52 protein-coding genes, 1 tRNA gene and 2 pseudogenes (1 of these 55 only partly in view) are annotated in these 56,834 nt (G+C 59.8%); 34 read left to right on the plus strand and 21 right to left on the minus strand.

All coding sequences use genetic code 11. The features are described from left to right. Nucleotides 1–129: pseudogene (locus ABI_RS26295) on the minus strand (tyrosine--tRNA ligase); the annotation flags it as partial. Nucleotides 130–216: 87 nt separating this feature from the next. Between ABI_RS26295 and ABI_RS16610 the strand changes: the two are divergent. The 4 genes from ABI_RS16610 to ABI_RS16625 all read left to right on the plus strand — a co-directional run bounded on the left by ABI_RS16610 (nucleotide 217) and on the right by ABI_RS16625 (nucleotide 3,717). Next, nucleotides 217–1,350, plus strand: a complete 1,134-nt coding sequence (locus ABI_RS16610; RefSeq protein ID WP_006274206.1) for an anhydro-N-acetylmuramic acid kinase — start codon at nucleotides 217–219, stop codon at nucleotides 1,348–1,350. Nucleotides 1,351–1,415: 65 nt separating this feature from the next. Beyond that, nucleotides 1,416–1,835: a hypothetical protein gene (locus tag ABI_RS23835; RefSeq protein WP_006274207.1), complete on the plus strand. Its 420-nt coding sequence runs from the start codon at nucleotides 1,416–1,418 to the stop codon at nucleotides 1,833–1,835. A 79-nt stretch (nucleotides 1,836–1,914) separates the two neighbouring features. Further along, on the plus strand, nucleotides 1,915–3,300 hold the full coding sequence (locus tag ABI_RS16620; protein WP_006274208.1) for a serine hydrolase domain-containing protein: 1,386 nt from the start codon (nucleotides 1,915–1,917) through the stop codon (nucleotides 3,298–3,300). Between the two features lie 54 nt (nucleotides 3,301–3,354). Next, on the plus strand, nucleotides 3,355–3,717 hold the full coding sequence (locus ABI_RS16625) for a hypothetical protein (RefSeq protein WP_040309536.1): 363 nt from the start codon (nucleotides 3,355–3,357) through the stop codon (nucleotides 3,715–3,717). Nucleotides 3,718–3,884: 167 nt separating this feature from the next. On the opposite strand, the gene ABI_RS16630 is transcribed toward ABI_RS16625, so the two are convergent. Both ABI_RS16630 and ABI_RS16635 read right to left on the minus strand, forming a co-directional pair. Then, nucleotides 3,885–4,331, minus strand: coding sequence for an alpha/beta fold hydrolase (locus tag ABI_RS16630; protein WP_006274210.1), 447 nt, complete (start codon nucleotides 4,329–4,331; stop codon nucleotides 3,885–3,887). 2 nt (nucleotides 4,332–4,333) lie between these two features. Next, the gene (locus tag ABI_RS16635; protein ID WP_006274211.1) at nucleotides 4,334–4,984 is read right to left on the minus strand and encodes an alpha/beta hydrolase; all 651 of its coding nucleotides are present in this window, start codon (nucleotides 4,982–4,984) and stop codon (nucleotides 4,334–4,336) included. 171 nt (nucleotides 4,985–5,155) lie between these two features. Between ABI_RS16635 and ABI_RS16640 the strand changes: the two genes are divergently transcribed. The 11 genes from ABI_RS16640 to ABI_RS16685 all read left to right on the plus strand — a co-directional run bounded on the left by ABI_RS16640 (nucleotide 5,156) and on the right by ABI_RS16685 (nucleotide 15,662). Further along, nucleotides 5,156–5,680, plus strand: coding sequence for an Rrf2 family transcriptional regulator (locus ABI_RS16640; protein WP_040309537.1), 525 nt, complete (start codon nucleotides 5,156–5,158; stop codon nucleotides 5,678–5,680). Beyond that, nucleotides 5,680–6,780: a cysteine desulfurase family protein gene (locus ABI_RS16645; protein ID WP_006274213.1), complete on the plus strand. Its 1,101-nt coding sequence runs from the start codon at nucleotides 5,680–5,682 to the stop codon at nucleotides 6,778–6,780. Before ABI_RS16640 ends, ABI_RS16645 begins: the two co-directional genes overlap by 1 nt. Further along, nucleotides 6,780–8,246, plus strand: a complete 1,467-nt coding sequence (gene sufB / locus ABI_RS16650; protein ID WP_006274214.1) for a Fe-S cluster assembly protein SufB — start codon at nucleotides 6,780–6,782, stop codon at nucleotides 8,244–8,246. The genes ABI_RS16645 and sufB overlap by 1 nt, the downstream gene beginning before the upstream one ends. Beyond that, nucleotides 8,246–8,776, plus strand: coding sequence for a hypothetical protein (locus ABI_RS25325; RefSeq protein ID WP_006274215.1), 531 nt, complete (start codon nucleotides 8,246–8,248; stop codon nucleotides 8,774–8,776). Before sufB ends, ABI_RS25325 begins: the two co-directional genes overlap by 1 nt. Further along, on the plus strand, nucleotides 8,773–9,528 hold the full coding sequence (gene sufC / locus ABI_RS16655) for a Fe-S cluster assembly ATPase SufC (RefSeq protein ID WP_006274216.1): 756 nt from the start codon (nucleotides 8,773–8,775) through the stop codon (nucleotides 9,526–9,528). The genes ABI_RS25325 and sufC overlap by 4 nt, the downstream gene beginning before the upstream one ends. Further along, on the plus strand, nucleotides 9,525–10,571 hold the full coding sequence (locus ABI_RS16660) for a SufD family Fe-S cluster assembly protein (protein WP_006274217.1): 1,047 nt from the start codon (nucleotides 9,525–9,527) through the stop codon (nucleotides 10,569–10,571). The genes sufC and ABI_RS16660 overlap by 4 nt, the downstream gene beginning before the upstream one ends. Next, the gene (locus tag ABI_RS16665; protein WP_006274218.1) at nucleotides 10,561–11,775 is read left to right on the plus strand and encodes an aminotransferase class V-fold PLP-dependent enzyme; all 1,215 of its coding nucleotides are present in this window, start codon (nucleotides 10,561–10,563) and stop codon (nucleotides 11,773–11,775) included. Before ABI_RS16660 ends, ABI_RS16665 begins: the two co-directional genes overlap by 11 nt. Before the next feature lie 13 nt (nucleotides 11,776–11,788). Then, nucleotides 11,789–12,181 (plus strand): SUF system Fe-S cluster assembly protein, encoded by a 393-nt coding sequence (locus ABI_RS16670; protein WP_006274219.1) that lies wholly within the window; start codon nucleotides 11,789–11,791, stop codon nucleotides 12,179–12,181. A 2-nt stretch (nucleotides 12,182–12,183) separates the two neighbouring features. Next, complete coding sequence (locus ABI_RS16675) at nucleotides 12,184–12,576, plus strand: HesB/IscA family protein (protein ID WP_006274220.1); 393 nt, start codon at nucleotides 12,184–12,186, stop codon at nucleotides 12,574–12,576. Between the two features lie 139 nt (nucleotides 12,577–12,715). After that, entirely contained in the window at nucleotides 12,716–15,169 is a 2,454-nt protein-coding gene (locus ABI_RS16680; protein WP_006274221.1) for a TonB-dependent receptor, read from the plus strand. 79 nt (nucleotides 15,170–15,248) lie between these two features. Next, on the plus strand, nucleotides 15,249–15,662 hold the full coding sequence (locus ABI_RS16685; protein ID WP_040309539.1) for a Rid family hydrolase: 414 nt from the start codon (nucleotides 15,249–15,251) through the stop codon (nucleotides 15,660–15,662). Nucleotides 15,663–15,794: 132 nt separating this feature from the next. Here ABI_RS16685 and ABI_RS16690 read toward each other — a convergent pair whose 3' ends face one another. The 11 genes and pseudogenes from ABI_RS16690 to ABI_RS16740 all read right to left on the minus strand — a co-directional run bounded on the left by ABI_RS16690 (nucleotide 15,795) and on the right by ABI_RS16740 (nucleotide 29,978). Next, nucleotides 15,795–16,196, minus strand: a complete 402-nt coding sequence (locus ABI_RS16690; RefSeq protein WP_006274222.1) for an STAS/SEC14 domain-containing protein — start codon at nucleotides 16,194–16,196, stop codon at nucleotides 15,795–15,797. Nucleotides 16,197–16,269: 73 nt separating this feature from the next. After that, entirely contained in the window at nucleotides 16,270–17,013 is a 744-nt protein-coding gene (locus ABI_RS16695; RefSeq protein WP_006274223.1) for a lysophospholipid acyltransferase family protein, read from the minus strand. An 84-nt stretch (nucleotides 17,014–17,097) separates the two neighbouring features. Then, nucleotides 17,098–18,156, minus strand: coding sequence for a GGDEF domain-containing protein (locus tag ABI_RS16700; protein WP_006274224.1), 1,059 nt, complete (start codon nucleotides 18,154–18,156; stop codon nucleotides 17,098–17,100). Between the two features lie 97 nt (nucleotides 18,157–18,253). Then, nucleotides 18,254–19,700, minus strand: a pseudogene (locus ABI_RS16705) (DEAD/DEAH box helicase). 264 nt (nucleotides 19,701–19,964) lie between these two features. Further along, nucleotides 19,965–22,064, minus strand: coding sequence for a DNA topoisomerase IV subunit B (gene parE, locus ABI_RS16710; RefSeq protein ID WP_006274226.1), 2,100 nt, complete (start codon nucleotides 22,062–22,064; stop codon nucleotides 19,965–19,967). 130 nt (nucleotides 22,065–22,194) lie between these two features. Further along, complete coding sequence (locus ABI_RS16715; RefSeq protein WP_006274227.1) at nucleotides 22,195–22,863, minus strand: TorF family putative porin; 669 nt, start codon at nucleotides 22,861–22,863, stop codon at nucleotides 22,195–22,197. Nucleotides 22,864–23,243: 380 nt separating this feature from the next. Then, complete coding sequence (locus tag ABI_RS16720; protein ID WP_040309540.1) at nucleotides 23,244–23,885, minus strand: TorF family putative porin; 642 nt, start codon at nucleotides 23,883–23,885, stop codon at nucleotides 23,244–23,246. A 256-nt stretch (nucleotides 23,886–24,141) separates the two neighbouring features. After that, a complete protein-coding gene (locus ABI_RS16725; RefSeq protein ID WP_157138970.1) occupies nucleotides 24,142–25,587 on the minus strand; it encodes an ammonium transporter in 1,446 nt (481 codons plus the stop codon). A gap of 339 nt (nucleotides 25,588–25,926) precedes the next feature. Then, nucleotides 25,927–27,333, minus strand: coding sequence for a type I glutamate--ammonia ligase (gene glnA, locus ABI_RS16730; RefSeq protein WP_006274229.1), 1,407 nt, complete (start codon nucleotides 27,331–27,333; stop codon nucleotides 25,927–25,929). Nucleotides 27,334–27,373: 40 nt separating this feature from the next. After that, a complete protein-coding gene (locus ABI_RS16735) occupies nucleotides 27,374–27,712 on the minus strand; it encodes a P-II family nitrogen regulator (RefSeq protein WP_006274230.1) in 339 nt (112 codons plus the stop codon). A gap of 334 nt (nucleotides 27,713–28,046) precedes the next feature. Beyond that, nucleotides 28,047–29,978, minus strand: coding sequence for a winged helix-turn-helix domain-containing protein (locus ABI_RS16740; RefSeq protein ID WP_040309541.1), 1,932 nt, complete (start codon nucleotides 29,976–29,978; stop codon nucleotides 28,047–28,049). Between the two features lie 148 nt (nucleotides 29,979–30,126). Between ABI_RS16740 and ABI_RS16745 the strand changes: the two genes are divergently transcribed. The 3 genes from ABI_RS16745 to ABI_RS16755 all read left to right on the plus strand — a co-directional run bounded on the left by ABI_RS16745 (nucleotide 30,127) and on the right by ABI_RS16755 (nucleotide 37,355). Next, nucleotides 30,127–30,687: a hypothetical protein gene (locus ABI_RS16745; protein WP_050808334.1), complete on the plus strand. Its 561-nt coding sequence runs from the start codon at nucleotides 30,127–30,129 to the stop codon at nucleotides 30,685–30,687. A gap of 441 nt (nucleotides 30,688–31,128) precedes the next feature. Beyond that, nucleotides 31,129–35,508, plus strand: a complete 4,380-nt coding sequence (locus ABI_RS16750) for a M10 family metallopeptidase C-terminal domain-containing protein (RefSeq protein WP_211211184.1) — start codon at nucleotides 31,129–31,131, stop codon at nucleotides 35,506–35,508. Between the two features lie 62 nt (nucleotides 35,509–35,570). Beyond that, nucleotides 35,571–37,355, plus strand: a complete 1,785-nt coding sequence (locus ABI_RS16755; RefSeq protein ID WP_006274236.1) for an amidohydrolase — start codon at nucleotides 35,571–35,573, stop codon at nucleotides 37,353–37,355. Here ABI_RS16755 and ABI_RS23840 read toward each other — a convergent pair. Next, nucleotides 37,352–37,903 carry a TetR/AcrR family transcriptional regulator gene (locus tag ABI_RS23840; protein WP_006274237.1) on the minus strand — a complete coding sequence of 184 codons (552 nt, stop codon included), beginning with the start codon at nucleotides 37,901–37,903 and terminating at the stop codon, nucleotides 37,352–37,354. The genes ABI_RS16755 and ABI_RS23840 overlap by 4 nt on opposite strands. Nucleotides 37,904–38,003: 100 nt before the next feature. Between ABI_RS23840 and ABI_RS16765 the strand changes: the two genes are divergently transcribed. The 3 genes from ABI_RS16765 (at nucleotide 38,004) to ABI_RS16775 (ending at nucleotide 39,431) form a co-directional block, all read left to right on the plus strand. Next, nucleotides 38,004–38,663: a hypothetical protein gene (locus tag ABI_RS16765; protein WP_006274238.1), complete on the plus strand. Its 660-nt coding sequence runs from the start codon at nucleotides 38,004–38,006 to the stop codon at nucleotides 38,661–38,663. A gap of 9 nt (nucleotides 38,664–38,672) precedes the next feature. Then, nucleotides 38,673–39,044 carry a VOC family protein gene (locus ABI_RS16770; RefSeq protein WP_006274239.1) on the plus strand — a complete coding sequence of 124 codons (372 nt, stop codon included), beginning with the start codon at nucleotides 38,673–38,675 and terminating at the stop codon, nucleotides 39,042–39,044. Between the two features lie 114 nt (nucleotides 39,045–39,158). Beyond that, nucleotides 39,159–39,431, plus strand: a complete 273-nt coding sequence (locus tag ABI_RS16775) for a DMT family transporter (protein WP_006274240.1) — start codon at nucleotides 39,159–39,161, stop codon at nucleotides 39,429–39,431. Nucleotides 39,432–39,485: 54 nt separating this feature from the next. Here the strand turns inward: ABI_RS16775 and ABI_RS16780 are convergent, their stop codons facing one another. Beyond that, complete coding sequence (locus ABI_RS16780) at nucleotides 39,486–40,910, minus strand: alpha/beta hydrolase (RefSeq protein ID WP_050808335.1); 1,425 nt, start codon at nucleotides 40,908–40,910, stop codon at nucleotides 39,486–39,488. Between the two features lie 132 nt (nucleotides 40,911–41,042). On the opposite strand from ABI_RS16780, the gene ABI_RS16785 reads away from it, so the two are divergent. The 8 genes from ABI_RS16785 to ABI_RS16820 all read left to right on the plus strand — a co-directional run bounded on the left by ABI_RS16785 (nucleotide 41,043) and on the right by ABI_RS16820 (nucleotide 48,892). Further along, complete coding sequence (locus ABI_RS16785) at nucleotides 41,043–42,521, plus strand: LytR/AlgR family response regulator transcription factor (protein ID WP_006274242.1); 1,479 nt, start codon at nucleotides 41,043–41,045, stop codon at nucleotides 42,519–42,521. A 104-nt stretch (nucleotides 42,522–42,625) separates the two neighbouring features. Then, nucleotides 42,626–42,710: transfer RNA gene (locus ABI_RS16790), tRNA-Leu, on the plus strand. Nucleotides 42,711–42,847: 137 nt separating this feature from the next. Beyond that, nucleotides 42,848–43,294 (plus strand): hypothetical protein, encoded by a 447-nt coding sequence (locus ABI_RS16795; protein WP_006274243.1) that lies wholly within the window; start codon nucleotides 42,848–42,850, stop codon nucleotides 43,292–43,294. Between the two features lie 45 nt (nucleotides 43,295–43,339). Beyond that, nucleotides 43,340–43,801 carry a GyrI-like domain-containing protein gene (locus tag ABI_RS16800; protein WP_006274244.1) on the plus strand — a complete coding sequence of 154 codons (462 nt, stop codon included), beginning with the start codon at nucleotides 43,340–43,342 and terminating at the stop codon, nucleotides 43,799–43,801. Nucleotides 43,802–44,033: 232 nt separating this feature from the next. Further along, nucleotides 44,034–45,263 (plus strand): SMP-30/gluconolactonase/LRE family protein, encoded by a 1,230-nt coding sequence (locus tag ABI_RS23845; RefSeq protein ID WP_006274245.1) that lies wholly within the window; start codon nucleotides 44,034–44,036, stop codon nucleotides 45,261–45,263. A 56-nt stretch (nucleotides 45,264–45,319) separates the two neighbouring features. Then, a complete protein-coding gene (locus ABI_RS16810) occupies nucleotides 45,320–46,561 on the plus strand; it encodes a dicarboxylate/amino acid:cation symporter (RefSeq protein ID WP_006274246.1) in 1,242 nt (413 codons plus the stop codon). Nucleotides 46,562–46,896: 335 nt separating this feature from the next. After that, a complete protein-coding gene (gene tig / locus ABI_RS16815) occupies nucleotides 46,897–48,249 on the plus strand; it encodes a trigger factor (protein WP_006274247.1) in 1,353 nt (450 codons plus the stop codon). 37 nt (nucleotides 48,250–48,286) lie between these two features. After that, the gene (locus ABI_RS16820; RefSeq protein ID WP_006274248.1) at nucleotides 48,287–48,892 is read left to right on the plus strand and encodes a DUF2059 domain-containing protein; all 606 of its coding nucleotides are present in this window, start codon (nucleotides 48,287–48,289) and stop codon (nucleotides 48,890–48,892) included. Here ABI_RS16820 and ABI_RS16825 read toward each other — a convergent pair. From ABI_RS16825 to ABI_RS16835, 3 genes are read right to left on the minus strand one after another with little or no spacing between them, the layout of a single operon-like run. Next, nucleotides 48,889–49,374 (minus strand): SRPBCC family protein, encoded by a 486-nt coding sequence (locus ABI_RS16825; RefSeq protein ID WP_006274249.1) that lies wholly within the window; start codon nucleotides 49,372–49,374, stop codon nucleotides 48,889–48,891. The genes ABI_RS16820 and ABI_RS16825 overlap by 4 nt on opposite strands. Before the next feature lie 12 nt (nucleotides 49,375–49,386). Continuing rightward, the gene (locus tag ABI_RS16830) at nucleotides 49,387–49,848 is read right to left on the minus strand and encodes a GyrI-like domain-containing protein (protein WP_006274250.1); all 462 of its coding nucleotides are present in this window, start codon (nucleotides 49,846–49,848) and stop codon (nucleotides 49,387–49,389) included. A 10-nt stretch (nucleotides 49,849–49,858) separates the two neighbouring features. Then, a complete protein-coding gene (locus ABI_RS16835) occupies nucleotides 49,859–50,209 on the minus strand; it encodes an ArsR/SmtB family transcription factor (protein WP_006274251.1) in 351 nt (116 codons plus the stop codon). 605 nt (nucleotides 50,210–50,814) lie between these two features. Between ABI_RS16835 and ABI_RS16845 the strand changes: the two genes are divergently transcribed. Beyond that, nucleotides 50,815–51,441, plus strand: coding sequence for an ATP-dependent Clp protease proteolytic subunit (locus tag ABI_RS16845; RefSeq protein WP_006274252.1), 627 nt, complete (start codon nucleotides 50,815–50,817; stop codon nucleotides 51,439–51,441). Between the two features lie 166 nt (nucleotides 51,442–51,607). Here ABI_RS16845 and ABI_RS16850 read toward each other — a convergent pair whose 3' ends face one another. After that, nucleotides 51,608–52,276, minus strand: a complete 669-nt coding sequence (locus ABI_RS16850; protein WP_374188358.1) for an HAD-IB family hydrolase — start codon at nucleotides 52,274–52,276, stop codon at nucleotides 51,608–51,610. Between the two features lie 241 nt (nucleotides 52,277–52,517). On the opposite strand from ABI_RS16850, the gene clpX reads away from it, so the two are divergent. Further along, nucleotides 52,518–53,780: an ATP-dependent Clp protease ATP-binding subunit ClpX gene (clpX, locus tag ABI_RS16860; protein ID WP_040309545.1), complete on the plus strand. Its 1,263-nt coding sequence runs from the start codon at nucleotides 52,518–52,520 to the stop codon at nucleotides 53,778–53,780. Between the two features lie 156 nt (nucleotides 53,781–53,936). Here the strand turns inward: clpX and ABI_RS16865 are convergent, their stop codons facing one another. Further along, nucleotides 53,937–54,488, minus strand: a complete 552-nt coding sequence (locus ABI_RS16865) for a DUF1697 domain-containing protein (RefSeq protein ID WP_006274256.1) — start codon at nucleotides 54,486–54,488, stop codon at nucleotides 53,937–53,939. A gap of 215 nt (nucleotides 54,489–54,703) precedes the next feature. Here ABI_RS16865 and hemA point away from each other — a divergent pair, with 215 nt between their 5' ends. The 3 genes from hemA to ABI_RS16880 all read left to right on the plus strand — a co-directional run. After that, nucleotides 54,704–55,927: a 5-aminolevulinate synthase gene (gene hemA / locus ABI_RS16870; RefSeq protein WP_006274257.1), complete on the plus strand. Its 1,224-nt coding sequence runs from the start codon at nucleotides 54,704–54,706 to the stop codon at nucleotides 55,925–55,927. Between the two features lie 268 nt (nucleotides 55,928–56,195). After that, nucleotides 56,196–56,393, plus strand: coding sequence for a DUF6898 family protein (locus tag ABI_RS16875; RefSeq protein WP_006274258.1), 198 nt, complete (start codon nucleotides 56,196–56,198; stop codon nucleotides 56,391–56,393). Nucleotides 56,394–56,454: 61 nt separating this feature from the next. Then, nucleotides 56,455–56,834 carry the 5' portion of a hypothetical protein gene (locus tag ABI_RS16880; protein ID WP_006274259.1) on the plus strand. The gene runs 85 nt beyond the window's last position, so 380 of the gene's 465 nt are visible here — the first part of the coding sequence; it begins with the start codon at nucleotides 56,455–56,457; the stop codon falls past the right edge of the window.

Below are 56,834 nucleotides of genomic sequence, written 5' to 3' on the forward strand. Positions count from 1 at the left end.
GCCGATATAACCGGTGATCATGCCCTTGGCCGCGAGCGCGTCCAATGCTTCGGCGTCGGTGCACTGATGGATGAAGCCTCGCGACTGGAGCGTGCGCAGGAATTCGGATTTGAAGCTTGGCTCGGTCATGATTTGCGTGCAATATCGGTGTGAAACAGAGAGAACGGTGTGTGACGAAAGCACCGTCCGGCGTCAAGTGAAGGCGTGGAGAAAATCATGAAAGTGTTGGGATTCATGACAGGGACCTCGCTGGACGGGATCGACTTGGCGATCCTGGACAGCGATGGCGAGTCGATTGCCGCCTTCGGGCCATGGGCGGAAAATGCCATGCCCCCCGCTGTGCGCGGCATCCTGGAAAACGCTGTGCGTACCGCCCTGGCGTGGCCGCGCGGCGCCGCCGAGCCCGCCGTGTTCGAAGAAGCCCGCCGGGTCCTGGTCGGATTTCATCTTGAGGCAGCGGATCATTTCCTGCGTCATAATGGCTTGAGTTTCAAGGATATCGACCTGATGGGGGTGCATGGCCAGACGGTTCTGCACGAGCGTCCCCAGCCCGGGCGCAAGGGCCGCACCGTTCAGTTGTTCGACGGCCAAGCCTTTGCCGACGCCACGGGCGTGACCGTGGTCAGCGACTTTCGTCAGGCCGACGTCGCCGCGGGCGGTGAAGGCGCGCCCCTGGCGCCCGTCTATCACAGGGCCTTGGTGCAGCAGGCCGGGCTCGGGCTGCCCGTGGTCGTGGTCAATCTGGGCGGCGTCGCTAACATTACGCTGATCGATGAGGATCTTAACCTGACGGCACTGGACACGGGTCCAGCGAACGGGCTGATGGACCAGTGGATGCGCCAGCACGGCCGCGGCGACTACGACCACGAGGGCCAACTGGCCGCATCCGGGGCTGTTGATGCCGATGTCGTCGCGGCCTATCTGGGCCATCCTTATTTTGCCGCGTCCGCGCCCAAGTCGCTGGACCGCTACGATTTCACCTTGGAACGGGTCCAGGGCATGCCGATCGAGGATGGTATGGCGACCCTTTCGGCCTTTACTCTTCAGAGTCTGATGGCCGGTATCGACCAGGTCGGCGCCAAGCCCAAGACGGTCGTCCTGGCGGGTGGCGGGCGCCACAACGCTCACTTGGTGCGCGGCATTGCCTCGGCGCTTTCGCCGGCGCGAGTCGTACTGGCTGAGGATCTCGGCTGGCGGGGCGGTGCCGTTGAGGCCGAGGCCTTTGCCTATATGGCGGCGCGGTCCCTGCGTGGATTGCCCATTTCCTTCCCGGGCACGACATCGGCGCCTGAACCTCTGACGGGTGGTGTGATCTCTTCACCGCGAGGGCGCAGCCAGTCGGTCGCCTAAGCATGACGGCGATCATATCGCTTTCTTACGCCACAGATCGGAAACTACCGTGAAGGAGATCCCTTATGAAGTACTTTCCGTTTGTCTTGTTGGGTCTGGCCGCCTGCACGCCCGGAGTAGAAACCGTGTCGACGGCTTCTTCCGACGTGGCAAGCCAAGCTCCGGCCGCGTCTGTCATGACCCCGGTTGCGACCGGCGATGGTATTCCTGACGCCTTTACCGGTCGCTGGGACGCCAGCACCGCCGCTTGCGCTTCCACGAGTGACATGAAGCTGGTTATTAAGCCGAAGGAACTGGAGTTTTACGAAAGCAGCGGCTCTGTGCAAAGCGTGACGATGGCCAGCCCGACCGACATTACCGCCGTGGCCGCCATGTCGGGCGAGGGGGAGCAGTGGCAAAGAACGCTGCGCATGGAATTGGGCGATAGCGGCAAAACCCTAACGATTGATGGCGGCGTGGGCGGTGTTCGCGTCCGATGTCCGTGACAGATTTGTAATCCCGATCCGACTTGGAGCCGTCCGCCCGCCGTGTTAGTCACGACAGATACGTTTTCGGGAGGGCTCGATGGCCGGCAAGTCGTTTTTGGGTATGGGGGCAGTCTTGGCGCTGCTGGTGGCTTCGGGATCCGCTATGGCGGTTACGCCGGAGCAATCGGCCCGGATCGACCTGGTGGTACAGCAGGCCATGGCTGCCAACCAGACGCCTTCAGCCCAGGTTGCGGTCGTCGAGAAGGGCAAGATCGCCTTCTCCAAGGCCTACGGCGTGGCGCAGATCGGCCCGGATGTGCCGGCGACAACGGCATCACGCTATCAGATCGCATCGGTCTCGAAGGCCTTCACCGCGGCAGCCGTGATGTTGCTGGTCGATGAGGGCAAACTGTCGATGGAAGACAAGGTTGCCAAGTGGTTCCCGGAACTCACTCAGGCCGGCGACATTACGATCCGTCAACTGCTGAGCCACACGTCGGGCTATTCAGACTACTGGCCGCAGGATTATGTCATGCCATCGGTCCAGGGCCAGACCACGCCGCGCGCCATCATGGACCAGTTCGCCAAGGCGCCGCTTGACTATCAGCCGGGCGAGGACTGGCAATATTCCAACACCGGTTTTGTCGTTGCCGGCCAGATCGTCGAAAAGGTTTCCGGCAAGCCTCTGTACAGGTTCATCGAGGAACGCATTTTCAAGCCGGCCGGAATTACCGACGGCCTTGATGCTTCGGCGGTTGACCTGAAAGCACCTGACGCGCTGGGTTATCAGCGCCAGGGGATGGGTCCGAACCGTTTGACGCCGAAAGCCGGCCGCGGCTGGCCCTACGCTTCGTGGCCACTGGCTCTGACGGCGGAGGACGTTGCCAAGTGGGACCTGACCCTGATCCGCCGGTCGTTGTTGTCGCCGGCTGGTCATGACATCCAGATCCAGACGGTCAAGCTGAACAACGGCAAGGATACTGGCTACGCCATGGGATGGTTCGTCGCCAAGAGCAATGGCCGGACCCTGGTCAATCATGGCGGCGAGGGGGCGGGGTATCTGACCGAAAACCGCATCTATCTCGAGGACGGCCTGGCGATCGTGGTGTTGACCAACACCATGACCGGTTCGGCGCACAGCGATATCGCCGACCGCATTGCTTACATTCTTCTGCCGCAGCAGGGCGTCGACGCCAAGGTCCTGGCGGCGTTTGAGGCTTTGCAAAAGGGCGAGGCGGACCGTTCGGCCTTCACCGACAATTTCAACGACTTCCTCAGCGAGCAGGCCCTGGCAGACCATCGCGAAAATCTGGGCGCCATGGGCGCGCCTGTGCAATTCACCCTGGCTAGGTCGAGCAACCGTGGAGGGATGGAATCGCGCAGCTATCGTATCCGCATGGAGAATGGCAAGGATTTGCGCTTGAGCGTCTATGTCACCAAGGACGGTAAGTTTGAGCAGTTTTTGGTCTACGGTGTGAATTGAATCACCGCTATACTCTGCTGCGTTCGCAATGTCGGCTATTGAGGGGGATGGGTTATGCGGTCTTTAATCTGGACGACAACTTTTGTGGCGTCATTCGCGCCCGTCGCGGCGTTTGCCGACGCTATTCCGACGGCTTTCCACGGAAATTGGAGTCAAAGTCAGGCTACCTGCAACGACCCAAACGAAGATACGCATGGTCTGACCATCACGCCAAACGCGCTGAGTTTCTACGAGTTGCAGATCAAGGTGGCGCAGGTGACCGACGTCGCACCTGGTTATGTTAAGGTCGAAGGGACTTACCGTGACGCCGGTGACACCGGACAGATCGCTGTCGACATGTTCTTGTCTACGGAAGACAGTGTGTTGGCTTTATCCGGAGACTTGAACAGTCAACTTGTTCGTTGCCGTGGAAAATGAGCCTAAGTCTCAAGGCTTAAATGGCGATAGATCGCATCGGCAACTTCATATGGACGCACGTGAATCAGATCATGTTCACTGCCGGGCACGACCAAGAGGCTTGCGTTCGGCAGATGGCTTTGAAAATGTTGGCCAACGGCGAGTGGACTGATCGGGTCGTTGTCGCCTCAGATCAACAAGGTCTGGTGGTGGATATCGTGGAGCTGGTTCGAAACGTCCAGCCTTTGGTCGATCACCCAATCGGCCACCTGCGGGAATTCGCGGCGGTAGTCCGGGCGCCAGTCGGCGGCGCCCATTGCCGAGATGTCCATACCGCCGGCCGTCACCGCCAGCACCAGCCGGCGCACGTTCTCGGGGTGGCGTAGAGCAACCGTCAGGCCGATGGCGCCACCCATGGATTGCGCCAGCATGTCGACCGGTTCGTCGCCGAGTTTGGCTTCGACCAGACCGACAAGGTCGTAATAGGCATTGACCGCCGGATCAGGCGGATTGGCGCCCAGGCCCGGCCAGCCGAAATACGTCTTGTCCCAATCGGGCGGCAGGAGGTCGCCCAAAGGCCGCCAGAAGTTCGGGTTGCCGCCGACTCCCGGCAGAAAGAACAGGCGCCGAGCCACCCTTATTCGGCGTGGCCGGACAGGCGGCGGTCCAGATAGGCACCGACGTGGCGTTCGACCTCGCTCAGTTGCTCCGTCCAGAAATGGTTCGCATCCTGCACAACTTCGTGGTCGATGGTGATGCCCTTCTGAGTCCGCAGTTTGGCGACGACTCGGTCGACTTCAGAGGTCGGTACGATGCTGTCATTACCGCCGTGCAGGAACATGCCCGAGGCCGGGCAGGGCGCCAGGAAGCTGAAATCATAGGCATTGGTCGGCGGCGACACGGAGATGAAGCCGTCGGTTTCCGGCCGGCGCATCAAAAGTTGCATGCCGATATAGGCGCCAAAGTCGTAACCGGCGACCCAGAATTGCGCCGCCGTCGGGTTCTTGGCCTGCAGCCAGTCCAGCGCGGTCGCGGCGTCAGCCAGTTCGCCGATGCCGGAATCGAAGTCGCCCTGGGACTTTTGCACGCCGCGGAAGTTGAAGCGCAGGACCGAGAAGCCGCGCGTCATGAACAGATGGAACAATTGTACCGTGACCGGATTGTTCATATGGCCGCCCGCCTTGGGGTGCGGATGCAGAATCAGGGCGATCGGTGCGTTTTCCGTCTTGCCGGCGCTGTAGCGGGCTTCAATGCGTCCAGCGGCTCCCGCCAGGATGACTTCAGGCATGCAATCACCTTGTAAAATCAAAAAATTCTGCAGTGCACACCATAATACTTGACTGTTTTACTCGGAATTATTAAGGTCACAGTCAGGTCGGATGGCGCGCCCTTGCCGCGCCTCTTAGCACAAAGATTTGTCTTTGCGCAGGTTTTTACAAGAATTCCGCGAAGGTCGCTGATGCGCTTATCCACCAAGGGACGTTATGCCGTTATGGCCATGACCGACCTGGCTTTGAACGGCCAGGCTGGCCGGCCAATTTCGCTGTCGGAAATCTCGGAACGGCAACAGATTTCGCTGTCCTATCTCGAACAACTGTTCGCCCGCCTGCGCAAGGCCGGGCTGGTCAAGAGCGCGCGCGGTCCCGGCGGCGGTTATTCCCTGTCGCGCGGCGCTGAACGGCTGTTTGTCTCGGAAATCGTCCTGGCGGTCGATGAGCCAATCAAGGCAACGCGGTGTGAACTGACGTCGAACAAGCTGGGCGCCAACAAGCGCCTGGGCAAGGATGAGGCTGCGCGCGAAATCGGCTGCATGCCGGGCGGCCAGCGCTGTTTGACGCACAATCTGTGGGAAGACCTGGGCGTGGCCATCCATGACTATTTGTCACAGGTCTCACTCGAAGACGTCGTGCGTAAACGTACCCGTAAGAAGGTGCAGATCACCGCGCCGGACTCTATGCGTTCGCCGGCGTTTCTGGAGGCTTGATGACACTCTATCTCGACCATGCTGCGGCGTCGCCGCTGCGCCCTGAGGCGCGCGAGGCGTTTCAGCGCGCGTCGGATATGGGCGGCAATGCATCGTCGATCCATGCCGCCGGCCGCAAGGCTAAGGTGATGCTGGAGGATGCGCGGTCGGATGTGTTGAGCGCGGTCGGCGGGATCGGCGCCGGGTTGGTGTTCACCTCGGGCGGTACCGAAGCCAATGCCCTGGCTCTGTGGCAGGCAACCGGGTTCGACTATGTCGTGGTGTCGGCCGGTGAGCACGATAGTGTTTATGGTGCCGTGACAGACGCGGTCGTGGCGCCGCTGACGAAGGCGGGCCAGGTCGATGTGGCCGCTTTGCAAGACTTGCTTGCGCGTGACGGCCGGCCGTTTGTCGCCGTCATGTTGGCCAACAACGAAACCGGCGTGATCAATGACATCGCTTCTGTGGCTGAGGTGGTCCATGCCCGTGGCGGTTGGCTGCATGTCGATTCTGTCCAGGCACTGGGCAAGATGGTTGTGGATTTTCAAGCGCTTGGCGCCGATTCCTTAGCCATCAGTGCGCATAAAATCGGTGGCGGGCAGGGCGTCGGCGCCTTGGTTTACGATCGCGACCGGGTTTTGAAGCCGCGCACCATAGGCGGCGGACAGGAATTAGGCCTGCGTGCCGGTACCGAGAATGTGCCTGGAATTGCGGGCTTTGCGGCGGCCATAAAGGCTTGCCAGCCGGTGTGTGAGGACGTAAGCCGCGCCCAAGTGCAGGTCGAGGCGGCTTTGCAGGTCCTGGGGGTTGTGATTGTTGGTGGCGATGCGCCGCGAGTGCCGGGTGTTCTGTGCCTGGCGCAGCCGCAGTGGGCGTCGAACCTGCAATTGATCCATATGGATATGGCCGGGATCTGCGTCTCGTCGGGCTCGGCCTGTTCATCCGGCAAGGTGAAGACGAGCCGGGTTGTCACGGCAATGGGCCGTCCCGATCTCGCTGACAAGGTGTTACGCGTGTCGGCCGGATGGACGACACAGGCAGAAGATTGGCAACGTTTTTATGACGTCTGGTCAAAAGGTTATGAAGTGTATTTAAAGCGTCACGCAAAGGAAATGGCGTAATGGCCGCGGTCAAGGAAACCATCGATACGGTCGCCAAGCTCGAAACCTATGAGCATGGCTTCGTTACCGATATCGAAATGGAGTTCGCCCCCAAGGGGTTGAACGCCGACATCGTGCGCTTCATTTCGGCCAAGAAGAATGAGCCGGAGTGGATGCTGGAACTGCGTCTGGCGGCGTTCGAGCGCTGGCTGACCATGGAAGAGCCTGACTGGGCCAAGGTCAACTACACCCGGGTCAATTACCAGGATCTGTATTACTACGCCGCGCCGAAGAAGAAGGTGGGTCCGAAGTCGCTGGACGAGATCGATCCGGAAATCCTCAAGACCTATGAAAAGCTTGGCATTCCCTTGAGGGAGCAGATGGTCCTGGCCGGAGTCGAGGGCGCGCCAAAATACGCCGTTGATGCCGTCTTCGATTCGGTTTCGGTCATCACCACCTTCAAGGATGAATTGAAAAAGTACGGCGTCATTTTCTGCTCTATTTCCGAGGCCTTGCGCGAACATCCTGAACTGGTGCGGCAATATCTTGGCACGGTCGTGCCGGTGTCCGACAACTATTTCGCCGCTCTAAACGCCGCCGTATTTTCCGACGGGTCGTTCGTCTATGTTCCGCCGGGCGTCCGTTGCCCGATGGAGCTGTCGACCTATTTCCGCATCAATGCCGAAAACACCGGCCAGTTCGAACGCACCCTGATCATCGCCGACAAGGGCGCCTATGTCTCCTACCTGGAGGGCTGCACGGCGCCGCAGCGCGACGAAAACCAGCTCCACGCCGCCGTTGTCGAATTGATCGCTCTGGACGATGCCAATATCAAATATTCGACGGTGCAGAACTGGTACCCCGGCGACGCCGAGGGCAAGGGCGGTATCTACAACTTCGTCACCAAGCGCGCCGATTGCCGTGGCGCCCGCTCGAAAGTGTCGTGGACTCAGGTCGAGACGGGATCGGCCGTCACCTGGAAATACCCGTCCTGCATCCTTCGCGGCGATGACAGCGTCGGTGAGTTCTACTCGATCGCCGTCACCAATGGCGCGCAACAGGCCGATACCGGCACCAAGATGATTCATCTGGGCAAGAACACCCGGTCGCGCATCATCTCCAAGGGCGTATCGGCCGGCCGGTCATCCAATACCTATCGCGGCCTGGTCTCGGCCCATGCCAAGGCAACGGGTGCGCGCAACTTTACCCAATGCGACAGCTTGCTGATCGGCAAGACCTGCGCCGCGCATACCGTCCCCTATGTCGAGTCGGATACAGCCAAGGCCCAGTTCGAACACGAGGCGACGACGACGCGGCTGAGCGAGGACCAGTTGTTCTACGCCATGCAGCGCGGCCTGTCGCAGGAAGAGGCGGTGGCCTTGCTGGTCAACGGCTTCGTCCGCGACGTGCTGCAGGAACTGCCCATGGAATTCGCCGTTGAGGCTCAGAAACTGGTCGCCATCAGCCTCGAGGGGAGTGTTGGGTAATGTCCGTCGAACAATATGCCCTCCTGAACGAAGAACGACTGCCAAAAGCATCTGAAGTTTCGAATCGCGCACAGGAACTTGGCTACGATTTCCAAATCACCGAGCCTGTCGATCTTTGCATCCATAAGGGTTATTTGCCGGTCAAGCTGGACGGCGCAGATTCTGGCTTTGAAGCCTATTTTGTTCAGACAAGCGGAGTCGAGGGTTTGCCTTCAGAGGCATCCGGAACTTGGCCCTTTGCTGCCGTCACGATTACGGGTGGAAATTCGCTCGAAGGCATGGCGGCTACTATCTACTTGCGAGCCTTGGTTGACATCTTCGGTGCGGCCTATTGGTATCCTGATGACGGCGTTCAACAACCAGGCAAAGCGTCAGCCTACCTAACTGACGCAATATCCTCGCTTAAGGTACTAGTCGAAAGAGATGCCGCCCGCGCTTCTCGACGACAGCCGCCGCCACCCAATCCCGAACCGCCGAGGCCGCAACCTCCCAAAGGTGGATTCTTCTCCCGACTTATAGGCCGCAAGTGACCGCACTATCGATTTCCAACCTCACCGTCTCCGTAGACACCAAGACCATCCTGAAGGGCTTGAGCCTGACCGTGCCCAACGGCGAGGTCCATGCCATCATGGGGCCGAACGGTGCCGGCAAGTCGACCCTGGGCTATGCCCTGGCCGGACGGCCCAACTATGCCGTGACCGGCGGTACGGCCACCTTCAACGGTGAGGACCTGCTCGACAAGGATGTCCATGAGCGTGCCGCGGCGGGCCTCTATCTGTCGTTCCAATATCCGCTCGAAATTCCCGGCGTTCCAGCTTTAACTTTCCTTCGCACCGCTCTGAATGCACAAAAGAAACTCCGTGGCGAGGACGAAGTCTCTGCGCCGGATTTCCTGCGTCGCGTCCGTGAGGTTGCCAAGTCGCTGAAAATCGACATGGATATGTTGAAGCGGCCGCTCAATGTCGGCTTTTCCGGCGGCGAGAAGAAGCGCATGGAAGTGCTGCAGATGGCCATGCTGGAGCCGAAATTCCTGATTCTGGATGAAACCGATTCCGGCCTCGATATCGATGCGCTGAAGGTTGTTTCCGACGGCGTCAATGCCCTTCGGTCGCCCGAGCGCGGCATGTTGGTCATCACCCATTATCAGCGCCTGCTGGATCATATCAAGCCAGACCAGGTCCACGTCCTGGTCGCCGGCCGCATCGTTAAGTCGGGCGGTCCGGAACTGGCGTTGGAACTGGAAGCGCGCGGATATGACGAATATCTGGGAGTTGCTGCGTGACGCAATTGATGCCGCTCGACCTGTTCGATGTTTCATCCTACCCGAACCGCCGGGTCGAGGAATGGAAGTATAGTGACCTGTCGCGGGCGCTGCGTGAAATTCCCCAGAAAGACAAAATCGTCAATGTTGATCCGGTATCACGCTTTGCGGTGCAGGATTTTGCCGTTTTTACGGTGCGGAATGGCGATTATGACGGGCTGAACGAAGCGGTTGCGACGTCGAACGGCAAGTTGTGGATTCGCCATCTGGACGAAGGCGTCACCGGCCCGGTTGTTGGCCATCAGGGCCGCGCCGTTTTACATGTCGCTGACGATCAAAGCCTGACCGTGTTCGAGACTTACGAAGGGCAGGGCGCCTATGCCGCCCATACCGAGCTGGGGATAAGCCTGGGACAAAACAGTGGATTCATCAGAATTGTTGTTTTGGATGAACCGCTTACTGCCCTGTCGATACGTCGATCAACGATTGATACAAGGCCGGGCGCCAAGGTGCATCAGGCGGTTTTTTCGGCGGGTGCACAATTTTCGCGCTTCGAGACGCATCTGAACCACGCCGGTCATGGCGCCGACGTCGTCCTGGATGGCGCCTACCTGCTGAAAGGCAAGGCGCATTTCGATCTGACCACGCGCGTTACCCATGGTGAGATCGACGGTGTGACCAGCCAGACCATCCGCGGTCTGGTCAAGGATCAGGCGACCGCGGTCTTTCAAGGCCGCATCCTGGTCGAGCGCGGCGCCGACGGAACGGACGCCCGTATGCGGCACCAGGCGCTGATCCTGAACGATGGCGCCCATATCCGCGCCAAGCCGGAACTGGAAATCTACGCCGACGACGTCCAATGCGCTCATGGCAACACCATCGGTGCGCTGGACGAGGAGGCGATGTTCTTCTGCCAATCGCGCGGCATGGATGAAGCCACGGCGCGCGGCCTGCTAACCCACGCTTTTGTCATGCCGGTGGCCGATGCCATTCCGGATGAGGTGCTGAAATCGGTCGTGCTAGATTTCCTGGAACATGAAGCGGAGGACTATCATGCCGTTTGATGTCGAAAAGGCCCGGGCAGATTTCCCAATCCTAAGCCGCGAGATCAACAACAAGCCGCTGGTCTATCTTGATAGCGGCGCCTCGGCCCAGAAGCCGGAAGCGGTCATCGAGGCCATGTCGCACGCCATGCGCCATTCCTATGCCAATGTGCACCGCGGCCTGTACCGTATGGCCAATGAGGTCACCGACGCCTATGAGGCCGGCCGCGAGACCGTGGCGAGTTTCATCGGCGGGGAAACGAATGAGATCGTTTTTACCAAATCCGCGACCGAAGCCGTCAACCTGGTAGCCAATAGCTGGGGCGATCGGCTGCAGGCCGGCGACGAGATCCTGACGACTGAGATGGAGCACCACGCCAACATCGTGCCCTGGTACATGTTGGCGAAGCGCCGTGGCGCTGTACTGCGCTATGTGCCGATGCTGGATGACGGCAGTCTGGATATGGTCGCGTTTGATGCCATGTTGTCGCCCAAGGTCAAGATCGTTGCCGTCACCCACATGTCGAACGTGCTGGGGACCATCAATCCGGTCACCGAGATCGCCACCAAGGCCCATGCGGTCGGCGCGAAAGTGGTCATCGATGGCGCCCAGGGCGTTGTCCACCTCAAGGTCGACGTCAAGGCGATCGATGCCGACTTCTATGTTTTCTCGGCGCACAAGCTGTACGGCCCCACCGGGCTGGGCGTGCTGTACGCCAAGTCCGAACTGCTGCATGACATGCCGCCATGGCAAGGCGGCGGCGAGATGATCGGCCGTGTTACAAAAGAAGAGATCACCTGGAACGAACCGCCGCACCGCTTCGAAGCCGGTACGCCCGCTATCCTGGAGGTCATCGGCCTGAAAGCCGCCATCGACTGGCTGAACCAGTTCGACCGCGCCGAGGTCGAGGCCCATGAACACGCCCTTTATCAGCGTGCCTATGATCGCCTGACCCAGATCAATAGTCTGCGCGTCCATGGCACGGCGCCGGGGAAGGGCTCGATCCTGACCTTTTCGCTGGGCCAGGCCCATGCCCACGACGTGGCGCAGATCCTGGACCGTTACAATGTCGCTGTGCGCGCCGGCACCCACTGCGCCGAGCCGTTGATGACCCGTTTGGGCGTGACCTCTACCGTTCGCGCCTCCATCGCCCTATATAATACCCAAGCCGAGATCGACACGCTGGCCGAAGCTGTCGAGAAGGCCCAATCCTTCTTCGCCTGAAAGCGATTTTCGTATGAGTGACGACGCAACCCCGACCCAGGACCTGTTTAGCCTCTTCGATATGGGGGCCAATCAACCGCAGGCTCTGGAACAGGCCGAGCTGGAACGGCTGACCGATGAGCTGATCACCGCCTTCAAATCGGTGTTCGATCCGGAAATTCCGGTCGACATCTACGAACTGGGGCTGATCTACCGCGTCGATGTTTCCGACGATCGCCATGTCGTGGTCGACATGACCTTGACGGCGCCGGGCTGCCCGGTGGCAGGCGAAATGCCAGGCTGGGTCGAGCAGGCGATCACCGGCGTCAAGGGTGTTGCCTCGGCCGAGGTCAATCTGGTCTTCGAACCGCCTTGGGACTCGTCGCGCATGAGCGATGAAGCCAAGCTGCAACTGAACATGTTTTGATCATGGACATCATCCCCAACATTGCGCCGCGTCCCCGCCGTCCGCGCCCGGCCGTTGTCACCTTAACCGATGCCGCGGCTGATCAGGTTAAGGCGATCATGGCGCGTGCCGACAATAGCTATGCCGGCCTGCGGGTTGGCGTGAAGCAGGGCGGTTGCGCCGGGCAGGAATATGTCCTGTCCTATGCCGACGCCATCGGACCGTTGGACGAGGTGGTGAGCGACAAGGGTGTCACCGTGCTGATCGATCCAAAGGCGGTGCTGTATCTGGTCGGCACGGTCATCGATTACGAGACAACTAAACTGGCGTCGAAGTTCGTGTTCAGGAATCCGAACGAAACCGACGCCTGTGGCTGCGGCGAAAGTGTTACCATCAAGCCGGCAGCGGCGGAGTAACCCGCGAGACACAGCCGGCCGCCATATGCCGGTTGACACCGAGGCTTCACATCTCTGCAATCAAGCTGTCATGAGGCAAGCCTAGCCCTGATCGGGATGACGTGCGCGTAAGGCACGTCCTGTTCCATGGGGTAAGATCATGCATGTTTCCGCCTTCCGTCCGTGGCTGATGGCCGCCGCCAGCCTGGTCGCCGTCGCTGCCGCCACTTCCGTCCAGGCTCAGGACGCCGCCCAAGTTTCGGTGGCCGAAGAGCAACCGATCGAAGTGATCATCACCACCCAGAAGCGCAGTCAGGCGCAGTTCAAGGTGCCGGTAGCGGTGACCGCCCTATCGCAAAGCTTCATGGATGAGGTTGGCATCAACGACTTCGCCCAGCTGTCGCGCTTCGTGCCGGGCTTCGAGGTTCAGGACCAGTCGCCGAACAATCCCGGCTTCGTCATCCGTGGTATCACGTCGGACTCGGGTGACTCCGTTGGCGAAACCCGCGTCTCAGTCTTCCAGGATGGCGTGTCGATCTCGCGGTCGCGAGGCTCCTATGTCGAGCTGTTCGACCTGAACCGGGTTGAAGTCGCCAAGGGACCGCAATCGACGTTGTTTGGCCGCGGCGCCTTGATTGGGGCGGTCAATGTCATCCAGGCCAAGGCGAATCCGGTGGCCTTCGACGCCAGCGCAGCACTCAGCCTGGGCAGCCTTGACTACCGTCAACTCGACGCCATGATCAACGTGCCGCTCGGCGATACCGCAGCCGTGCGGGTCGCTGGCCGCAGCAAGTCCCGCGACGGCTATACCGAGAACCTGCTGGACGGCGAAGATTTCAACAGCCTGGACACCGATGCCGCGCGTATCTCGTTCAATTGGCAGCCGACCGAGGCGTTCAACCTCGATCTGATCTACAATTTCCAGCAGGACGGCAACAGCGGCACCGGCTTCAAGTCGGGCACCTTTGTTCCAACCGACCCGACGACCGGCCAGGTCCTGGGCGATACCAGCCCCTTCACAGGCGCGGCCCTGGTCGCTACCGACGGCTTCAAGGGCGGCCGCGAGTTGGGTCTGGACCGCACGGTCGAGGGCACGACCCTGCTGATGAGCTATCAGTTGTCGCCGGCCTACAGCCTGACCTCTACCACGGCGGTGCGCCGATTCAATTCGAGCGAAGTCTTCGACGCCGATGGCTTCTCCCTGGGCCTTCTGACCGCGGCTGAGGACGCCAAGGCGAGTCAGGCGTCGCAGGAGATCCGCCTGAACTATGACGGTGATCGCCTGTCGTGGTTTGCCGGTGCCAGCTATTTCGACGAGCACGGCTCGCAGCACGTTCCGCTTCAGATCGACGAACTGGGTTACCTTGCCCTGCTCAACAACCTTCTCAATCCGGCGCACCCGGCGACCAGCGCACAGATCCGCGCCGGGCTTGGCGCGACATCCTACGCCCCCTTCGTCAGCTTCTTGAAGTCCAATCACCGCGAGGCCTATACCAACTTTGGCGACACAAGCTCGGCCGATGTCTATGCCGACCTGACCTACCGTTTCACGCCGAAATTCGAATTGAGCGCCGGGGTTCGTTATACCCAGGACGACAAGACCAGCGGTTACAGCTCTGAAGTCTCCGACCACTCTGGTCTGGCTGCCCTTCAGGCCGCCAATGCCGCCACGACCGCCTGGGCGACGCAGTTCTATCAAACGAACGGCGTCCCGCCGACCGCATTGCAACAGCAGGCTTATTTCCAGGCCCAGTTCGGCGGCGCCCTGGCCCTGCCGCTAGGTCTGACGGTTCAGCCGACCGCAGGACGCATCGACAAGACGTTCGAGGATGACGGTGTCACCTGGCGCCTGGTCGGTCGCTATGAATTCAACTCCAACGTCTCGACCTACCTGTCATTCGCCACCGGTCGCCAACCCAAGACCTTCTCCGGCAGCGCTCCATCCTTGCCCGGCGGTACACCGAAGTTCACCGAAGCCGCGGCGGAAACCGTCGACAGCGTCGAGTTCGGGGTCAAGTCGCGGCTGATGGACGGCCGCCTCATCTGGGACAGCGCCATCTACAATTACGACTACCAGAACTTCCGCACCACCGTGCAGACCGGACCTACGACGTTCGAGGAACGAAGCGCTGGTGAGGCCAATGCCTATGGCCTGGAAACCCAGACCCGCTTCAGGGCGCGTCCGGGCTTCGACCTGTTCGCCACCTACGCCTACAGCCAGGCCCGCTTCGGCAATGGGTTGTACGAAGACAACAGCTTCCGCCTCAATCCGGACCACAAGGTTTCGCTGGGCGCGCACTTCGTTCGTAACGCCCATGGCGCCGTCTGGACGGTCACCCCAACCTACAGCTGGCAGTCGGAAATATTTTTCGATGACGACAACGATCTGAACGACGCGAAGCAGGACGAGGTCCAGGAGGCCTATGGCCTGCTGAATCTGCGTGTCGGCTATGCGCCGGACAACGCGCGTTGGAAGCTGGAGTTGTTCATCGACAACGCCACCGACAAAAACTACCTGAAGGACGCCGGCAATACGGGCGATGGGGTCGGCATCCCGACCTTCATCGAGGGGGCACCGCGGACCTATGGCCTGACCTTCCGCATTCGCAACTGACCTTGGCAGGTCGCGGCCGGTGTTGCGCGCCGGCCGCGACTATGCCATGTCGACATCCAGACATGCACAGGAGGCGGGTATGCGTTGGGGTACGATAATTTTGGCGGCCTGCCTTGTTGCGGCGCCGGCCTATGCCGAGGTGAAGCGTGACGACTATCGGCCATGGGAAAAAGACATCGGCTACGCGCGCGCGGTCCGTCATGGCGACACGCTTTATATTTCCGGCGTCACGGCCCAGGGCGCCACTGTGGCCGAACAGATGTCCAACATCTATGCAGAGATTGGTGATATACTGAAAGCCCATGGCCTGGACAGCAAGGCTGTGGTCATCGAAACCATCTACACTCGCGACATAGAGGCGGTGAAGGCCGCGATCGCTATCCGCAAACAGTTCTACGTCGATGACGTCTACCCCGCGGCCACCTGGGTGCAGATCGAGCGCCTGTTCGATGAAAAACAGCTCATCGAGATCGAAATCGAGGCTGCGCTTTAGACCTCTGCTTCCATGTGTGCCAGCCATTCCAGCGCATCCGTGCGGCTGGAGAGGCGCCAACATTGGCGGCGGAATTGTGCGATCCTCGGTGTTTCTTTGAGAGATAGCGGTCTCTTACGATGTCAAGGCGTTTTACGCCCGGCGGCGGGCAGCGGTGCCGTCAAGCCATTCGAGGGCTTCATCTACCGTCGTGAAGGCTTTGCGGATTTCGCGCGGGAACAAGCGGCTGACGACGTGAATGCGTGCCTGGTCAAGCGGATTATTGACGACCACGGCAACACGGGAACTGTAGTCGCGACAGCCGACCCGGTCGTGCCACCATGCGGCCAGGCGGGTAATCTCGTCGAAATCGACAAGCCCCTCTGCGCGGCGATAGTCGAACAGCCGGTCATAGGTCCAGGGTTCGGCGATTTCGGAATAGACTTCGATCCAGTGGTCGATGAGTGCGCGGCTTTCGATGTCACCGGATATGACGAAGAGGATACGGTGACGGTCTTCGTCGATCTGGGCTCTGACATGAAATCGCCGTGCCATGGGGTGTCTCCGGTGAAGGAATTGTCCCAATAATCATACAAGCCCGTTAACTTAGGCTTACCCTAACTTAGGCTTACCCTGCGACCAATACCGACGGCGTATACGGTGTGCCCGTAGCTTCGGCGATCAGGTGTTGCGAGCGGGTTTCGATCCGGTCGCGCAGCAGGTCCAGGAAGGCGTTCTTATCCATGCCTGGCTCTATCGGATCGAGGAATTCCAGCACGGCCGTGCCGCGCGTCTTCTTGTAATGCTCTTCCTGCCAGAACAGACCCAGATTTGTCGCTACGGGCACGACGGGCATGTTGAAGTTGTTCATCATGTGCCAAACGCCCGACCGGTATTTGCGGTAGGTGCCCGGCGCGTTGAGATGGCCTTCCGGATAGATCAGGATGCTGCGCCCGTCCTTGGCGGCATCGGCCGAGCGCGACGCCAGGTTCTTGCGCGCTTCGTGGCCGCCGCAGTTGTTGACGACAATGGCGCCCAGCTTTTGCAGCAGCGTGCCCATCAGGGGGAATTTCTCGAGATGGTCCCCGGTGACGAAGGCCAGGTCCCCGAATTGCGAATAGATGCAGTAGCCGTCGCCCCAGCTGTGGTGTTTGCAGGCAAAGATCACGGGGCCGTCTGGCAGGCGGTCCTTACCGCGAACCTCCAGCTTGATACGGGCAAAGACGTCCATGGCCTGGACCATGCGGCGGGTGTAGCGCTTAATCACCCAGTTCACCGGTTTGCGGCCGGGAAACATAGCTACGAAAAGCGCGGTCAGACCGTAGGCGACCGACAAAAACCAGTAGGCAACGGAAAATAGAAAGCTGTTCATAGCGATGGCCCCGACGAATATGCCAATTGAACATTGTTCAAATTCAAAGTCAAGGCCTGAGGCGGACTATGTGGCTAACGGGAATCAGGCTGCGTTGGAGCCGCGGGTTTCGTTTTCGGCCACGGTGACCTTGTTGCGGCCGTTGTTCTTGGACAGATACAAAGCCTTATCTGCCCGATCCAGAAGGTCGAAGGCGTCTTCGGCGTGAGTGCGCTGGGCGATGCCGGCCGATATGGTGACGGTGCCCAGATCTTCGTTGGTCGAGCGCCGCTTCAGTACGCGCGAGGCGATTTCGGTGCGGGCTTCGTTAAGCAGACGCTCGACCGTGCCGGAGGTTTCGCCGGGGAACAAAAGGCCGAATTCCTCGCCGCCATACCGGGCGGCCATGCGCGGCGGGCGGCCGATGCGGGCCAGGACCGAAGCGACATAGCGCAGGACCTGATCGCCGGTCTGGTGACCCCAGGTGTCGTTGAAACGCTTGAAGTGGTCGATATCGATGACGGCTAGGGTCAGGGGCTTGGTGACGTCGTCCGTGTCGCAATGGGCGTCCAACGATTCGTCGAACGACTTGCGGTTGGCCAGGTTGGTCAGGGCGTCGGTCATCGCTTCCATGCGCACCTGATCCAGGTGCTTGCGCAAGCGGGTGACTTCGCGTGACGATTCAGACAGGCGGCCTTCCAGGACGCTGTGCTGGGTGAGAACGTGGTTGGTCGCCGTGGTCAGGCTGTCGATAAGGCCCTTCAGGGCGGCTGCGTCGACAGCGCTCATGGTCTTGCGCGCGCCTTCCAGGGTTTCGCCGTAGTTCTTCTGGGCCTTTTGAGCCTCGACGATGACTTCGGTGATCGAGGCCAACTCGCGGGTCAGTTTCAGGCCGGCGTCGCGGACTTCGTCATTGACCTTGAGGCGTGCGATGAACTTGGCCGCCAGGCTTTCGGAGATTTCTTCAGTGATGTTTTCGCTGGCCTTTACAAGGCGGTTGATTTCTTGCGCCAGGGCGCCGTCCGGATCGCCGGCGACATGCAGCCAGAGTTCGTAGTTGAGCGGAGTCGGCCAAACGCCATGGTCCTGCATCAGCCGAAGCGCTTCCCCCGCCAAGGCATAGGCGGCGGGGCTTCTGACGCTGATTTCGATATCGTTGCTCATCAATCCCTCTGGCGTCCCTTTAAGGGTCACTTATTCCGTGACGGATGGAGATTACAGGAATTGTTCTGACAGCCGGTTAACGCCGGTTACTTTTTCCTCAGGAATCCGCTTTGATCACAACCGGCCGCAGAAGGAAGGCTGGCATGTGGTCACCGAAAGGACTTTCGACTTTCGGCTTATCATTTGATTTTTCGGACTTTTTCTCACGGCGCGCCGGCTTTTCCGGACGTGGTTCGACAGCTTCAGGCGTCGGCGCCGGGGCCTCTTTTTTACGGTTTTGGCGGGCTTTTCAATCGGTTCCATGGCCGCTTCGAAGTCGCGCTTGCCTTTGGGAGCGTGATCACGATCCTTACGGGTGCGCGGCTTGGCTGATTCGCGCTTCGGCTGCCTGGGTGATTCGTCCAGGGCGCTGTAGTCGACGTCGAGGTCCAGGACCGCGGGGTCTTTCTTGATCAGCTTGACGACCTTGTCATAGTTCTTTTCGTCGGCCGGGGAGAGCAGCAGGTAGGCTTCGCCGCTACGTCCGGCGCGGCCTGTCCGCCCAACGCGGTGGACATAGTCATCGGCATGGTGCGAGACGTCGAAATTGAAGACATGGCCGACATCGGGAATATCGAGGCCACGGGCTGCGACGTCCGACGCGACCAGCAGGGTCAGGTCGCCCTTACGGAAGGAATCAAGCGTCTTCGTGCGAAGAGACTGATCCAGATCGCCGTGGATCGGGGCAGCGTTGAAGCCGTGGGCCGTCAGAGATTTGGCGACGATGTCGACATCGGTCTTGCGATTGCAGAAGACGATGCCGTTCTTGATGTCCAGGGTCTTCAGCAGGGCGCGCAGGGCGATCCGCTTGGCGCGCGGATCCTTGTGCGGAACCCGCAGCACGTACTGGGTTATGTTTTCGTTGGTCGAGGCCGGTCGCGAGACTTCTATCCGAACCGGATTACGCAGGAACTGCGTGGTCAGACGGGTGATTTCCGGCGGCATGGTGGCCGAGAAGAACAAAGTCTGGCGGTTCGGGGGAGTCAGCTTGAAGATGCGTTCGATGTCGGGAATGAAGCCCATGTCGAGCATACGGTCGGCTTCGTCGACCACCATGATCTGGACGCCGGTCAGCAGGACCTTGGAGCGTTCGAACAGGTCTAGCAGGCGGCCGGGGGTACAGATCAGGACGTCGACGCCCTTGTCCAGCTTGGCGACCTGGTCGGCCATGGAGACGCCGCCGATCAGCAGGGCCCAGTTCAGCTTATGATACTTGGCATACTTTTCGAAGGCTTCGGCGACCTGGTCAGCCAGTTCGCGGGTCGGCGCCAGGACGATGGAACGCGGCATGCGGGCCTTGGAGCGGCCGGCAGCCAGGCGCTCGATCATCGGCAGGGTGAAGGCGGCGGTTTTACCGGTGCCGGTCTGGGCAATGCCCAGGACGTCCAGCCCGGTGAGGGCGACAGGAATCGCCTGTTCTTGGATGGCCGTGGGGTGTCGTACCCCGTTTCGGCAATCGCCTTGAGCACTTCGGCGCCCAGGCCCAGATCTGTAAACTTGGTCATGGCCGTTCATTGCGCTTTTGCGGTGCGGTAGTCAATGGATGAGTAACGGGGTTTGGGGCCAGAGAACGTCCTTTGGGGCTCCAAGTCTTTTGAATATCTTTCTGCTTTTTGGCCCAACAGGGCCAGAAAGCAGAAAGATCTTTAAGAATATGTGGGGGCACGGACCCTTGCTCGTCGCGTAGCTCCGAGCGTTCGTCGCGGAAATCGACACACTGTGTCGATTTCATCCGTTTTGCTGTCAGCAAAACGGCGCTCCTCACCCCGTCACACATCCAGGTCTTCTGCCGCAAACTCGGCGTGATCCTGAATATAGCGATACCTCAGTTCCGGCTTGCGCCCCATCAGGGTCTCAACCAGATCCTCAATATCCTCTTCCTCATGCGGCAAGGTCACCCGCGCCAAGGTCCGCGTCTTCGGATCCATGGTGGTTTCCTTCAACTGCGCAGGCATCATCTCGCCCAGGCCCTTGAACCGGCCGATCTCCGGTTTCTTGCCCTTGAAATGCTTGGCCAGAATCTCGGCCCTATGCGAGTCATCCTTGGCGTAATGCACCTCCTTGCCGTGGCTGAGCCGATACAGCGGTGGCAGAGCCAGGTACAGGTTACCGTTGCGCACCATGGCCGGCATGGTGCGGTAAAAGAAGGTGATCAACAGGCTGGCGATGTGGGCGCCGTCGACATCGGCGTCGGTCATGATGATGATCCGCTCGTACCGCAGGTCCTCTTCCTTGAACTTGGCGCCGGGCTGCACGCCAAGGGCAAGGCCGAGATCCGACAGCTCGGAGTTTTGCCGCAGCTTGTCTACGGTTGCAGATGCCACGTTCAGGATCTTACCGCGCAAGGGCAGGATGGCCTGGGTGTTGCGGTTTCGGCCTTGCTTGGCCGATCCGCCGGCCGAATCGCCTTCGACGATGAACAGTTCAGTCCCTATGGCATCCTGACGCGAGCAGTCGGCCAGCTTGCCCGGCAGACGCAGTTTGCGCGTTGCCGACGCGCGTTGAACTTCCTTGTCCTTGCGCTTCTTTAGCCGCTCCTCGGCACGTTCGATAATGTACTGCAGCAGCTTCTCGGCCTGTTTCGGCGAACCGGTGAGCCAGTGGTCGAACGGATCGGCCAGGGCGCGCTCGACAAGACGGGCGGCGTCGCTTGACGACAGGCGGTCCTTGGTCTGGCCCTGGAATTCCGGATTGCGGATGAAAACCGAAATGACGATGCCGGCGTAGGCCGCCACGTCCTCCGCCGTGATCAATCCGCCGCGCTTGTCGCCGGTCATCTCCGCGTAGGTCTTCAGCGACCGCGTGAGCGCGGCCCGCAGACCGGCCTCATGCGTGCCGCCGTCGGGCGTTGGGATGGTATTACAGTAGGACTGCACGAAACTGTCGTGGTCGTCGAAGCCGGCGCCCGACCAAACCACAGCCCACTCCACGGCGCCGGCGTCGTCCTTGCGTTCGACCCGGCCGGAAAAGATGTCGGTCAGAGCTTCGGTGCCCTTGATCCGCTCGGCCAGATAGTCGGCCAGGCCGTTGGGGAAATAAAACTTGTCTTCAGGTGGCGTTTGGTCGGTAATTTGCGAGGTTGCGCATTTCCAGAAGATCTGCACCCCGCGGAAAAGATAGGCCTTGGCCTTGGTCATCCGGTACAGGCGCGCCGGCTTGAAATGGGCTGTGGAGCCGAAAATTTCGACATCTGGCAGGAATCGCATCTTCGTGCCGCGCTTCTTGGACGGTTGAATCTGCTCGATCGGTCCCAGGGAATGACCGCGCGCGAAGTTCTGTTGCCATTCGAACCCGTCGCGCCAGGCTGTGACTTCCAGCCGTTCGGACAGGGCATTGACCACCGAGGCGCCGACGCCGTGCAGACCGCCTGATGTGGCGTAGGCCTTGCCCGAAAACTTGCCCCCGGAATGTAGCACGGTCATGATGACTTCCAGCGCCGACTTGCCGGGATATTTCGGGTGCGGGTCGACAGGGATGCCACGGCCATCATCACGTACGCTGACGTAACCGTCGGCATCCAGTTCGACCCAGATTGCCTTGGCGTGATTCGCAACGGCTTCGTCCATCGCGTTGTCCAGAACTTCCGCGAACAGGTGATGCAGCGCTTTTTCGTCCGTGCCGCCGATATACATGCCCGGGCGCATGCGCACAGGCTCCAGCCCTTCCAGCACCTCGATGCTGGAGGCGCCGTAAGTCGAATCAGGCGCAGGTGGTGGCGTTGGGGTTTCTGGCGTTTTCACAGGATTGGACGCGACAGGTTTGGCGGGCTGACGCTTTTCAGCGCGGGAGGACGTTTCGGGGACAGGCTGGGAGTCTTTCGGCTCCTCACCACCGTTGAACAGATTGGGTTGTGGGGTAGACGAGGTCATAAGCTTTACAATGGCGTGATTCGTTGCGAATCAAGTAAGCGAAACGCCTGATTTGGCAAGGCGTGCACAAAGAAAAAGGCCGCAAGTCACGAGGACTTGCGGCCGATTTCGTTGACTGAGTCAGGTTGCCTTAGAAGCCGACCTTCAGCGTCGCGTAGACGTTGTCCGGCAGGTCTTCGGTCGAGCCATCCGGACGGCCAGCGTCGGAATAGCGCATGTCCAGAGACAGCGAGTCTGTGACGGCATAGGTCACGCCTGCGTTCCAGGTGGAATAACCGCCAGCTTCGTAATTGCCCAGGGCACCCGAAACCGTCCACTTGTCGCCGATCGACTGCGAAGCGTTGACTTCGTAATAGGGATTTTCCAGGGTTTCAGCATCCAGGTACATGGCAAAGCCGATAGCACCAGCGCCCATTGGGTGGCTGACGGCGGCCTTCAGTTCACCAAAGTTGCCGCTGTGGGCATCAGGGTAGAAATAGTGGATATAGCCGAAGTCGAACGAAAAATCACCGGCGGTCGGCGTCAGGCCGGCGTAGAAATCGAATTCGCTGTTGGCGCGTTCGTTGTCGGGCGTTACGAAATCGACGTTCGAACCCCAGGCGCCAACGTAAAACATGCCCTTCTTGTAGTCCACACCGGCTTGCAGGGCAGCGTTGTCGTCGGTTTGGGTGACGCCACGCCAGACATAGTTGTTGGTGGCGGCGACGTTGTAGCTCAGCTCACCCGCGTCCTGGGCCGAGGCTGCGCCGGCAAACAGGGCGCTGAGGGCGACAGCGGCGACAAGAAGAGTCTTTTTCATAGTAAATTCCCAGTTCCTTGGTTTGCGCCGACGCGACAGGGCGCCAGCATTTTTTGGATCAGTGAGGTGTGTCGGTAAAACCTAGATTAATGTACCAAAAAAAGCCAACGGGTATAGTCCCCAAGGTCGTTTAGCCACGCTTTGATGCATATTTACCACGACTAATTCAATGGCTTACGGCACATTTACATCTTTGTTACGCAGCCGTTCGGGAGCGGAACCAAGGCATCGAATCTAACTATTTTCAGAATTGTCATATTTAATTCACTGAAAAATAAATGGTTTTTATTGCGCTGCGGTCTCGCGACCGCAAAAGAAAAGGGCCGCCTTCCCGAAAGAAGACGGCCCTGAGGCGAACCCCTCCGGGTTTTCCGCCAGGCTTAGAAAGCGGCCTTCAGCGTCACCGCGAGGCGCGGGCCAGACGGCTTGAACCATTCCGGGATGTTGGTGTCCGAGAATCGGCCGTCCAGGGCCAGGGTCGAATTGATGGCGTAGGTCACGCCGATATTGCCGGTCGAGTACTTGAGACCCGCGAGTTCCTGTTCGCCGACAGCGCCGGACACTGTCAACTTGTCGGTGACGGGATAGGACGCGTTGACTTCGTAATAGGCGGTGTCGTCGAAGTCGATGTTATAGAAATAGGCCGCGCCAATCGTGCCCTTGGGCAGGGCGTAGGTCACGGCAGCCTTGGCTTCCGTGGCGTTCAGCGTGTCGTCGCCATATTGATAGGTGACAACGCCGAGGTCGAACGTGGCCGCGCCGACGACCGGCTTGACACCGGCATACAGATCAACTTCGTAGTCGGCGAAATCGACGTTCGAAGCCCAGGCGCCGGCATAGAAGATGCCGTTGCTGTAGTCGGCGCCGCCCTGGATGGCGGGACCACCGTCGGTCTGCGTCCAGCCGCGGAAGACGTAGTCGCTGGTGACGGCGATGTTGTAGCTAACAGCGCCTTCGGCCGAAGCAGAACCGGCGAACGCGAGGGCGGCGAAGGCGGTCGCGGCCAGGATAATCTTCTTCATTTTGTTGTTCCTCAGATGAGTTATGTGCCAACCCGACCCAAGGCGTTTCCCGTGTAGAGCCTTTGTTTTCTTTTGCAGTGCAATGAGATTTACACATTTATGACAGCGGTCAAAGGGGTGTGTCCACAAAACCCAGAAGTGTGTCTGAAACTACACACGCTTCGTTCGATTGCCTTGTATGCAAAGAAAACAGGGCGCTCCCGAAGAAGCGCCCTATCTCTTTTGTGCAACAGGTTATGGTTAAGCAGATTGTAACTTAGTGATCCATGACTTCGTCGTGTTGCGACGAGTCCAGACCGGCTTCTTCATCGGCTTCCGACACCCGCAGGCCCGTCGTGAACTTGCAGATAACGAGGATGATGAAGGTACCAACAACCGACCAGGCGATGGTAACGCCAAGGCCGAAAAGCTGATTCGGAACCGAAGCACCGGCAGCCAGGGAGTTGATGCTTTCGTCGGCGAAGACACCCGTCAGGACGGCGCCGAGGATACCGCCGGCGCCGTGGATGCCGAAGGCGTCCAGGGAGTCGTCGTAGCCCAGCAGCTTCTTGATCCAGGTGGCAGCGAGATAGCAGACTGGACCAGCAGCAGCGCCGATGATCATGGCCGAGAGCGGTGTAACAAAGCCGCAGGCCGGGGTGATGGCGACCAGACCGGCAATCAGGCCAGACAGGATACCGATCAGCGACGGCTTGCCGCGGAAGATCCACTCAACGATCTTCCAGGTCAGGCCGGCAGCACACGTGGCCAGCAGGGTGTTCAACAGGGCAACCGAAGCCACGGCATCACCCGCCCATTCGGAACCGGCGTTGAAGCCGATCCAGCCGACGAACAGCAGCGAAGCGCCGATCAGGACGAAGATGATGTTGTTGGGCGCCATATTCTCCGAGCCGTAACCCTTACGGCGACCCAGGAACAAAGCGGCAACGAGGCCAGCAACACCCGAGTTGGTGTGAACGACGGCGCCACCGGCGAAGTCCTTCACGTTGAGACCACCCAGGAAACCACCGCCCCAGACCATGTGGCAGATCGGCGCGTAGACCAGGATCGACCACAAAGCCATGAACAGGATCAGGCCCGAGAACTTGACGCGTTCAGCAAAGGCACCGGTGATCAAGGCTGGCGTGATGATGGCAAAGGTCATCTGGTAAGCGATCCAGGTGTATTCCGGGACCGATGCCGTCGCCATGTATGCCGTTGTCGGCGTTACATTATTCAGCAGAACGGTATCAAAACCACCGATCCACTTGTTTAGTTCCGCAGCCGGGAGGCCGAACAGATCCGACGAAACGGTGCCGAAGGCCAGGCTATAGCCCAGAGCCCACCAAAGAACAGCGACGACGCAGGTCACGGCGACCGACTGGGTCACGGTGGCGACGACGTTCTTCTTACGCACCATGCCGCCGTAGAACAGCGCCAGGCCCGGTAGGGTCATCATCAGCACCATCGCGGTGCTGAAGATCAGGAAGGTTGTATCGGCTTTATCGAGCGCCAGTTCTTTCTGGGACGCCAGTAGGGCCGGGGCTTCCGCGGCCGGAGCCGCTTCAGCGACGACTTCCGGAGCCGAGGCGGCTTCGGAAGCAATGGCTTCGGCTGAGGCCACCGCAGTGTCCTGAGCCAGAGCTATGCTGGCGGCGGGGGCCACCAGAAGGAGGGCAGCGGCCGCAGCCACAGCTCTCGAGAGTTTGATCCACGTTTTCAAAGTATCCCCCTTGGATAGCGGATATTGCACGTGCTCACAGTGCCGTGAGTTCAGGGGATCGGAAAGGCTAATGTGTGCTTAACGCGGGGGGAGGCCGGATCGCATCGCCGTTTGCGTCATTTATGTGTCAAATTGTGGCCTAAGCCGCCTAAAACACCACAAATAGAGGTGGTTGCATACGAAACCAATTTAGTTTCAGCAGAAATAAAATTTGTATGATAATTTTGGGGCGCTTTTCTGCAAAATCGGCAGAAAACGAAACAGGCCGCCCTTTTCGGAGCGGCCTGTAACAGATGGTAATGCCTGTGGCAAATGACAAGTCCTGTCAGATACCGAACCTTAGCACTTATAGTACATGTCGAATTCGACCGGGTGCGGGCGCAGTTCCAGGTTCATGACTTCTTCCATCTTCAGATCGATGTAGGAATCGATGAAGTCGTCGTCCATGACGCCGCCCTTTTTGAGGAAGGCACGGTCCTTATCCAGGTTCTGCAGGGCTTCACGCAGGCTGCCGCAGACTTCCGGAATGTTCTTTTGCTCTTCGGGCGGCAGGTGGTACAGGTCCTTGTCCGCCGGAGCGCCCGGATCGATGCGGTTCTCGATACCGTCGAGGCCGGCCATCAGCAGAGCAACAAAGGTCAGGTAGGGGTTGCCCATCGGATCCGGGAAGCGCGCTTCGATACGCTTGCCCTTTGGCGAGGACACCCACGGAATACGGATCGAAGCGGAGCGGTTGCGGGCCGAGTAGGCCAGCTTCACCGGGGCTTCGTAGCCGGGAACCAGGCGCTTGTAGCTGTTGGTTGTCGAGTTGGCAAAGGCGTTGATGGCCTTGGCGTGCTTGATGATGCCGCCGATGTACCACAGGCACATGTCGGACAGGCCGGCATACTTGTCGCCGGCAAACAGAGGCTTGCCGTTATTCCAGATCGACTGGTGGACGTGCATGCCCGAACCGTTGTCGCCGAACATTGGCTTGGCCATAAAAGTGGCCGTCTTGCCGTAGGCGTGGGCGACGTTGTGAACGACGTACTTATAGAGCTGCAGGCGGTCGGCCATGGTCAGCATGTCCGAGAACTTCAGGCCCAGTTCGTGTTGGGCTGGAGCCACTTCGTGGTGGTGCTTTTCCGGTTCCATGCCCAGTTCGCCCATGACGGCCAGCATTTCGCCGCGCAGATCCTGCGCCGAGTCGACCGGGTTTACGGGGAAGTAGCCGCCCTTGATGCCCGGGCGATGGCCCATATTGCCTTCGGGATAGACCTTGGCGGAGTTGCCCGGCAGTTCCGATGCGTCATAAGCATAGCCGGTGTTTTCCGGCGTGATCGACCAGCGGACATCGTCGAAGATGAAGAATTCGGCTTCCGGACCGAAATAGACGGTGTCGCCGACACCAGCCGACTTCACATAGGCCAGGGCCTTCTTAGCGATCGAACGCGGGTCGCGGTTATACGGCTCGTTGGTGTCGGGGTTCACCACGTCGCAGAACAGGAAGAGGGTGGTCTGCTGATAGAAGGGGTCGATATAGGCCGTCTTCAGGTCGGGACGCAGCTTCATGTCCGACTCATTGATCGCCTTCCAGCCGGCGATCGACGAACCGTCGAACATGGTGCCGTCATCGAGAAAATCGTCGTCGACCAGGTCGATGTCGAAAGTTACGTGGTGCATTTTGCCGCGCACGTCGGAGAAGCGCACGTCAACATACTTGACGTCCTTTTCCTTGATGAGCTTGAGAATGTCGGCAGAAGTCATGTTTGACGCCCCGTTAAGCCGTTAATACAAAAGAGAAGTCTTAGACCGCTTGCGGTCCGGACTCCCCGGTGCGGATGCGAACGACGTCCTGGACGTCACTCACGAAGATTTTGCCGTCGCCGATCTTGCCGGTGCGCGCCGCAGTCTGGATCGCCTCCAGGGCCGCAGGGGCAAGGTCGTCGGCCACGACGAGCTCGATCTTGATCTTCGGAAGAAAATCAACAACGTATTCGGCTCCCCGGTAGAGTTCCGAGTGGCCTTTCTGGCGACCGTAACCCTTGGCCTCCAGGACGGTCATGCCTTGAACCCCGATTTCCTGAAGGGCTTCCTTCACTTCGTCGAGCTTGAAGGGCTTGATGACGGCTTCTATCTTTTTCATGAGCAATCCATAAAACTTTTAGACCGTTCAATGTCGTAACTTGTTTGCATCGCGCAAGAATGCAAGCCGTTTTGGTAACGCGAGGCTCACATGGCTGAAGGAAACGGTTACGATACGTGAACGCTGAGGTTTCAGATTTAGCCTTCCGGCGGGCCAAACACAAAGGGAAATTGCGTTTTAGCCCAGATTCGCCGTGCATAAAGGGAAAATTTACCCGAATCGCAGGCCGCGACGTCACCTGAACGTGATTGTGGTCTCAACTGCAATTATATGCACCCGTGGGACGCGGATTCAAGCCGAAAAACGCCGTTTTGCTGCGCTGCGGTGTGGCGGTTCAGATCGGCAGCCAACCACTGGCCTTGCGTCGGCGCGCCACTAAGGTCGTAAGTTCGGGGGATGATTTCCAGAGCGCCTGATAGGCCTTGGATTTTGTGACGGCCGAGGGCATCGGGGTGTGGCCTGAGGGCAGGGCCCACGGCAGGTAAAGGGAGCCCTGGTCGACCGCTCGGCGCAACAAGGTGACGGCGCGGTCGCTATTTCCGGCATGCGCATATTCGACAGCGAGAGCAAACAATTGGTCCCCTTGGCTTTTGCCGTAGCCCGCACGCTCGGTCGTTGGTGACTCCGTCTCGGCAAGGTCGTTGTCGAGGGAAAGTAAATAGGCTTTCGGACGACCGTCCAACGCGTCGGCCGCCTTTGCGATACGGTCCAATAACATCGCGACGTCTTGTGGCGGCGACCTATTCCACAGTTCGTCGAAGGAGAGCCGGTGCAGTTCGCGCAGGGAGTCCGCCCGCCGCTGGCCCAGGCGCATAAGGTATAACTCGCGCAGCACGAAGGCATTGCCGCGGTCGCGGCGAAGAAGATCTGAATACAGCTCAGCGGCCTTGTCGTGCTTGCCGGAACAATGAAGCAGGCGCGGAACGGCCAATTGTCGCCACACGTCATCGGGGGCCAGGCCTGCGGCTATCCGGGCGTATCGCAGCCCCTCGCCACACCGGTTCATCAGCCCCAGAAGGTAAGCGTACCAGAGGTTTCCGTCCTGAGAGTTAGGATCAATTGCGACGGCTCGCAACAGCAGGCGTTCGCTTTCGTCCCATTTCTGGCGCATCATCAGGTCACGGCCAGCGGCGGCAAGTACGTCCGGATTGTCAGGATCCGCAGCGACCGCACGCGTAAGGAACGACTCGGCGCGGCGCTGGCGAGCTTCATACATCTCGATGTTTTCGCCGTCGCGAGGGAAGAGCGGCAGGGCTTCAACCTCATATTTTAACATCAGTGCTCCGGAGGAATTCAAATCGCGCACCAAGGCTTCGGTCGCCTGACGGTCGACCGATGACATGGCTGCCGCGAACCTTTCCCAATCACGATTGTGCCGGGCCTCGTGGGCTTGCGACAGGGTTCGCCGCGCTGAGGTAATCAAGCTTTTGACAACGGGATCGGGCGCTTGAAGAGACGTTGTGCGGGCCAGCGAGTCATCGCCCAGCATGACGGCAAAATACTGCGCCGCGGCTGCTACCGCGCGTTCCTGGGTACTTGGCTCGTTGAACGTGGCGGCCGCGAAGCGCGCGCTCCAGACCTGTCTTTGCGTGGCGGGCTGCATAAGGACCAGTTGAACATCCGGTTGCTCCGGCGTCGCTTCCAATGCCCCGCTCAGAACGAAATCGGCGCTTGGCGCGTCTTTGGTAAGGCGAATGCCGCGCATGCGCGACAGGGTGTGATGTATGTGCGCCGAAAGTGTAGCGGCGCTGGGGCGAGATGCGGGGTTCTCAGACTCAAAGGTTTGTATGGCGACCAGATAAGTCTTTGCCGATGATTCACGGTAAAAGACGTAGGCCGTGCCGGTCATCATGATCAATGCCAACACCATTGCGCCAACCATCCAAAAACGCCGTCGCGTCGTTAAGCGGTTCGTCGGGACGTTCTCGGCAACTCCGAGGATGTTCGTCTCGACAGCATTCAGCCGGTAGCCGATCTTGCGCACGGTTGTCAGGGAAAACCCCTGCGATCGCCGTGCGACGTGGCGCAGCCGGGTGATCACACGATTGATGGCGTCTTCGCTGATCGCACGTCCATCCCAAGCCTGCTCGATCAGGGAGTCGCGCGAAACCACGTCTCCGGCACGCCCGATCAGAATCAGCAGGACCCGCATGACCTGCGGTTCCAGGCTTTCCGTTCCAGAGGGCCAAGTGACTTCGCACGCAGAAGGCTTGATCCGCAGGTTCCCGAAGTCGCAGTCCGGTTGCTGGGCAAGAGGAGATTGCATGTGGGGGTTCCGTTCGCCCTGTGGGTTGCGGCACCATAGCAGCGATGTCATCGTGTGAAAATCAGGTTTTCCTCAGGTTTCGGTCCTGTCTGTTTCTCGCCCTTTCGCTCTACATGCGCCGGCGGACAGACGCCAAAAGGACGATGACATGGACAACGAGACCAGGCACATAACACCCTCCGCCGAGGCGTGGGAACGAAAAGCTTATTTGGGGCTCGCCATCGCGATCGCCGTGACGGTCATAGTCGGTTTTGGATTGAATGCCGGCAGGTACAATTTCAACCCCTCCGTCTTTCCCGCTCATGTCCACTTGCATGGCCTGGTCTTCATGTCCTGGGTCGCGCTCTACGTCGTTCAGTGCGTTGTGGTCGTGGTGGGGCGGGTTGCATGGCATCGGCGGCTTGGCGTCGCAGGCGCGGCCTTGGCGGTGATGATGCTCGGGCTTGGGCTTTACACGACGGTACTTTGCCTTCAGCGCGGGGCCGTGCCGCCGTTTTTCTCGCCGGCCCTGTTCCTGGTGATCGATGGTCTTGGCATCATTATGTTCTTTGTCCTCGTTGCTGCGGCAATCCTCGTTCGGCAGCGATCCGACTGGCACAAGCGGCTGATGCTGGGCGCTACAATATTGGTGACCTCACCCGCCATCGGACGAATCCTGCCGATGCCACTGTTGGGGCCATGGCCAGTTGGGCGGTTTACGCTGCAATGATGGTGTTTTTGGCTGTCGCGGTCTGGTTCGATATCCGGGGACGTGGTCGCGTTCATCCCGCCCTGTTGGTGGTCGGTCTGGTTTATTCGATGTTGCAGATTTTGCTCGGACCGATTGCCGGCTCCCCCCGATAACCGCCCTCGTTCAATATCTGACGGCCGCCTAGGGCTGCGTCGGACTGTTCGGCGCCAGGATGCGCGCCAGACCCAAAGAATTCGAAACACGCCTTAATTTTATACTTCCCAAAGAGGTTGCCCCATGCGCTTCAAATCGCCCTTTGACGACGATGCCCGCCCCTTCATCCACAGCTATCGTCCTGATGATAATCCGCCACCTGAATTTCACACAAGCGCTTTGCAGCAGGTGAGTTTATCCGTTCCACAATCCGCAAATATGGCGCATCTGCCGGTCGTCTTGGCACCGTCTTTGACGGGGACGATGTTGTCCGACACGCGCTCCGTTTCGGTTGCCGCCGGGGTCACCGGGAGTTCAGGGCCGGGATTGGCCAGCGCGCTGTGGACGTATGTTTATGATCCCACGGATGGTCGCTATGAGTTTTCTCATGACCAGGACATCGATGCGGTGCTGATCGGTTCACGTTGGGACATCACCAACTTGACCTTTAGCTTTCCAGTATCGGGAAGCGTCTATCAGCCGGGCTACGACAGTCCGGGCTTTGTGACAAACCATATCGCCTTCAATGCGATGCAGCAGACTGCGGTGCGCTTGCTCCTCGGCCAGGTCGCGGGTTTTACGCTCCTGTCATTTACTGAAATCACGGAAACGAGCAATACGCATGCCGTTCTGCGCTTTTCCCAGACCAGTGACAGTGGCGTGCCGACGGCGGAGGGCCGTTTCCCTGGCCCAGACGTGGGCGATGGTGACGTTTGGGTGGGTACGTCGACAGATCAATTGGCCTATACAGTCCCTCAGTCCGGCAACTGGGGCATGGACATGCTGCTTCATGAGACCGGACATACCATGGGCCTTAAGCACGGCCATTCAGACTATACGGATTTCGATCTGACCATAGACGGACATGTAAGCACGTTCATGCCGGGGCCGAGATATGGGACGCAGGCCCTGCCTACCGACCACGACAGCTCCGCCTACTCGGTCATGACTTACCGTTCCGATCCTGGAAACGTCATGATGACACCACAAAGCAGCCTCTACGATATGGCGCAGACCTATATGCAGAACGACATTGCCGCTTTGCAATATCTTTACGGTGCAAACTTCAACGTGAACGCCACGGACTCCGTTTACACGTTCGACACCAGTACCGGCGAAATGTTTATTAATGGCGTCGGTCAGGGCATTCCGACACGGCCGGACGGCGATGTCGGCAAGATATTTCGCACGATTTGGGATGGCGGCGGCAACGATACCTATAACCTTTCAAATTCTTTCCGGAACCAGACCGTCGATCTTAATCCCGGTGGTTGGACGATTTTCAATGACCGGCAACTGGCGGATTTGCGGGGAGGCGATCCGGATGTCACGGTTAATGCGCCGGGGAATTTCGCCAACGCCCGTCTGTACAATTTCGATACGCGTTCGCTGATTGAAAATGTCACCACCGGCGCGGGCCACGACACCATCTACGGCAATACCGCTCGAAACCATATCCAGGCTGGAGGGGGCGATGACCTGGTTTATGGCGGCGATGGCTGGGATACCCTGGAGGGGGGCTTCAGCAATGACACGCTCGAGGGAGGCGACGGCTATGACCGCCTTAACGGCGGCGACGGTCAAGACAGTTTAATAGGGGGCACCGGTGACGACACGATTTTAGGTGGGGATGGCACCGACACCCTTGACGGCGGTGGCGGGGACGACGTGCTTCGCGGCGAAACCGGCGGCGGCGGCAGTGCTCGCGGCGGAACTGGAAACGATACCTATTATATGAGTGGCGGTTACATTTTCGAATTGCCTGGGGAGGGGCTGGATGTGCTCTTCGCCGAGGACAACGCCGACCTGGATGACAATGTCGAGACCCTTTATCTGATAGGCGACGGCAATTACCGGGGAATCGGCAATGCCAGCCATAACCTTATTGTCGGGAATGCCGGCAACAATCGGCTGGATGGCGGCGAGGGCAACGATACCTTGCAGGGCGGCAGTGGAAACGACGAGCTGATCGCTGGCGGGATCCTCGGCACCGGTTTGCTGGAGGGGGAGGCCGGAGACGACATTCTGCGGTCCTCCGGCATGGGCGATTACTACGGTGGCGAGGGCAACGATACGATTTGGGCGGGGTTCAGCTTCGTCGGCACCGAATATCTCTACGGCGAGGAGGGCTTTGACATCCTCAATGCCAGCGTAACACCGCTGAACTATAGCTTCGATTTTTTCAGTGGTCTCAGCAACTGGGCCAGCCAAAGACTTAGCGGCTTCGAAGGCATTATTACCGGCGTGGGCCTTGATCACATTGTCGGCGACGACGAAGCCAACATGATCGAGACGGGAGGCGGCGATGACACTCTGAACGGAGGTTACGGCGACGACACCCTTATCGGCGGCGAAGGCGGAGACATTATCGTTGCCGGCCAGGGAGGTGACGGCGCAGATTGGGTAGACGGAGGCGAGGGCAACGACGTCATAACCACATCGGGTGTCGGCGACTATTTCGGTGGCGGCGGGAACGACACCATTCGCGCCGGAATGGACGGAAACGGCATTGAGTTTGTTGATGGTGGCGAAGGCGTAGACCTGCTGGACCTGGGGCTGACTATTCACGACTACGTCCTGAACCTCGCAACAGGTGCCGTTGCCTCCAATCCGGATGAGACCTTTGTGGGATTCGAACTGGTCTTCACCGGCAGCGGACATGATAGCATCACCGGTTCTGATGGCTACAACATCATCGCTACGGGAAGCGGCAACGATACCGTCGATGGAGGCGCAGGTTTTGACGATCTCGATGGCGGTGACGGGCTTGATACGCTGGACTATTCCAGCGCCGGCGTGACCCTGGCGGGTATGGTTGTGGACCTGAGCCTCGCGACGCTGACCAAAGGCGGTCAGACCGAATACGTCCTCAACTTTGAAAACGTCATCGGTGCCGCGGCCAATGAGACCTATTTCGGCACGGTTGACGGCAACCGGCTCGATGGCGGTATAGGCGTTGACGTTTTGCGGGGCGGCCTGGGTGACGATACCTATGTTGTCGACAACAGCAATGACAAGGTTTTTGAGGCCGCTGGGGAAGGCACCGACGCCCTCTACACCTCTGTCAGCTACATGCTGACGGGGCGTTACATCGAAACGGTCTTTATGACCGGCGGTGACGCAATCGCCGTGACCGGCAACAGCCTCAACGACATTATTGTTGGCAATAGCGCCGCCAACACCCTGACAGGCCTGGCGGGGGCGGACCTGCTCGACGGCGGTGCGGGGGGCGATCTTCTCATCGGTGGCTCAGGCAATGACACCTTTTCCGTCGATTCGGCCGGAGATGTGGTCGTCGAAAACGCTTCGGAAGGAATCGATATTGTCGAAGCGTTCGCCAGTGTCACTCTTGGCGATAATGTCGAGAATCTGCGATTTTGGGGCACGGCGAACCTCAATGGGATCGGCAATGCGCTCGGGAACGTCATGACGGGAAACAGCGGCAACAATCGGCTCGATGGCGGTGCCGGTGACGACACTTACTACGTCCAGAATGTCGGAGACAATGTTGTCGAAGCCAATGGTAACGGAACAGACACGGTCTACGCTTCGGTGTCCTACAGCCTGTCCGGGCGCTACGTCGAATCCCTCATACTAACAGGTGTGCAAGCGATTGATGCGACAGGAAATTCCAATGCCAATAACCTGACGGGCAATGGCGGCAACAACCGTCTGGACGGCGGTGCCGGGCATGACCGGCTGAACGGCGGTGCCGGGACGGATACCCTGATTGGCGGCAGTGGAAATGATTCCTTCGTCGTAGATCAGGCGGGCGATATCGTAACCGAGGTATCGCAGGGCGGAATCGACACGGTCGAGACAGCGACAAGTTACACACTGGGCGACAACATCGAAAACATAGTGCTGATGGGATTGGACGACGTGAACGCCGTTGGTAATGCCATGAACAACCGACTCACCGGCAATGCCGGGATCAATTTCCTTGAAGGCGGGTTAGGCGACGACACCTACGTCGTCGACAATGTGTTCGATGTTGCCGCAGAGGCCGCCAATGCCGGTATTGACCTGGTCCTTTCGTCTGTCAGTTTCGTCCTCGGGCCTGAAACCGAAAACCTGACCCTGACAGGGACCGCTGCGATCTCCGGGACCGGCAATGCGATGAACAACGTTCTGACCGGCAATGGCGGGGCCAATGTGCTGTCTGGCGGCCTGGGAAATGACACCTATTACGTCCAGAACAGCAATGACAACGTCATCGAGGGCGGTGGCGCCGGTAGCGACCTTATCTTCTCATCCGTGTCGTACGGCCTTAACGGCCGTTATGTCGAGCGTTTGATTCTCACCGGAAGCGCGGATATCGATGCCTTCGGCAACAGCAATGGCAATAGCCTGACCGGCAACGATGGCAATAACCATTTGAATGGAAAGGGAGGTGCGGACAACCTCACCGGAGGATTAGGCAGCGATATATTTGTCTTTGAAGCCAGCAATGGTCGAGACAAGGTCCTGGACTTCCAGACGGCGGACGTCGACCTGATTGACATCAGCGCCCACACGGGTGGTGTCGCCAACTTTGATCTGTTGCGCCAAAACGGAGCCGACGCCGTCATCGATCTGGGAGGGGGCAATATGATCACCGTCATCAATGTAACGACCGACGTGCTCGTCAGCTACGTTATCTGGTAGCACGGCTTGACAGAGGTTACGGCACGCCGTCTCCTGCTGATCTGGTGGACGGAGGCTAGGTGATGAAAGAACGGTTGCGTGTGTCGTGCTTGGTGCTGGCGGTGTGGGCGTTGGGCTTTCATGCCGTGGCCGCGCCGAAGCCGGCGGACGCCGTCTTCGTCAATGGCAAGGTCCTGACCCTGGATGCCAACAGCACGGTGGCCCAGGCGGTGGCGGTCAGCGACGGCCGAATCGTCTTTGTCGGTGACGACACCGGCGCCAAGGCGTTGACCGGCCGCAAGACCACGGTCGTCGACCTGCAAGGGCGGACCCTGATGCCCGGCCTGGTCGACGGTCACATGCACCCGCAATCGGGCGGCCTGCGGACGCTCGGCTGCAATCTCAACTACGAGCGGCTGACTCGCGAGGACTTTCTGGGGCGGATCCAGGCCTGCCTCGACGCCGAAGCCGATGCGCCGGCTGACCGCTGGCTGGTGGTCATCAACTGGTTCCAGCAGGACATGATTCCGGCGGGTTTCGCCCCGACCAAGGCCGATCTCGATACGCTGAAGACGCGCCGTCCGGTCATGGTGCGCTCATCGTTCGGTCACTCGGCCCTAGTCAATTCCACGGGTTTGGTCGCCGCGAAAATCGCCCGGGACACGCCCGATCCCAAGGATGGCCGCATCGTTCGCGGTAACGACGGCGATGCGACCGGCCTGCTGGAGGACGCTGCCCAGTCTCAGGTTCAGGCGCTGATTCCGCCGCCCGACGAAGCGACCAACCTGAAGGCGACGCGTGTCGCGCTGAAACTTATGGCAGAGCAGGGGATCACCACCTTCCTCGACGCCTATACCGATATCGAGACACTGACGGCCTACCAGACCCTGTACCGTAGTGGCGAACTGTCGGCGCGCGGCCATTTCGCCGTTCTGGTCGACGCCACCGAAAACTACGATCCGGCCCCCGCGGTGGCCGAGGTAGTGCGTCAGCGCGAGGTCTACGACACCGGCGACCAGGGTGTGAAACCGGGCCTGCGCATCCACACCGCCAAGCTTTTCCTGGACGGTGTCATCACAGCGCCGGCCTTCACCGGAGTTATGGTGGCGCCATACTTCGAAAAACCTGGAAGTGATAGCGATCCTCATTGGCGGCCCGGTAGTAACAAGGGGCCGAAATCCTATTTCAGCTATGACCAGTTGACCGACACCCTGCGGCGTCTGGCCGATGCCGGGATAGACCCGCACATGCATGCTGACGGTGATGGCGCGGTTCGCCTGGCGCTGGATGCCGTGGCCGACCTGCGCCGCACGCACCCGGGCAAGGATATTCGTCCGGCTATCGCCCATGCCGAGATCGTCGATCCAGCCGACTATCCGCGCTTTGCCGAACTTAACGCCGTGCCGGTCCTGTCGTTCCAGTGGGGCAAACCGGCGGCCGACACCATCGAAGGCGCCCGCGACTATCTCGGGCCCTATCGTCACGCCATCATGGAGCCGTCGGGCCTGTTGGCCATCTATGGCGCGCGCCTGACCTTCGGCAGCGACTGGCCGGTCGATCCGCTCAACGAATGGTTCGCGTTGAAGGTTGCCGTGACCCGCACAACGACCCGTGAAGATCAGGCTAAGTATCCCGGCAGGTTGGGCATCGACCCTGGTTTGAGTTTGGACACGGCCTTGCGCGCCATGACGTCGGGTTCTGCCTATGCCTTGCATGTTGAAAGCGATGTTGGCTCGATCGAAGTGGGCAAATATGCCGACCTGATCGTACTGGACCGCGACCTGACCGTGACGGCTCCAGAAGACCTGGGCGACACGAAAGTGGTGCTGACTATGGTCGGCGGCAGGGTGGTTTACCGGCGAGATTAGTCTCCCAGAACAGCCGCCACCAGGCCTTGGCTGGTGCGATGAATGACGTCGGCCAGCACAGTCTGCGATACGGAGACTTGGCCCAGGATCCACGGCGTCAGCACGGCGAACTGGGCGGCGGCGATCTGCGAGGCCAGAAGACGCAGAGGAATCGGCGGCGGCGTGTCCGACAATTTTTCCAGGCGTGCCTCGATTAGTTCGGCTAGCACATCCAGCATGATGTCGCGCGCCGGCAGGTAGAAAAGCACCCGTCCGAGGGCCTGGCGTTCCTTGAAGTGCTGCAGCCACCAGCCCAGTTGCGCCGGTACATCGCGTGATCCGATCACCGCCGCCAAGGCCGACATCGGCATGGTCAGGCTGTCGCGCAGCATGTCGCTCTTGGTGCGAAAATGCTCATACAAGGTCGATCGGCCGACATTGGCCCGCTGGGCCACGGCCGCCACTGTCACGTCGTTGTAGTTCAACTCGAACAGCAACTCGATAAAGGCGCGGCGGATGGCCTGGCGGGTCTTTTCCTGACGGCGATCCAGCGAGTCGTTGGTGGACATGTTGCTCCCTTTGTCCGGTATCAGACAAAACCTATGCCGAATTTGGCGACGAAGCGCACGTGTTTTTCTAGGCTGGTCTCTCACTTCTGAGGAAACCGTTATGACTCAAATTACGCCCTTGCGCCTGAACGCGCCGGCCTATGGCTGGTTGCTGGGGCTGTCGACCCTGGCCGCCCTGGCCTTGATCAGCCATCATCCAACCGCCAGTGTCGGCCATCCCGAGGACGGCCTGAACAACATCCTGGCCGTCGCCGCCCAGGGCCGGCACGTGCATGGCGCCCTGACCGCCATGCTGCTGTTGTTCGCCACAGGCTTTTCCGGTTTTGCCTGGCGGCTGGGCATTTCGCACCCGCTGGTGATGGCCGGTTGGCTTAGTTATGTCGGTGGCAGCCTGGTCATGATGCTGGCGGCGCTGTTCGACGGCTTTGTCATCGCCGATATTGCCGCGCGCATGGCCGACCAGCGCCAGGCCGCCTTCGACTTGATTCATTTCAGCGGTATCGTCATCCAGGCCCTGGCCCGGCTCGCCTTCGTGCTGATGGCCCTGAGTTCGCTGCTATGGGGCTTGGCCCTGTTGCACCGCAAAGGCTGGACGCGCGGGCTCGGCCTGCTGGGCATCGTCGTCGGCGCGCTTTCGCTGGCCTTCCTACTGTTGACGGCGATAGGTTTCGACGTTGGTCGTTTGTTGATCTATATGGCCGTCCAGACCGTCTGGCATGCCGCCGTCGCCCTGTGGCTGATCCGCACGAAGCCGGAATAGGAGATTCGTATGCCCGCCATTCTCGACCAACGCCTGTTTCTCCCGACCAAGAACTTCCGGCGCTCGATCGACTTCTACACCCGTCTGGGCTGGACTTCGGTCTATCAGGACGCCGACCTGGCGCTGATGAAGCTGAGTCCGTCGCACTTCTTCCTGCAGAATGCCTTTGTCGAGGCGTGGGCGCATAACACCATGGTGCACCTGATCGTCGACGACGCCACCGCCTGGTACGACAAGGTGAAACAGGTCAAGGCCGACGGCGGCTTTGCTGAGGTGACCGTGCATCCACCGCGGCGCGAAGCCTATGGCGCCCTGGCGACCCATATACTCGATCCCGCCGGGGTACTGCTGTTCTTTGCCCAGATGGACCAACCGGCCTGATCTTGACGTGGAGCATCCGATTTCCTAAGTGGGCGGCGCGGAGACCACGTTCCCGCCGCCTGACCTGAGGTGGATCAAGACCGGGACGGCCCGGCAGCTCTTTTGGAGACTGTCATGGCGTGGTTCGTTCTGGTTATCGCCGGTATTTTCGAGGTCATCTGGGCCTATGCGATGAAGCAGTCGCATGGTTTTACGCGGCTATGGCCCAGCATCATCACCATTGTCGGCATGCTGATCAGCTTCGGCCTTCTGTCCTGGTCGATGAAGTCGTTGCCGCTGGGAACCGCCTATACGGTGTGGACCGGGATTGGCGCGATCGGCGCCTTTATCGTCGGCGTCGCGGTTCTGGGGAGCCGGCCAGCCCGATGCGTATTGCCGCAGCGGTAATGATCGTTGGCGGGCTGGTGCTGATGAAGCTGTCCAGCCCGGCCTGACACACGGCTACATCCGTGGGGCGAAAGGCGGTGCCTTGACCACGATCTGCGTCGTCTGTGGCGTCTGCCCGCGCATGAATTCGGCGATGACTTGGGTCACTTCCGGCGATACCATAAACATGTTGTGACCAGCATTTTCCACCGTCACCGTAGTCACATTCGACAGAGCCGCCACCGCAGTGTGCTGCTCGAACGGATAGGTGCGCCCGTCCAAGCTGCCGGCCAGCACCAAGACAGGCATATTGCCCTGCGGCGCCGTGCGGAAGCCATCGCCCAGGTCGAGGCCGAGAGCGCCGGCCAGGTGCGGCATGGGATAGTTCAGAACGTCGCCCAGTATAGCGGTCTTCGCCTCCGCCTCAACCTGGGCCAGGCGTTCGGCGCCAATGCCTGAGGCGATATCCATGGCCAGAGGCATCAGGCGGAACTCTTCCGGTGCGCCCGGCGACATGAAGCGCCCCAGCAAGCCCGCGACTGGGTCAGTCATGCCGGCATCGACCGCCAAGTATAGCATCAGCAACTGAGCCGCGGTCTGGGGATCGGCGATCGAGGCGCTGGCCAGCATTTGCATGACCTCGCCGGTCAAAAGCATGGGCTTGGGACCATCCGTCGTCGGCACTTGCAGCATGACCGGTGCTGCATCCAGTCGGGCGTGAACACCGCGCATCAGCCCCTTGATATCCGGGTAGACGGTCTTTGCCGCCGGTTCCAGATCGATGGCGGCCTGCAATCGATCGAAATAGGCATCCGTCTCTGACGGCAGCTTTACCGTCTGGTCCAACCCTTCGACGCTGGCCAGAACGACCTTGTCAATGCGGGCGGGCATCTCTTTCACCGCAGCCAGCGCCAGATGGGTTCCGTAGGAGATACCCCATAGAGTGACTTTTTCGGCGCCGAGGTGGGCGCGCAAAGCGTCAATGTCGCGCGCGTTTTCCACCGTCGTATAGCCGGCCGGATCGAACCCGGCCGCCCGCCAGAAGACGGCGCACTGTTCGGCCGCCTGGCGCAGCAACTGGTTGCGATCGGCTGGTGCGACGACGCGGTCCATCGGGATGACCACGTCCGAGACGCACTTCGGCGCGGCTTCCGACAGGCCGGTGCCGCGCTGGTCCAGCGCGATAACATCGCCAAATTCGCGCATAGCCATGAACAGGGGAAAGCGCTCGTGTTTGGCCGTGTCGATGCCGGACCCGCCCGGTCCGCCGGCCAGGTAGACAATCGGTGCGCCCGGTTTGGCGCCCGTGGCCGGGAAGCGGACATAGTGAATATCGATTATGCGGCTGTTCGGGTCGGCTCGGTTTTCAGGCACCGTAAACGAACCGTGGAAGGCATCGACCTTTTGGCCAGACTTGCTTTCGAAGACCAATGCGTCTTCGGCCGCCATCACCGGAGCAGCGGTAAGAAGGAGGAAGGCGAAGGGGAGGGTGAATTTCATAGGGCACCTGTGGCTGAACATGCCACCACCCTTAGTTCGCGCAGGCCGGACGTCATGCGTCTTTCGGCCGGTGGTGGCGGATTTCCGGTGAATGGCGATGACGGGGGGCATTGGATCGGCTAACGGTAGGGCATGAGGTCGTTTCTCGCCGCGCTTGTCTTTGTCTTTCTGTTCGTGCACGCCGCCGTCGCCCAGACCACGCCGACCGGTGATGTTTCCGTGTGTCCCGTAACCACCGCCGAGCCGCCGGCGCGGTTCGATGATCCTGCCTGTCGCTCGGCCACAATCGCCGGCCTGGACCCACAGGGTCGCGATATCTGGGTCCGCGCCACGATCGACGTTCAGCCGACGGCGAACGCGCCAATGGGCCTCTATGTTTTGGCCAAGGCGTCGACCGAGGCCTGGGTCAACGGCGTGCGGGTCGGCACCAATGGAAGGCCGGGCGCTTCAAAAGCGGTGGAAACACCAGGCCGCATGGACAGTGTGTTTTACCTGCGCGACGGGCTGTTGCGCGCGGGCAGCAATGAGGTCGTCCTGCGCATGTCGTCTTTCCACGGCAGCATCCGGCTGAGCCAACCGGTGCACTGGATTGCCATCGCGCCCTATGCCGACCCGACGGACAAGCTGCTGCGCCTGTACTGGCCGTCCCTGGTGACTTTCGGTGTACTGCTTGCTGGCGCCTTCTTTTTCGCCAGCTCGGCCCTGTCGGCCGTCAATCGCCGCGATCCACTGCTGTTGGCTTTATTGTCGCTGCTGGCGGCGGCGCAACTGTTCGCGGAAACCTATCGCGGTCTGGCACCCTATGCTTATCCCGTCCAGGACGCACGATTGATGGCGATTACCGGCCTGTCGGCCGCATTCAGCGTGACACTGGCGGCACTGGTGACATGGCGATTTGTCGAGCAGAGACGATTCGCTGTTTTGGCGGGTGTTGTGGGACTGATACTGGTGCCTTTGATCCTGATGCCGGGCTTTGATGGCAAGGCTGCCTTTTCGATCCTGGCGGCTGCGGCGGCCAGCGCCGTGATCTCCGGCCTTGCGGCCTTTAAAGGCGACCGGGCAGGGCGGTGGTGGACCATTGTCCTTACGGCATTCGCAGGGTCGATCCTGGTATCCCAGGACATGTTTCTCAATGCGATCTTCTTCTACGAAGTCGCGGCTTTGCTGCTGGTGCTATTCGTCGTGCGGGCCCTGACGTTCGAACGCGAACGGCGCGAGCACGAAAAGGAGCGGATTCGGGCACACGATTTGGAACTGGCGCTATCGCGCGCGACCCAGGCGCAGGCCCTGGCCACCTTACGGATCAATGCCGCCGGCAGTGTTACGATCGTCAAGGCTTCCGACATCGCCCTGTGCAAGGGCGCTGACGACTATGTGGAACTGCATTTGGCGGACGGCCGAACCATCCTGCACAACGGCGGGCTGGCAGAGCTTGAGGCCGAACTGCCGCCTGGCTTCCTGCGTGTGCATCGATCCTTCATTGTCAACACCGCCTTTGTCGAAAAGCTGACGCGCGACGCGACAGGAACGGGGGTTTTGACCCTGTCGACAGGCGCCCAGGCCCCGGTCAGCCGAAGGATTATGCCGAAGGTGAGGAGCGCGTTAGCTTGAGGTAGCACAAACGCCGCCCGGATCGAATCGTATTAGAAATAGTTCTGTCATGCGGGTGCGCGCTTGACCTTCCTTTTTATTTCCGCCAAAGACGCCGCGGACCTGCGGATGTGGCGGAACTGGTAGACGCACTGGGTTTAGGTTCCAGCGCTGCAAGGCGTGGAGGTTCGAGTCCTCTCATCCGCACCAATCCCCACCAGACTATTTCCCTGAGACGTTGATCCGACGACAGCGTTGGCGGGTGGCCTGGTCATAACCGTTGGCCTGTGCGCTGGCCATAAGAATCACCCCTTGCGCTTTCGTCCCGGTCTGCCACATAGCAGGGCATGACCGACACCAATGCCTATCCACAAACCTATCGTCCCTGGTTGTCCATCGCTGTCTTAGGCGGCTGTTTGGCGCTGATCGCCGGCAAACTGGTGTTCATGCTGCTGAGTCCTGCCACCCAGCCGCAGGCCATGCGCGATATGGCGCTGTTTCTGCCTATGGCAGGGCTTTTCGGCTGGTACGCGACCAATCGGTTCACGCTGACCGCCGATCGCTTCGACAATCGTTATCTGTGGAAGCACCAGGTCTATAACCGTGGCGCCATCGTCAACGTCGAGGACGTGCGCAGCGTCCGCGGTCGAATGTCGGTGGTGCTGATGGTGCGTGAGGCAGACGGCCGTACCCGTCCCATTTATGTCTCGCCGCCGGGCAAGGGCGGCAAGGCCTTCGCCGCCTGGCTGGGCGGTCTGCCGGGCTCGGAAGCGTTGGCTGCTGCCGGAAACTGACGCGGACTCACGCCTTGATGCGGGAAACACAAGGGAGGCCAACCGATGGCGACCGAACCGTACCGCCTTGAAACCGCTCCTGAGCGCAAGCTGACAGGACTAAGCGGCCATTACGATATGACCACCAATTCGCAGATCCCGGCGCTGTGGGACAGGTTCAACACGTTTGAACTGCCCGAGCGGCCCGACCCGGAGGTCTATTACGGCGTCTGCTACAACAATAGCGACTCAGGTTTCGACTATCTGTGCGGCGTGGAGATTGCGGACGACCTTGAACTTCCGGCTGAATTTAACGTTCTTGACATCGCGGCGCAAACCTATGCTGTCTTTACCCATACAGGCCATATTTCCGGGATCGGCCACACTTGGGGGCAGGTCTGGCAGCAGCACGTGCCGCAATTCGGGCTGAAGGTTTTGCCGGCGCCGTTTTACGAACGCTACGGTCCGGACTTCGACCCCGAAAGCGGAAATGGCGAAGTGACAATCTGGATACCGGTAGCAGGTTAAACATGGCGGCGCCGGTGTGGTGTGCCTTTCTTTCGGAAACGATGCTGCGGTTACTCTGACGGTAAGTCGCCCCACCACCATTTCGCTGCGCGTCACTTCGCTTTGCTACGTTTTGCTTCGCTCATGGTCCCCCTCCCCACACGTGGGGAGGTATGATATTACGCTTAACCGTTTTGTAACTGGCGCAACCGTCCGCCCGTGCTACCGTCGCGCGAGGAAGACGGAGGGCATCATGCGGTGGACAGGGCTTTTGACAGCAGCAGCGTGGCTGTTGGCCGGCAGCGCCATGGCGCAGGATTTCGACATCAACGCCTTCCGGCAGCACCGCAAGGCGGCGATCGCGGCGGTCAATGGTGGCGATTTCGCCGCCGCCCGCAGCGAAGTCGCTCAGGCCCGGGCCCTGTTGCCGTCGGCGCCTTCTGTGCTGATGCTGGGGGCGCAGATCGAGTCGGCTGCCGGTGACAACCCAGCCACCAAGGCCTGGGTCGACGATTATCTCAAACGCGGCCTATGGTTCGATCCGGCGCGTTATCCCGGCCTGATGATGGTGATGGACGACGCGGCCAAGGCGCTGTTGGCGGCCAATGGCGCCGATCTCGGCAGCTTTGCCACCCTCGCCGAAATCCCCGAAGCCGTCCTGGTTGAAAGCGTCGCCATCGCCGGCGATGGCAAACTGTATTTCGGCACTGTCCATGACGGCGCCGTCAACCGGCTGGAAAAGCGCTATGTCATTCACGACCTTCCTGGCGGTGTCGGCGGTTACGGCCTGGCCGTCGATGCGGATACGGCATGGCTGGCGACCAGCCCCGGTGGCGTTGCCGGCGTTTCGGCAGCTTTGCGCCTTCCTGAGGTCCTGCAGCTTCGTCTGAAGGACGGCGAACTGTTGCAGCACTTCGGTCATGACGATGCCAAGGGGTTTAATGACCTGGCTCTGGGCAAGACGGACCTTTACACCAGCGACAGTCAGGGCGGCGCTGTCTACCGCCTGAGGGGCCGGGGAGGCGCCTTGGAGGGGCTTATCCCCGCCGGTAGACTGGGTTCGCCGCAGGGCTTGGCAGAAAGCTCCGACGGCAAGACCCTGATCGTTGCCGACTATCCGTCGGGGCTGTGGCGGGTCGACCTTGCGACCGGCGCGGCTTCGCTGCTGGCCGTGCCGGACACGGCGTCGCTGACCGGCGTCGACGGCGTGGTGCGCGACGGCGACGACCTGATCGTCGTCCAGAACGGCGTCAAGCCGGCCCGGGGCCTGCGTGTCCACATGAAGCCCGACTGGCAGGCGATTGAGTCGGTTGAGGTTCTGCTGCGTGGCGGCCAACTGGAAGAACCGACCGGCGGCGTGATCGATGGCGGCGACTATGTCTTCGTCGCGCGCAGCCAATGGACCGATTTTGGCGACGACGGCGGCGTTGTGGAGGGCGGCGCCAAACCGGCCATCATCGGCAGGCTCAAGCTGCGCGATTGACAAGCCGCCGCGGTCCATCCGATAGTCGCTGCTGAAATCTGTTCGGGGTCTTCTCTATGAAGTCGAAATTCGCGCTGTTCATTCTCGCCGCCATGGTGCTGGGCGTTGCCGCCGGCTGGGGGACGCACAACTATCTCGACCCGGCCTATACGCCGACGGCGATCATGATCTTCGGGATGCTGACCAAGATTTTCATCACCCTGATCAAGATGATCATCGCGCCCCTGGTGCTGTTCACCCTGATCGCCGGTATCGGTCACATGGAAGACGCCGCCACCGTTGGCCGGGTTGGGGCCAAGGCCATGGCCTGGTTCATCGTCGCGTCGATCGTGTCGCTGCTCCTGGGCATGGTGATGGTAGAGTGGCTGCAACCCGGCGCCGGCATGTCTTTGGGCGCCGTGGGCGAGGCGGCCAAGGTTCCGTCCACCGCAAATTTCACCATTGAAAGCTTTATCCTGCACCTGATCCCGTCGTCGATCATCGACGCCATGGCCAAGAACGAAATCCTGCAGATTGTTGTCTTCTCGGTCTTTGTCGGGACGGCCATCGCCATGCTGGACGACAAGGCGCCGCAGATCATGCACCTGGCCGAACAGGGCGCGGCCATCATGCTGAAGGTCACCGAACTGGTCATGCTGTTCGCGCCGTTCGCCATCTTCGGGGCCCTGGCCAAGACCGTGGCGGAACAGGGGCTGCCGATCCTGGTCACCTATGCCAAGTTCATGGGCGGTTTCTATGCCTCGTTGGGGGTGTTGTGGGTCATCCTGATCGTGGCCGGCCTGCTGGTCGTTGGGCCGCGCCTGTTCAAGATCCTGGCTGTGGTACGCGATCCGGCTTTGCTGGCCTTCTCGACCGCCTCGTCTGAAGCCGCCTATCCGAAGGTGTTGCAGGCCTTGCCGCAGGTCGGCGTGTCGCGCAAGATCGTCTCCTTCGTCCTGCCGCTGGGCTATTCGTTCAACCTCGACGGCTCGATGATCTACTGCACCTTTGCCACACTGTTCATCGCTCAGGCTCATGGCGTGGAATTCACCACCGGGCAGATGGTGATGATGCTGTTCCTGCTGCTGATCACCTCCAAGGGAATCGCCGGCGTGCCGCGTGCGTCTCTGGTGGTCATCATGGCGACCCTGACCTATTTCGGCCTGCCGGAAGAATGGATCGCCCTGGTGCTGGGCGTCGACCACCTGCTCGACATGGGCCGCTCGGCGACCAACGTTGTTGGCAACACCGTCGCCTCGGCCGTGGTCGCCAAGTGGGAAGGGCAGCTTGAGCCGGAAGTGATACCGGAAAAAGCGTGACCGGAAAAACGCGCTTGGGATAGCAGGAGAATGCTAACCAGGCGTGAGTTCCCTTGGACAATCCTGCACGCTTTCCCGCAGGAAAATTTTCTGCTGGGTGTTTTGGGATCTATGTCCTTATCTAGACGTGCCTTTAGGCCGGGCGCGGCTGGTTTCGATTTTTTGCCGTTAAGGCTATTTCGCCGGATATAGCCGTTGACCTGCCGCCCAATCATGCCATAAGGGCTCATCTTTCGGCGCGCCCGCAGCAAGCGGTCGCGCTTTGTCTCTTTCAGCCGCCGGATTCGGGCCCGTTCAGGGAGCGGACACTGATCCGGCTTAAGGTGCCAAAACCGATGCAAGTCGTTGAAAAATTGAATGAAGGTCTCAGCCGCGTTCTCGAGGTCACGATCGCCAAAGACCAGTTGACTCTTAAGCTGGACGCCAAGATCGCCGAGATCGCTCCCAAGATGAACATCAAGGGCTTCCGCCCGGGCAAGGTGCCTCAGGGCCATGTCCGCAAGATGTACGGCAAGGAGCTGATGAGCGAAATCGTTCAGGAAACCCTCAACGAAACCACGCAAAAAGCCCTCGACCAGGCCTCGATCCGTCCGGCGTCGCAACCGGAACTGACGCCGATCGGCGACATCGAGCAGGTCATCAAGGGCAATTCCGATCTGGCCTATTCGATCGCCGTCGAAATGATGCCGATCTTCACGCCGGTCGAGCCGGCCTCGATTGAATTGACTCGCCCGGTCTATACGCCGTCCGACGCCGATATCGACGAAGCCCTCAAGAACGTCGTGTCGCAAACCAAGCAATACGAAGCCAAGGCCGGCAAGGGCAAGGCCGCCCCGAAGGCAGAAGATGGCGACAAGCTGATCATCGACTTCGTCGGCAAGATCGGTGACGAAGCCTTCGAAGGCGGTTCGGCCGAAGACGCCGAACTGGTCATCGGTTCGGGCCAGTTTATCCCGGGTTTCGAAGAGCAACTGGTCGGCGCCAAGAAGGGCGAGACCAAGACGCTGAACGTCACCTTCCCGGAAAACTACGGCGCGAAGAACTTGGCCGGCAAGGAAGCGACCTTTGAAACCACCGTCAAGGACATCCTGGCGGCGAAGGAAGGCGAGGCTGACGACGAACTGGCCAAGACCCTGGGTCTGGAAAGCCTCGACGCCCTGAAGAACATCCTGAAGACCCAACTCGAACAGCAGTTCAACAGCGCGTCGCGCTTCAAGATGAAGCGTGCCCTGCTGGACGTCCTGGACGAAAAGCACGACTTCGAACTACCTTCGCGCATGCTGGAAGCTGAATTCCAGGGCATCTGGGGTCAGGTCGAGCAGGACAAGGCCAATGGCCAGCTTTCCGAAGAAGACGCCGCCAAGTCCGAAGAGGATCTGAAGGCCGAATATCGCAAGATCGCCGAGCGCCGCGTCCGTCTGGGCCTGGTGCTGGCCGAAATCGGCACCCGCCAGAACGTCCAGGTCACTGATCAGGAAGTGACCCAGGCGATCATGCAGGAAGCTCGCAACTATCCGGGCCAGGAGCGCCAGGTGTTCGACTTCTACCGTAACAACCCGGCTGCCGCGGCTCAGATTCGCGCGCCGATCTACGAAGAAAAGGTCTGCGACCTTATCTTCACCCTGGCTACGGTTACCGACTCGCCGATCAGCAAGGAAGACCTGCTGAAGGAAGACGACGAAGCGTAAGAGCTTCAGTCAACGACAAATTTAAAGGAGGCTCGCTATGGCGGGCCTCTTTTTTCTTGCCCGCCGTCCAGCCTTGGGCCAAGTTGAGGCCTGTTATTTTATGGGGGATATCATGCGCAAAACGTTTCTGGTTCTTTTTGCCTCGACCGCTTTGCTGGGCGGAGTGCCGGTAATGGTTCACGCCGAAACACTGGCCGCCGCGGCGCCCGATGCGGCGACGCAGCGCAAGATCGATCTGGTCGACCGCTATTTCAAAGCTGTCCATTTCAATGAGATGATGGACAATATGATGAAGTCGATGATGCCGGCTATGGTGGACTCCATGCGCCAGCAATATCCGCAGATGTCGCCGGAACTGAGCCAGGCGCTGAGCGAGTCCTCCGTGGCGGTGATGGCCGAATTCATCCCGGAATTCCAGAAAGAGACCGTCGTGCTATATGCCGAGGCCTTCTCGGAGGAAGAGCTGACTCAACTGGTGAATTTTTACGAGAGCCCGGTCGGCCAATCCATCATGGCCAAATCGAATGCGATGATGCCGAAGGTGACGCAACTGGCGGTGAAGATGATGCCAGGTGTCCAGGCGAAGATGATGGACCGGCTTTGCAGCAAAATTGACTGCAAAGCCCTGAAACCTGCCGCCTAGGCCAGGATGGCTTCCAATCGTTCATAGCTGCCTTCCATGCCTTCGGCCATGCCTGTGGCCATGGCGCCGTCGCGAGCTTCCTTCGACGGATAGACGACGATCAGGGTCATTTCGGTCCGGCCGCCATTTTCTTCGAGCATAAGCGTGCAGGTGGTTTCACCGCCGGTCCAGTCCTCGTCGAACAGTTCGGTGTGGACGATCTTGGCTGGCGCTTCGATCTCGAGATAGGTGCCGCCCATGCCCATGGTGCGGTCCGCCTTCTTCCAAACATAGCGGAACGTGCCGCCGACCCGCAGGTCGATCTCACACACCGGCATGGTCCAGCCGTCCGGTCCCAGCAGCCAGCGCCTGACCAGTTCCGGCTTGGTATGGGCGTCGAAGACGAGCTGCGCCGACGCCTTGAACGGCCGCTTGAAGCACAATTCGGTGTCGGACGGCGCGCTGATTTCCAGGGCGCCGTAAAGCTTGGTGATGGCGTTCATTGTCTGGTCCTTTCAGAGCAGGGGACGGTTGAGCTGGGTTTGATACTGTGTCAAATCCGGACCCGTTTCAGGACCCTTGGTGTAGACTTCCCAAAGGGTCGGGGCGGGGTTCAGATTTTGGTCGTTCATCCAGGCGATGAACTGGCCCCAGGCATTGCCCAGGCCTTCGTAGCCGCCTGTATAGACGGTGCGTGCTGTGCGCCCGCCGGGCAGGACGCCGTTGGTCACCCGGCCATCGGGCTTTATCTCGGCATCGACCGGCAGGCAGATTGCGAAGTCAAAACTTTCTCCCGGCATCTTCAGGTGATGGGTGAACCACGGACCGGTCGGCGTGACGCCCTGGGCGCCCAGTACGGCATGCAGTTCCTGGATGCCGGGCCCCATAACCTTCATGATCTCGGACGACGGGCAGGCAATGGCGATCCGCGCGACCTTTTGTGGCGGCAGGTCGAGGACTTCGGGTGCACTGATCACAGTGGGCTCCTTAATTTATGGGGTCGTTCGAGGTCGGGCCGGCTTGCAGCTCTTCCAGAAGCGAGTCGAGACGCCGGTAGCTGGCCTCCAGGGCGCGGACATAGTCGTCCATCCACGACGTCGCAGCCTTCAAAGGCTCGGTCTGAGCGCGAACGGGACGTTTCTGCCCGTCGCGGCCGCGGGTGACCAGGCCGGCATGCTCCAGTACCTTCAGGTGCTTGGAAATGGCCGGCTGGCTCATGGCGAAGGGCGCGGCCAGTTCCATCACTGTCTGTTCCCCCGACGCCAGCCGGGCCAGGATGGCGCGGCGGGTGGGGTCGGCGAGGGCGATGAAGGTGGCGTCTAGGTCGGCGGGCGACATTTTCATAACTCATGGGTTATATAACGTATTGGTTATGTATTCCGTCACCGAGCATCTGTCAACGCGAAACCTAAACTTCAGACATACGTGGTAGGGACATACTCAAGCGAGTAAGGAGAGTTTGGGGTGGAGGTGTTTTCATATCTGGCTGGGGCGATCTTGGGACCCGCCGTCGGCGCCTTCTTCTTTTTCAGATGGCGGCAAGCACAGCCCGGTTACAGTGTGTTTGAGGGCGCTGTGACCGTTGTTCTTCTAACCGGAATACTGGTGGGCTATGCCCTCTTGATGTCACGCGGTGAGGCCGCTCTAACCGGGAGGGGGCAATCAGATTGGCTGGATGGTGCTGGCGTTGTGGCTATGTTTCTTGGCCTTTTCCTGCTTCCGGCTCTGGCAGGTCTTTTACTCGGGCACCTCTCCTCCCTTCTCGTCAAGTGGCTGCGCCCACGTATCAGCAGGTAGTTGAGGTTTCCGCCTTGCGATCACCCCTTGAAAACCTCAGCGCAAATTGCCAAGTAAGATTGGAAAGCTCGGCACACACTTAGAGTTAAGAATTTCCCCTTACAAAAGCGGCTGACGCCCCATTTTGAGCCCCAAAGGATTCGTCTATGCGCGACCCCGTCGACAACCTGACATCTTACCTGATCCCCACTGTCATCGAACAGTCCAGCCGCGGTGAGCGCGCCTACGACATCTATTCGCGGATGCTGAAGGAACGAATCATCTTCCTCACCGGCCCGTTCGAAGACGGCATGGCGACCTCGATCTGCGCTCAGTTGCTGTTCCTCGAATCGGAAAACCCGAAGAAGGAAATCTCGATGTACATCAACTCGCCCGGCGGGCAGGTGACATCGGCCCTGGCGATCTACGACACCATGCAATACATCAAGTCGCCGGTGACGACGGTGTGCATGGGCATGGCGGCTTCGGCGGGTTCGCTGATCCTGCAGGCCGGAGAGAATGGCCAGCGTATTTCGCTCCCGAACTCCAAGATCATGGTGCACCAGCCCTCCGGCGGCGCGCGCGGTATGGCCTCTGACATCGAGATTCAGGCCGAGGACATGCGCAAGACCAAGAAGCTCCTGAACGAAATCTACGTCAAGCACACCGGTCAGCCTTACGAAGTCATCGAACGCACCCTGGACCGTGACCGTTACATGACGGCCGAGGAAGCCAAGGAGTTCGGTCTCATCGATCATGTGTACGAAAAGCGCGCCGATCCTGTTGCTGCGTGAGCCACACTGACGGGCTGCAAACCGTCACTTCGCTGTGATACGGTGCTCACGTACTTAAGTACGCTCCGCTCCGTTTCTCGCGAACTAACGGTTTTCGCCGCGTCATTGCGGCTCGCCACTTCGGTGAAAGAAAGTAAACGCGGCTTCGGCATCGAAGCCGCGTTTCTTATGGCTTTTGCTTGAACACCCGATAGTGGCCGTGGCGCGCGGCAGCGATCATGGCGTGGTCGCCGGCTGTGTCACCATAGGCCTGGTCCAGGTCGAAATCGTCACCGAAGACTGCCCTTAAACGGCACATCTTCTCCTCGCCGCGGCAGTTGATTCCCTCAAGTTCCGGTTTCAACCGTCCGTCGGCCGTAAAGCCCAGCTTTGTCCCGATCACCCGGTCGGCGCCAATCAAGGCCCCCAAGGGGCCGACCAACAGTTCCGGCGATGCGGTCACGATGACGCGTTTGACATCGCTGTCGGGGAGCGAATCCCACGTTGTCATGGCATCCGGTCGGAACAGCGACCGTCCCGTCACGCTCACAAAGGCCTGAATCAGGATTTCCAGTTCGGTCTGGTGGATATCGCCCAACAGATTGTACAAAAACCGGGATTTGAGTGCGCCGCGGTCGCGCGTCTTCAGATACCCTAGGAACGGCCCAGGTTTTGCAAGGATGGCCTTGCCCAGTCCCACGGGACCGCGCAGGAAAATCAGGAAGGCGTTGAAACTGTCCTTCCAGGTGAGCGTTCCGTCAAAGTCGAAGGCGGCGACGACGGGCGTGGCGATTCGCGGCGGTTTGGTTAAGGGGGAGGGTGTTTTGGGGGCATATTTACGTATGGGGAAGGGGATGTGGCTTTTATTTCACGCCCGGACCACCATATGTGGGGATCAAGGTCCCGATGAGACCTAAGCGCAGTTGAGACCTGCTCTAAACTGTGCATAAATGCGGATCAATCGGGGCGATGGATATTTTGTGGAACGGCGCTCTTAGGCTTTGTTAAGCACTCAGAGGCTAAGGTGCCAGGATTGTGCGGTGACTTGGCACCTGAAAAGTGCCGTCTTTCCCGCGACGTGAAGGTGAAGAAAGCATATGACGAAAGCCGCGACGGGCGACAGCAAAAGCACCCTCTACTGTTCTTTCTGCGGAAAGAGCCAGCACGAGGTGCGTAAACTCATCGCCGGGCCGACCGTGTTTATCTGCGATGAATGCGTCGAGCTGTGCATGGATATCATCCGCGAAGAGCACAAGATCGCCTTCGTCAAGTCCAAGGACGGCGTGCCGACCCCGAAGGAAATCCGCGAAGTCCTGGATGACTATGTCATCGGTCAGTCCCAGGCCAAGAAGGTCCTGTCGGTCGCGGTGCACAACCACTACAAGCGCCTGAACCACGCTCAAAAGGGCAATGACGTCGAACTGGCCAAGTCGAACATCATGCTGATCGGTCCGACCGGTTCGGGTAAGACCCTGCTGGCCCAGACCCTGGCGCGCATCATCGACGTCCCCTTCACCATGGCTGATGCCACGACCCTGACCGAAGCCGGTTATGTCGGTGAAGACGTCGAGAATATCATCCTGAAGCTGTTGCAGGCCGCCGACTATAACGTCGAACGCGCTCAGCGCGGCATCGTCTATATCGACGAAGTCGACAAGATCTCGCGCAAGTCCGACAACCCGTCCATCACCCGCGACGTGTCGGGTGAAGGCGTGCAACAGGCGCTGTTGAAGATCATGGAAGGCACGGTTGCCTCGGTCCCGCCCCAGGGCGGCCGCAAGCATCCGCAGCAGGAATTCCTGCAGGTCGACACCACCAACATCCTGTTCATCTGCGGCGGTGCCTTCGCCGGCCTGGAAAAAATCATTTCCGGCCGTGGCAAGGGCTCCAGCATCGGTTTCGGCGCCTCCGTGAAGGATCCGGAAGATCGGCGCACCGGCGAAGTCCTGCGCGACGTCGAGCCGGACGATCTTATGAAGTTCGGTCTGATCCCGGAATTCATCGGCCGTCTGCCGGTTCTCGCCACCCTGGAAGACCTGGACGAAGTCACTCTGGTCAAGATCCTGACCGAGCCGAAGAACGCCCTGATCAAGCAGTACCAGCGCCTGTTCGAGATGGAGAACGTGTCTCTCAACTTCACGCCGGAAGCCCTGATGTCGGTGGCCCGCAAGGCCATCGTCCGCAAGACCGGCGCCCGCGGCCTGCGCTCGATCCTGGAAGCCATTCTGCTCGACACCATGTACGAACTGCCGACCATGCAGGGCGTAGAGGAAGTTGTGATCAATGGCGAAGTTGTCGAAGAACGCGCTCAGCCGCTGCTCATCTACAGCGAAAAGCGCTCCGGCGGCGCATCGGCATAAGCGTTCTAACGGGCTGCAAACCGTCATTTCTCTGTGATACGGTGCTCACGTACTCGAGTACGCTCCGCTCCGTTTCTCGCGAACTAACGGTTTTCGCCGCGTCATAACGCTTATGCTCTACGGAGCTTCAAGGCGGTCCGGAAACGGGCCGCCTTATTATTTTTCCAGGTCCGCCGACATGTCGCGCAGGGTTTCGACCGTGTTAAGGTTGCGCGCCGTCATATCGGCCTTGAGGCACTGCCCCAGCTTCTCCATAAGCTTCGACCGGCCGATGCCGTCAGGGGCGTAGAAATAGAAGGCCTCTTCCGTTAGGGCATAGTCCTCCGTCTCGGCTTTGAGTTCCAGCATGCGGTCGTGCTTGACCACGCTGGCCGGCGCCTTGAGGAAGAAGATGTGTTGGGCCTTGCCCCTGTGCTCGCGATCCTTGAACGGATTGGCGGCCATCACCTTTTCCAGATGCTGAAGGTCGATGAGAAACAACGGTGTACGGAAGCCGAAATGCTTCTCGACCAGGTCCTGGATCATGCCGGTCAGATCGGCCTCGTCCCGGTCCGACCGGAATAGCACATTGCCGCTGGCGATATAGGTTTTGACGTCCGTCAGACCCTCGGCGAGCAACAGCTTGACCAGATCCTTCATCGGCATGCGGTTACCGCCGATATTGATGCCCCGGAACAGGCCGATCCATATTTTTCCGCTGTTTGACATGGATCAAGCCTTCCGCCGGCATTCACCAGTAGGTTGGTAATGCGACAAAAAGCATCACAAAATGCTCTGGAGTTCGCAAGCGATTTACCACATTGTCGAAAAACAATGACGACGATATGGTTTTTTAACCGACGTCGTCTTGTCTGGAAACGGTGCAGGCGTTATGTGCGCTGGAAATATACATCGCGCCTGCGGGTGCGATGACGGAGTTTGAGATGGACTATACCGCCGCTTTCGAGGCTGCCGTCGACCGGGTACGTTCCGAGGGACGCTACCGCGTGTTTGCCAACCTGAAGCGCCACGCCGGCTCTTTCCCGCGTGCGACCTGGATCCGGGATGATGGTTCCGAGACCGACGTCACGGTTTGGTGCTCCAACGACTATCTCGGCCAAGGACAGAACCCGGTTGTGCTCGACGCCATGCACAAGGCGATCGACGAAGTCGGCTCGGGGTCGGGCGGAACCCGCAATATCTCCGGCACGACCTTCTTTCATAACCTGCTCGAAGCCGAACTGGCCGACCTGCACCAGAAGGAAGCCTCGCTGGTCTTCACCTCGGGCTACGTCGCCAACGAAGCCGCCCTGTCGACCCTGTACAAGATTCTGCCGGGTCTGATCGTCTTCTCCGACGCGCTGAATCATGCCTCGATGATTGAAGGCATCCGCAACGGCCGCGGCGAACGTCATATTTATCGCCACAATGACCTGGCGCATCTGGAAGAGCTGCTGCGCGCGGCACCGGCCAATGCTCCCAAACTGATTGCCTTTGAGTCGGTCTATTCGATGGACGGCGACATCGCTGACATTTGCGCCACGGTTGCCCTGGCCAAAAAATACAACGCCCTGACCTATATCGACGAAGTTCATGCCGTCGGCATGTATGGCGAACGCGGTGCCGGCGTGGCCGAACGTGACGGCATCATGTCCGAGATCGACATCATCGAAGGCACCTTGGGCAAGGCCTTCGGCATGATGGGGGGCTACATCGCCGCCAAGGCTGTCGTGATCGACGCCATCCGCCTGTGGGCTTCGGGTTTCATCTTCACGACCTCTCTGCCGCCGGCGATTATGGCGGGCGCCGCAGCCAGTGTGCGCTACCTGAAAAGCCACAACGAAAAGCGAATCGCACATCAGGAGCGTGCCAAGACCTTGATGGAACGTTTCAAGGCGGTCGGTATCCCGGTCTTCCCGTCGGAATCGCACATCGTTCCGGTGCTGGTCGGTTCGGCCGTCCACTGCAAGATGATTTCTGACATCCTGCTCAATGACTTCGGCATCTATGTCCAGCCGATCAACTACCCGACCGTGCCCAAGGGCACCGAGCGCCTGCGCTTCACGCCGTCGCCGGACCATGACGATAAGATGATGGACCACCTGGTCGAGGCCATGGATAAGCTGTGGACCCATTGCAATGTCGCCCGCATGCCGGCTGTGGCGTAACGATTGGCGGCTGAGCTTGCGGTTCCGACAGCAAGAAGGGTTGTCTACAGATAAGCCAGATAAGTCAGATGGATAGCGCTAAACGTGCATAATCCGACGATGGCTATGCTTTTCTTATCGACGAGCTTTGCTCGTCAGTCATCTGAGCCGTTGAGGCGCTGTCGGCCGCCCCAAAACGCTGTCCATCTGGCTTATCTGGCTTATCTGTGGACAACACTTCTTAACGCAGACTTGGACAGACTCAGCCGTTTCCGCTACACTCTGCGTCATGTCCGAAATCTATCTCGAACTCCTTCGCAACGGTAATTTCCTCAAATGCACCGCTATCGATGCGGCCACCGGTGAGGAAGCCATAGCTATTGGTCCGCTTAATGATCCGGAAGGCGTCAAACGCTTGGCGGTGCAAAAGCTGAAGAACAAGCTAGCCGGCCGCAAGCTGCCGCCCAAGCCCGGCATCACCGTCTGAGGCGAAATCTCTTCCGCTTTCGAAAACATCGACATAGGATACGCCCCACCGGGGAGGCACCATGTCGGAAGCGTTTCACATCGCCGAATACACCAAGCTGAAGGAAGAGATTCTGCTCAAGATGAAGCAGGTCGACGATTCCTTCCGGTTCATGCTGATCGCCGTGGCGGCGACCATGACCTGGGTGGTGTCGAACTACAAGACCTTCAACGACGGTATGTATGTCATCCTGTTTTTCGTACCGCTGTTTATCTCGGTATCGTTCACCCTCTATATTGTCGGGCTGAACAAGTCGGTGCTGTGGCGCACGGCCTATATCCGTGAACTGGAACGTCGCTACGGCGATGATAGCCACGGGTGGGAAAGCAGCCCGCAGCATCAGCGCTTTGCCAAACACCGGACCAGCTACGCGACAGCGCGCGGCCTGATCTATTCGCTCAA

Origin of the sequence: Asticcacaulis biprosthecium C19 (genome assembly GCF_000204015.1) — a bacterium.
GTDB lineage: Bacteria > Pseudomonadota > Alphaproteobacteria > Caulobacterales > Caulobacteraceae > Asticcacaulis > Asticcacaulis biprosthecius.

Bases quoted from the DNA above. Each gene is read 5' to 3' on its own strand.
- ABI_RS16665 (WP_006274218.1), top strand. From the start codon at position 10,561: ATGCCGTTTGATGTCGAAAAGGCCCGGGCAGATTTCCCAATCCTAAGC.
- ABI_RS16635 (WP_006274211.1), bottom strand. From the start codon at position 4,984: ATGCCTGAAGTCATCCTGGCGGGAGCCGCTGGACGCATTGAAGCCCGC.
- ABI_RS16845 (WP_006274252.1), top strand. From the start codon at position 50,815: ATGCGCGACCCCGTCGACAACCTGACATCTTACCTGATCCCCACTGTC.
- ABI_RS16745 (WP_050808334.1), top strand. From the start codon at position 30,127: ATGGACAACGAGACCAGGCACATAACACCCTCCGCCGAGGCGTGGGAA.
- ABI_RS16610 (WP_006274206.1), top strand. From the start codon at position 217: ATGAAAGTGTTGGGATTCATGACAGGGACCTCGCTGGACGGGATCGAC.
- ABI_RS23835 (WP_006274207.1), top strand. From the start codon at position 1,416: ATGAAGTACTTTCCGTTTGTCTTGTTGGGTCTGGCCGCCTGCACGCCC.
- ABI_RS16735 (WP_006274230.1), bottom strand. From the start codon at position 27,712: ATGAAAAAGATAGAAGCCGTCATCAAGCCCTTCAAGCTCGACGAAGTG.
- ABI_RS16685 (WP_040309539.1), top strand. From the start codon at position 15,249: ATGCGTTGGGGTACGATAATTTTGGCGGCCTGCCTTGTTGCGGCGCCG.
- ABI_RS16810 (WP_006274246.1), top strand. From the start codon at position 45,320: ATGAAGTCGAAATTCGCGCTGTTCATTCTCGCCGCCATGGTGCTGGGC.
- parE (WP_006274226.1), bottom strand. From the start codon at position 22,064: ATGACCTCGTCTACCCCACAACCCAATCTGTTCAACGGTGGTGAGGAG.
- ABI_RS16875 (WP_006274258.1), top strand. From the start codon at position 56,196: ATGTCCGAAATCTATCTCGAACTCCTTCGCAACGGTAATTTCCTCAAA.
- ABI_RS16720 (WP_040309540.1), bottom strand. From the start codon at position 23,885: ATGAAGAAGATTATCCTGGCCGCGACCGCCTTCGCCGCCCTCGCGTTC.
- ABI_RS16825 (WP_006274249.1), bottom strand. From the start codon at position 49,374: ATGAACGCCATCACCAAGCTTTACGGCGCCCTGGAAATCAGCGCGCCG.
- ABI_RS25325 (WP_006274215.1), top strand. From the start codon at position 8,246: ATGTCCGTCGAACAATATGCCCTCCTGAACGAAGAACGACTGCCAAAA.
- glnA (WP_006274229.1), bottom strand. From the start codon at position 27,333: ATGACTTCTGCCGACATTCTCAAGCTCATCAAGGAAAAGGACGTCAAG.
- ABI_RS16675 (WP_006274220.1), top strand. From the start codon at position 12,184: ATGGACATCATCCCCAACATTGCGCCGCGTCCCCGCCGTCCGCGCCCG.
- ABI_RS16820 (WP_006274248.1), top strand. From the start codon at position 48,287: ATGGCGGGCCTCTTTTTTCTTGCCCGCCGTCCAGCCTTGGGCCAAGTT.
- ABI_RS16620 (WP_006274208.1), top strand. From the start codon at position 1,915: ATGGCCGGCAAGTCGTTTTTGGGTATGGGGGCAGTCTTGGCGCTGCTG.
- ABI_RS16770 (WP_006274239.1), top strand. From the start codon at position 38,673: ATGCCCGCCATTCTCGACCAACGCCTGTTTCTCCCGACCAAGAACTTC.
- ABI_RS16640 (WP_040309537.1), top strand. From the start codon at position 5,156: ATGCGCTTATCCACCAAGGGACGTTATGCCGTTATGGCCATGACCGAC.
- ABI_RS16775 (WP_006274240.1), top strand. From the start codon at position 39,159: ATGGCGTGGTTCGTTCTGGTTATCGCCGGTATTTTCGAGGTCATCTGG.
- ABI_RS16755 (WP_006274236.1), top strand. From the start codon at position 35,571: ATGAAAGAACGGTTGCGTGTGTCGTGCTTGGTGCTGGCGGTGTGGGCG.
- ABI_RS16795 (WP_006274243.1), top strand. From the start codon at position 42,848: ATGACCGACACCAATGCCTATCCACAAACCTATCGTCCCTGGTTGTCC.
- ABI_RS16785 (WP_006274242.1), top strand. From the start codon at position 41,043: ATGAGGTCGTTTCTCGCCGCGCTTGTCTTTGTCTTTCTGTTCGTGCAC.
- ABI_RS23845 (WP_006274245.1), top strand. From the start codon at position 44,034: ATGCGGTGGACAGGGCTTTTGACAGCAGCAGCGTGGCTGTTGGCCGGC.
- sufB (WP_006274214.1), top strand. From the start codon at position 6,780: ATGGCCGCGGTCAAGGAAACCATCGATACGGTCGCCAAGCTCGAAACC.
- ABI_RS16835 (WP_006274251.1), bottom strand. From the start codon at position 50,209: ATGTCGCCCGCCGACCTAGACGCCACCTTCATCGCCCTCGCCGACCCC.
- ABI_RS16715 (WP_006274227.1), bottom strand. From the start codon at position 22,863: ATGAAAAAGACTCTTCTTGTCGCCGCTGTCGCCCTCAGCGCCCTGTTT.
- hemA (WP_006274257.1), top strand. From the start codon at position 54,704: ATGGACTATACCGCCGCTTTCGAGGCTGCCGTCGACCGGGTACGTTCC.
- ABI_RS16740 (WP_040309541.1), bottom strand. From the start codon at position 29,978: ATGCAATCTCCTCTTGCCCAGCAACCGGACTGCGACTTCGGGAACCTG.
- tig (WP_006274247.1), top strand. From the start codon at position 46,897: ATGCAAGTCGTTGAAAAATTGAATGAAGGTCTCAGCCGCGTTCTCGAG.
- ABI_RS16780 (WP_050808335.1), bottom strand. From the start codon at position 40,910: ATGAAATTCACCCTCCCCTTCGCCTTCCTCCTTCTTACCGCTGCTCCG.
- ABI_RS16690 (WP_006274222.1), bottom strand. From the start codon at position 16,196: ATGGCACGGCGATTTCATGTCAGAGCCCAGATCGACGAAGACCGTCAC.
- ABI_RS16865 (WP_006274256.1), bottom strand. From the start codon at position 54,488: ATGTCAAACAGCGGAAAAATATGGATCGGCCTGTTCCGGGGCATCAAT.
- ABI_RS16670 (WP_006274219.1), top strand. From the start codon at position 11,789: ATGAGTGACGACGCAACCCCGACCCAGGACCTGTTTAGCCTCTTCGAT.
- ABI_RS16700 (WP_006274224.1), bottom strand. From the start codon at position 18,156: ATGAGCAACGATATCGAAATCAGCGTCAGAAGCCCCGCCGCCTATGCC.
- ABI_RS16800 (WP_006274244.1), top strand. From the start codon at position 43,340: ATGGCGACCGAACCGTACCGCCTTGAAACCGCTCCTGAGCGCAAGCTG.
- clpX (WP_040309545.1), top strand. From the start codon at position 52,518: ATGACGAAAGCCGCGACGGGCGACAGCAAAAGCACCCTCTACTGTTCT.
- ABI_RS16645 (WP_006274213.1), top strand. From the start codon at position 5,680: ATGACACTCTATCTCGACCATGCTGCGGCGTCGCCGCTGCGCCCTGAG.
- ABI_RS16765 (WP_006274238.1), top strand. From the start codon at position 38,004: ATGACTCAAATTACGCCCTTGCGCCTGAACGCGCCGGCCTATGGCTGG.
- ABI_RS23840 (WP_006274237.1), bottom strand. From the start codon at position 37,903: ATGTCCACCAACGACTCGCTGGATCGCCGTCAGGAAAAGACCCGCCAG.
- ABI_RS16625 (WP_040309536.1), top strand. From the start codon at position 3,355: ATGCGGTCTTTAATCTGGACGACAACTTTTGTGGCGTCATTCGCGCCC.
- ABI_RS16695 (WP_006274223.1), bottom strand. From the start codon at position 17,013: ATGAACAGCTTTCTATTTTCCGTTGCCTACTGGTTTTTGTCGGTCGCC.
- ABI_RS16680 (WP_006274221.1), top strand. From the start codon at position 12,716: ATGCATGTTTCCGCCTTCCGTCCGTGGCTGATGGCCGCCGCCAGCCTG.